58 protein-coding genes and 1 riboswitch (2 of these 59 only partly in view) are annotated in these 55492 nt (G+C 70.4%); of the genes, 27 read left to right on the top strand and 31 right to left on the bottom strand.

All coding sequences use genetic code 11. From position 1 onward, the window contains the following. The 3 genes in view from ACQPXB_RS47960 to ACQPXB_RS47950 are tightly spaced (at most 59 nt apart) and all read left to right on the top strand, a layout consistent with a single transcriptional unit that may run on beyond the window. Positions 1-956 carry the 3' portion of an MFS transporter gene (locus ACQPXB_RS47960; RefSeq protein ID WP_432848708.1) on the top strand. Its footprint begins 244 nt before the window's first position, so 956 of the gene's 1200 nt are visible here — the last part of the coding sequence; the start codon falls outside the window, past its left edge; the stop codon is at positions 954-956. Further along, positions 953-2449, top strand: coding sequence for an aldehyde dehydrogenase family protein (locus ACQPXB_RS47955; RefSeq protein WP_432848706.1), 1497 nt, complete (start codon positions 953-955; stop codon positions 2447-2449). Before ACQPXB_RS47960 ends, ACQPXB_RS47955 begins: the two co-directional genes overlap by 4 nt. A gap of 59 nt (positions 2450-2508) precedes the next feature. Further along, positions 2509-3672, top strand: a complete 1164-nt coding sequence (locus ACQPXB_RS47950) for an alpha-hydroxy-acid oxidizing protein (RefSeq protein WP_432848705.1) — start codon at positions 2509-2511, stop codon at positions 3670-3672. Positions 3673-4326: 654 nt separating this feature from the next. Here the strand turns inward: ACQPXB_RS47950 and ACQPXB_RS47945 are convergent. Beyond that, on the bottom strand, positions 4327-5913 hold the full coding sequence (locus ACQPXB_RS47945; protein WP_432848703.1) for a GMC family oxidoreductase: 1587 nt from the start codon (positions 5911-5913) through the stop codon (positions 4327-4329). 218 nt (positions 5914-6131) lie between these two features. On the opposite strand from ACQPXB_RS47945, the gene purS reads away from it, so the two are divergent. Then, positions 6132-6371 carry a phosphoribosylformylglycinamidine synthase subunit PurS gene (gene purS, locus ACQPXB_RS47940; RefSeq protein WP_204092648.1) on the top strand — a complete coding sequence of 80 codons (240 nt, stop codon included), beginning with the start codon at positions 6132-6134 and terminating at the stop codon, positions 6369-6371. Further along, complete coding sequence (gene purQ, locus ACQPXB_RS47935) at positions 6368-7045, top strand: phosphoribosylformylglycinamidine synthase subunit PurQ (RefSeq protein WP_386944336.1); 678 nt, start codon at positions 6368-6370, stop codon at positions 7043-7045. Before purS ends, purQ begins: the two co-directional genes overlap by 4 nt. Before the next feature lie 10 nt (positions 7046-7055). Here the strand turns inward: purQ and ACQPXB_RS47930 are convergent, their stop codons facing one another. Together ACQPXB_RS47930 and ACQPXB_RS47925 are read right to left on the bottom strand one after the other, a co-directional pair. After that, complete coding sequence (locus tag ACQPXB_RS47930; RefSeq protein ID WP_432848701.1) at positions 7056-8237, bottom strand: TIGR02452 family protein; 1182 nt, start codon at positions 8235-8237, stop codon at positions 7056-7058. 306 nt (positions 8238-8543) lie between these two features. After that, complete coding sequence (locus ACQPXB_RS47925) at positions 8544-9149, bottom strand: TetR/AcrR family transcriptional regulator (protein ID WP_366580440.1); 606 nt, start codon at positions 9147-9149, stop codon at positions 8544-8546. An 83-nt stretch (positions 9150-9232) separates the two neighbouring features. Here ACQPXB_RS47925 and ACQPXB_RS47920 point away from each other — a divergent pair, with 83 nt between their 5' ends. Continuing rightward, on the top strand, positions 9233-10528 hold the full coding sequence (locus ACQPXB_RS47920) for a serine hydrolase domain-containing protein (RefSeq protein WP_432848699.1): 1296 nt from the start codon (positions 9233-9235) through the stop codon (positions 10526-10528). Positions 10529-10538: 10 nt separating this feature from the next. Here ACQPXB_RS47920 and ACQPXB_RS47915 read toward each other — a convergent pair whose 3' ends face one another. Both ACQPXB_RS47915 and ACQPXB_RS47910 read right to left on the bottom strand, forming a co-directional pair. Then, positions 10539-12278, bottom strand: coding sequence for an ABC transporter ATP-binding protein (locus ACQPXB_RS47915; protein ID WP_432848697.1), 1740 nt, complete (start codon positions 12276-12278; stop codon positions 10539-10541). Then, the gene (locus ACQPXB_RS47910; protein WP_432848695.1) at positions 12275-13903 is read right to left on the bottom strand and encodes an ABC transporter ATP-binding protein; all 1629 of its coding nucleotides are present in this window, start codon (positions 13901-13903) and stop codon (positions 12275-12277) included. Before ACQPXB_RS47910 ends, ACQPXB_RS47915 begins: the two co-directional genes overlap by 4 nt. A 108-nt stretch (positions 13904-14011) precedes the next feature. Here ACQPXB_RS47910 and purL point away from each other — a divergent pair, with 108 nt between their 5' ends. Further along, on the top strand, positions 14012-16318 hold the full coding sequence (gene purL, locus ACQPXB_RS47905) for a phosphoribosylformylglycinamidine synthase subunit PurL (protein WP_386944346.1): 2307 nt from the start codon (positions 14012-14014) through the stop codon (positions 16316-16318). 111 nt (positions 16319-16429) lie between these two features. Beyond that, the gene (locus ACQPXB_RS47900; protein ID WP_432848692.1) at positions 16430-17002 is read left to right on the top strand and encodes a TetR/AcrR family transcriptional regulator; all 573 of its coding nucleotides are present in this window, start codon (positions 16430-16432) and stop codon (positions 17000-17002) included. Here the strand turns inward: ACQPXB_RS47900 and ACQPXB_RS47895 are convergent. The 5 genes from ACQPXB_RS47895 to ACQPXB_RS47875 form a co-directional block, all read right to left on the bottom strand. Then, a complete protein-coding gene (locus ACQPXB_RS47895) occupies positions 16983-18056 on the bottom strand; it encodes a pentapeptide repeat-containing protein (protein ID WP_386944350.1) in 1074 nt (357 codons plus the stop codon). The genes ACQPXB_RS47900 and ACQPXB_RS47895 overlap by 20 nt on opposite strands. A 3-nt stretch (positions 18057-18059) precedes the next feature. Continuing rightward, positions 18060-18935: a hypothetical protein gene (locus tag ACQPXB_RS47890; RefSeq protein WP_366580453.1), complete on the bottom strand. Its 876-nt coding sequence runs from the start codon at positions 18933-18935 to the stop codon at positions 18060-18062. Between the two features lie 195 nt (positions 18936-19130). Then, positions 19131-20027 (bottom strand): lysozyme, encoded by an 897-nt coding sequence (locus ACQPXB_RS47885; protein WP_432848690.1) that lies wholly within the window; start codon positions 20025-20027, stop codon positions 19131-19133. A gap of 172 nt (positions 20028-20199) precedes the next feature. Next, on the bottom strand, positions 20200-21015 hold the full coding sequence (locus tag ACQPXB_RS47880; RefSeq protein WP_366580456.1) for a lysozyme: 816 nt from the start codon (positions 21013-21015) through the stop codon (positions 20200-20202). Positions 21016-21227: 212 nt separating this feature from the next. Beyond that, entirely contained in the window at positions 21228-21905 is a 678-nt protein-coding gene (locus ACQPXB_RS47875; RefSeq protein WP_364065009.1) for a type VII secretion system-associated protein, read from the bottom strand. A 58-nt stretch (positions 21906-21963) separates the two neighbouring features. On the opposite strand from ACQPXB_RS47875, the gene ACQPXB_RS47870 reads away from it, so the two are divergent. The 7 genes from ACQPXB_RS47870 to arfB all read left to right on the top strand — a co-directional run bounded on the left by ACQPXB_RS47870 (position 21964) and on the right by arfB (position 28263). Next, positions 21964-22344, top strand: coding sequence for a sterol carrier family protein (locus tag ACQPXB_RS47870; RefSeq protein WP_366580458.1), 381 nt, complete (start codon positions 21964-21966; stop codon positions 22342-22344). Between the two features lie 186 nt (positions 22345-22530). Then, complete coding sequence (locus ACQPXB_RS47865) at positions 22531-23409, top strand: helix-turn-helix domain-containing protein (protein WP_326567041.1); 879 nt, start codon at positions 22531-22533, stop codon at positions 23407-23409. 944 nt (positions 23410-24353) lie between these two features. Beyond that, a complete protein-coding gene (locus ACQPXB_RS47860) occupies positions 24354-24593 on the top strand; it encodes a DUF397 domain-containing protein (protein ID WP_220245081.1) in 240 nt (79 codons plus the stop codon). After that, on the top strand, positions 24580-24951 hold the full coding sequence (locus ACQPXB_RS47855) for a hypothetical protein (RefSeq protein WP_366580462.1): 372 nt from the start codon (positions 24580-24582) through the stop codon (positions 24949-24951). Before ACQPXB_RS47860 ends, ACQPXB_RS47855 begins: the two co-directional genes overlap by 14 nt. 215 nt (positions 24952-25166) lie before the next feature. Continuing rightward, positions 25167-26693, top strand: a complete 1527-nt coding sequence (gene purF / locus ACQPXB_RS47850; RefSeq protein WP_366580463.1) for an amidophosphoribosyltransferase — start codon at positions 25167-25169, stop codon at positions 26691-26693. Positions 26694-26723: 30 nt separating this feature from the next. After that, positions 26724-27794 (top strand): phosphoribosylformylglycinamidine cyclo-ligase, encoded by a 1071-nt coding sequence (gene purM, locus ACQPXB_RS47845; protein ID WP_366580464.1) that lies wholly within the window; start codon positions 26724-26726, stop codon positions 27792-27794. Positions 27795-27834: 40 nt separating this feature from the next. Next, a complete protein-coding gene (arfB, locus tag ACQPXB_RS47840; RefSeq protein WP_366580561.1) occupies positions 27835-28263 on the top strand; it encodes an alternative ribosome rescue aminoacyl-tRNA hydrolase ArfB in 429 nt (142 codons plus the stop codon). On the opposite strand, the gene ACQPXB_RS47835 is transcribed toward arfB, so the two are convergent. The 3 genes from ACQPXB_RS47835 to ACQPXB_RS47825 form a co-directional block, all read right to left on the bottom strand. Beyond that, on the bottom strand, positions 28260-29003 hold the full coding sequence (locus ACQPXB_RS47835) for a GNAT family N-acetyltransferase (RefSeq protein ID WP_432848685.1): 744 nt from the start codon (positions 29001-29003) through the stop codon (positions 28260-28262). The two genes, arfB and ACQPXB_RS47835, sit on opposite strands and share 4 nt — an antisense overlap. A 206-nt stretch (positions 29004-29209) precedes the next feature. Beyond that, positions 29210-29869: a VanZ family protein gene (locus ACQPXB_RS47830; RefSeq protein ID WP_432848683.1), complete on the bottom strand. Its 660-nt coding sequence runs from the start codon at positions 29867-29869 to the stop codon at positions 29210-29212. Between the two features lie 258 nt (positions 29870-30127). After that, the gene (locus ACQPXB_RS47825; protein WP_366580469.1) at positions 30128-31024 is read right to left on the bottom strand and encodes a Gfo/Idh/MocA family protein; all 897 of its coding nucleotides are present in this window, start codon (positions 31022-31024) and stop codon (positions 30128-30130) included. Between the two features lie 43 nt (positions 31025-31067). Then, positions 31068-31202, top strand: a riboswitch (cobalamin riboswitch). A 14-nt stretch (positions 31203-31216) separates the two neighbouring features. Between ACQPXB_RS47825 and ACQPXB_RS47820 the strand changes: the two genes are divergently transcribed. Genes ACQPXB_RS47820 through ACQPXB_RS47805 form a run of 4 tightly spaced genes read left to right on the top strand, consistent with a single transcriptional unit; the run spans position 31217 to position 35304 of the window. Then, positions 31217-31864, top strand: a complete 648-nt coding sequence (locus ACQPXB_RS47820; protein WP_432848681.1) for a hypothetical protein — start codon at positions 31217-31219, stop codon at positions 31862-31864. Beyond that, complete coding sequence (locus tag ACQPXB_RS47815) at positions 31854-32930, top strand: CbiQ family ECF transporter T component (RefSeq protein ID WP_432857149.1); 1077 nt, start codon at positions 31854-31856, stop codon at positions 32928-32930. Before ACQPXB_RS47820 ends, ACQPXB_RS47815 begins: the two co-directional genes overlap by 11 nt. Next, on the top strand, positions 32927-34525 hold the full coding sequence (locus tag ACQPXB_RS47810) for an ABC transporter ATP-binding protein (protein ID WP_432848680.1): 1599 nt from the start codon (positions 32927-32929) through the stop codon (positions 34523-34525). Before ACQPXB_RS47815 ends, ACQPXB_RS47810 begins: the two co-directional genes overlap by 4 nt. Beyond that, the gene (locus ACQPXB_RS47805; protein ID WP_432848678.1) at positions 34522-35304 is read left to right on the top strand and encodes an ECF transporter S component; all 783 of its coding nucleotides are present in this window, start codon (positions 34522-34524) and stop codon (positions 35302-35304) included. Before ACQPXB_RS47810 ends, ACQPXB_RS47805 begins: the two co-directional genes overlap by 4 nt. A 288-nt stretch (positions 35305-35592) precedes the next feature. Here ACQPXB_RS47805 and ACQPXB_RS47800 read toward each other — a convergent pair whose 3' ends face one another. Continuing rightward, on the bottom strand, positions 35593-36447 hold the full coding sequence (locus tag ACQPXB_RS47800; protein ID WP_366580477.1) for a 3-hydroxybutyryl-CoA dehydrogenase: 855 nt from the start codon (positions 36445-36447) through the stop codon (positions 35593-35595). 103 nt (positions 36448-36550) lie between these two features. Then, positions 36551-36739 (bottom strand): DUF3073 domain-containing protein, encoded by a 189-nt coding sequence (locus tag ACQPXB_RS47795; RefSeq protein WP_360597910.1) that lies wholly within the window; start codon positions 36737-36739, stop codon positions 36551-36553. 207 nt (positions 36740-36946) lie between these two features. On the opposite strand from ACQPXB_RS47795, the gene ACQPXB_RS47790 reads away from it, so the two are divergent. Beyond that, positions 36947-37843 carry a hypothetical protein gene (locus ACQPXB_RS47790; RefSeq protein WP_386944371.1) on the top strand — a complete coding sequence of 299 codons (897 nt, stop codon included), beginning with the start codon at positions 36947-36949 and terminating at the stop codon, positions 37841-37843. Here the strand turns inward: ACQPXB_RS47790 and ACQPXB_RS47785 are convergent. From ACQPXB_RS47785 to ACQPXB_RS47775, 3 genes are read right to left on the bottom strand one after another with little or no spacing between them, the layout of a single operon-like run. Continuing rightward, complete coding sequence (locus ACQPXB_RS47785; protein ID WP_432848676.1) at positions 37824-38762, bottom strand: asparaginase; 939 nt, start codon at positions 38760-38762, stop codon at positions 37824-37826. The two genes, ACQPXB_RS47790 and ACQPXB_RS47785, sit on opposite strands and share 20 nt — an antisense overlap. Continuing rightward, positions 38759-39325, bottom strand: a complete 567-nt coding sequence (locus ACQPXB_RS47780) for an RsiG family protein (protein WP_432848674.1) — start codon at positions 39323-39325, stop codon at positions 38759-38761. Before ACQPXB_RS47780 ends, ACQPXB_RS47785 begins: the two co-directional genes overlap by 4 nt. A gap of 49 nt (positions 39326-39374) precedes the next feature. Further along, entirely contained in the window at positions 39375-40541 is a 1167-nt protein-coding gene (locus ACQPXB_RS47775; protein WP_432848672.1) for a YgfZ/GcvT domain-containing protein, read from the bottom strand. Between the two features lie 31 nt (positions 40542-40572). Here ACQPXB_RS47775 and ACQPXB_RS47770 point away from each other — a divergent pair, with 31 nt between their 5' ends. Beyond that, positions 40573-41418: an aminodeoxychorismate lyase gene (locus tag ACQPXB_RS47770; RefSeq protein ID WP_366580487.1), complete on the top strand. Its 846-nt coding sequence runs from the start codon at positions 40573-40575 to the stop codon at positions 41416-41418. Here the strand turns inward: ACQPXB_RS47770 and ACQPXB_RS47765 are convergent. From ACQPXB_RS47765 to ACQPXB_RS47720, 10 genes are all read right to left on the bottom strand, one after another. Continuing rightward, positions 41400-41843 (bottom strand): hypothetical protein, encoded by a 444-nt coding sequence (locus tag ACQPXB_RS47765; protein ID WP_366580565.1) that lies wholly within the window; start codon positions 41841-41843, stop codon positions 41400-41402. The genes ACQPXB_RS47770 and ACQPXB_RS47765 overlap by 19 nt on opposite strands. A gap of 242 nt (positions 41844-42085) precedes the next feature. Further along, positions 42086-42934, bottom strand: a complete 849-nt coding sequence (locus ACQPXB_RS47760) for a biotin-dependent carboxyltransferase family protein (RefSeq protein WP_432848670.1) — start codon at positions 42932-42934, stop codon at positions 42086-42088. Next, on the bottom strand, positions 42934-43542 hold the full coding sequence (pxpB, locus tag ACQPXB_RS47755; RefSeq protein ID WP_432848668.1) for a 5-oxoprolinase subunit PxpB: 609 nt from the start codon (positions 43540-43542) through the stop codon (positions 42934-42936). Before pxpB ends, ACQPXB_RS47760 begins: the two co-directional genes overlap by 1 nt. A 124-nt stretch (positions 43543-43666) precedes the next feature. Next, entirely contained in the window at positions 43667-44281 is a 615-nt protein-coding gene (locus ACQPXB_RS47750; protein WP_366580492.1) for an FABP family protein, read from the bottom strand. Positions 44282-44567: 286 nt separating this feature from the next. Next, positions 44568-44876, bottom strand: a complete 309-nt coding sequence (locus ACQPXB_RS47745; protein ID WP_386944383.1) for a DUF1416 domain-containing protein — start codon at positions 44874-44876, stop codon at positions 44568-44570. Further along, entirely contained in the window at positions 44877-45713 is an 837-nt protein-coding gene (locus ACQPXB_RS47740; RefSeq protein WP_366580496.1) for a sulfurtransferase, read from the bottom strand. It abuts the gene before it with no gap. A gap of 34 nt (positions 45714-45747) precedes the next feature. Next, the gene (locus ACQPXB_RS47735; protein WP_360597889.1) at positions 45748-46179 is read right to left on the bottom strand and encodes a DUF4395 domain-containing protein; all 432 of its coding nucleotides are present in this window, start codon (positions 46177-46179) and stop codon (positions 45748-45750) included. A gap of 81 nt (positions 46180-46260) precedes the next feature. Continuing rightward, positions 46261-46359 carry a putative leader peptide gene (locus tag ACQPXB_RS47730; protein WP_366580498.1) on the bottom strand — a complete coding sequence of 33 codons (99 nt, stop codon included), beginning with the start codon at positions 46357-46359 and terminating at the stop codon, positions 46261-46263. Positions 46360-46451: 92 nt separating this feature from the next. Beyond that, positions 46452-46898 (bottom strand): TlpA family protein disulfide reductase, encoded by a 447-nt coding sequence (locus tag ACQPXB_RS47725; protein WP_366580500.1) that lies wholly within the window; start codon positions 46896-46898, stop codon positions 46452-46454. A 7-nt stretch (positions 46899-46905) separates the two neighbouring features. Next, on the bottom strand, positions 46906-47805 hold the full coding sequence (locus ACQPXB_RS47720; protein ID WP_386944386.1) for an LmeA family phospholipid-binding protein: 900 nt from the start codon (positions 47803-47805) through the stop codon (positions 46906-46908). 178 nt (positions 47806-47983) lie between these two features. Here ACQPXB_RS47720 and ACQPXB_RS47715 point away from each other — a divergent pair, with 178 nt between their 5' ends. The 6 genes from ACQPXB_RS47715 (at position 47984) to pstB (ending at position 53866) form a co-directional block, all read left to right on the top strand. After that, positions 47984-48721, top strand: coding sequence for a winged helix-turn-helix transcriptional regulator (locus ACQPXB_RS47715; RefSeq protein WP_366580503.1), 738 nt, complete (start codon positions 47984-47986; stop codon positions 48719-48721). Between the two features lie 63 nt (positions 48722-48784). After that, positions 48785-49699, top strand: a complete 915-nt coding sequence (mshD, locus tag ACQPXB_RS47710) for a mycothiol synthase (protein ID WP_432848665.1) — start codon at positions 48785-48787, stop codon at positions 49697-49699. A 223-nt stretch (positions 49700-49922) separates the two neighbouring features. Next, positions 49923-51053, top strand: coding sequence for a phosphate ABC transporter substrate-binding protein PstS (pstS, locus tag ACQPXB_RS47705; protein ID WP_432848664.1), 1131 nt, complete (start codon positions 49923-49925; stop codon positions 51051-51053). A gap of 195 nt (positions 51054-51248) precedes the next feature. After that, positions 51249-52169 carry a phosphate ABC transporter permease subunit PstC gene (gene pstC / locus ACQPXB_RS47700; protein WP_432848663.1) on the top strand — a complete coding sequence of 307 codons (921 nt, stop codon included), beginning with the start codon at positions 51249-51251 and terminating at the stop codon, positions 52167-52169. A gap of 2 nt (positions 52170-52171) precedes the next feature. After that, on the top strand, positions 52172-53086 hold the full coding sequence (gene pstA / locus ACQPXB_RS47695) for a phosphate ABC transporter permease PstA (protein ID WP_432848661.1): 915 nt from the start codon (positions 52172-52174) through the stop codon (positions 53084-53086). A 3-nt stretch (positions 53087-53089) separates the two neighbouring features. Then, on the top strand, positions 53090-53866 hold the full coding sequence (pstB, locus tag ACQPXB_RS47690) for a phosphate ABC transporter ATP-binding protein PstB (protein WP_364051854.1): 777 nt from the start codon (positions 53090-53092) through the stop codon (positions 53864-53866). 72 nt (positions 53867-53938) lie between these two features. On the opposite strand, the gene ACQPXB_RS47685 is transcribed toward pstB, so the two are convergent. The 3 genes from ACQPXB_RS47685 to ACQPXB_RS47675 all read right to left on the bottom strand — a co-directional run. Further along, positions 53939-54196: a hypothetical protein gene (locus ACQPXB_RS47685; RefSeq protein WP_386944396.1), complete on the bottom strand. Its 258-nt coding sequence runs from the start codon at positions 54194-54196 to the stop codon at positions 53939-53941. A 131-nt stretch (positions 54197-54327) separates the two neighbouring features. Then, complete coding sequence (gene phoU / locus ACQPXB_RS47680) at positions 54328-54999, bottom strand: phosphate signaling complex protein PhoU (RefSeq protein WP_366580510.1); 672 nt, start codon at positions 54997-54999, stop codon at positions 54328-54330. Between the two features lie 83 nt (positions 55000-55082). Then, on the bottom strand, positions 55083-55492 hold the 3' portion of the coding sequence (locus tag ACQPXB_RS47675; RefSeq protein WP_432848658.1) for an LCP family protein. The gene runs 1213 nt beyond the window's last position; only the last 410 of its 1623 coding nucleotides appear in the window; its start codon lies off the right edge, out of view; its stop codon occupies positions 55083-55085.

Genomic DNA, 55492 nt, shown 5'->3' with positions numbered 1-55492 from the left:
GGCTGGCCGCGCTGGCGCTCGCGGCACAGGCCGGAACCAGCGAAGCAACGCTGATCGCACTCGTTGTCATCCCCGGACTGGCAGGGGGCGGGGTCGCGGGTGGGTTCAGGGCGTTGCTGGCAGCGATCGTCGACGAACGCCAGCTGACCAGGGCCGTCGCCGTCGACGCGATGATTCTCGACGGCGTGCTGGTCGCCGGACCACTGCTCGTGGCTGGGGCGAGCGTGACCGGTCCCTTCGTGCCGTTGTTCGCGATGGCCGTCGCAGCGGCCGCCGCCGCGAGTCTGGTGCCGAAGCGCGTCACCAAGCCAAGGACCACAAAACGAACCAAAGTCCCCCTCAAAGCCTGCCTGCCCTGGCTCGGGTGTCAGTTCGCCGTCGGACTGTTGCTGTCGACGATCGAAGTCGCGCCACTTCCCCTGGTCGAGCGGCTCGGCGCACCCGCCGCAGCCGCGCCGGGGGTCGTCGCCCTGCTGTGTGGCGCGAGCATCGCCGGCGGCGCGATCTACGCGTGGCGCGGCCGCGACCTGGGGCCGAGGCTGTTCCTCGCCGGCTTCGTGGTCGGCGGCACGCTCGTCGCGGCCAGCCTCGGCTGGGCGGGCCTCGTCGCCGGAGTCGTGCTCATCGGCGGCGCGACCGGACCGCTCGTGACGATCGCTTCCGTCAACATGCAGCGCGTGCTGCCGGAGAGCCGCAGGTCGGAAGGGTTCTCGGTGTCGTTCACGGTGCAGTCGTGCGGGTTCGGGCTCGGGTCGCTGGCCGTGGGGGTGCTGCCGCTGTGGCTGGCGCCGCTGCTGGGCGTCACGGCGGCGCTCTCGATCGGGTGGTTCGGACGACCCTTTCCCCAGGCCGCCCGCCGATGCGATGCTGACGGGAGCGTCGGGCGACTATTGGCACTGCGTCAGCAACCTCGTAGCCTGGACCACAACGCCGAAGAGCAGGGGAGACGCCGATGACCGCCGTCCAGCCGAAGCCGACCTCGGTCGGTGAGACCTTCGATTCGCTCAGCCCGGCGACCGACGAGGTCGTGGGCACGTACCCGGTGCACACCGCGGAAGACGTGCGCGCGGCCGTCGAGCGGGCGCGCGTGGCGGCGGAGTGGTGGGAGGGGCTGGGCTTCGCGGGGCGCGCCGACCGGCTGCGGCAGTGGAAGGGCGTGATCACGCGCCGCCTGCCGCAGCTGTGCCAGGTGGTGCGCGACGAGACGGGCAAGCCGATCGCCGACGCACAGCTCGAGTCCGTGCTCGCCATCGAGCACATCGCGTGGGCTGCGAAGCACGCGCGCAAGTACCTCGGCCGGCAGCGTCGGAGCGCCGGCCTGCTCATGTCGAACCAAGCGGCGACGGTGGAGTACCGGCCGCTCGGCGTCGTCGGCGTGATCGGCCCGTGGAACTACCCCGTGTACACGCCGCTCGGCTCGGTCACCTACGCGCTGGCCGCCGGCAACGCCGTGGTCTTCAAGCCCAGCGAGTACACGCCGGGCGTCGGCAAGTGGCTGGTCGACGCGTTCAACGAGGTCGTGCCGGAGCAGCCCGTGCTGCAGCTGATCACCGGCTTCGGCGAGACCGGCGGCGCGCTCGTGACGTCGGGTGTGGACAAGATCGCGTTCACCGGCTCCACGGCCACCGGCAAGAAGATCATGGCCGCGGCGGCCAACACGCTCACCCCGGTCGTGATCGAGGCCGGTGGGAAGGACCCCGTGCTCGTGGACGCCGACGCCAACCTCGACGCCGCCGCCGACGCCACCGTCTGGGGCGCTTTCTCCAACTCCGGCCAGACCTGCATCGGCGTCGAGCGGGTGTACGTCCACGAGCGCGTGCACGACGAGTTCGTCGCCAAGGTTGTGGAAAAGTCGCAGAACGTGCGCGCCGGCTCCGACGAGGACGCCCAGTACGGCCCCGTCACCATGCCCTCGCAGTTGGCCGTGATCCGCCGCCACATCGCCGACGCCCTCGAGCGCGGCGGCCGCGCGGTGCTCGGGGGTGTGGACAGCGTCGGCGATCGTTATGCCCAACCCACCATTCTCGTCGACGTGCCGGAAGACTCCGAAGCCGTGCGCGAGGAGACGTTCGGCCCGACGGTCACCATCGCCAAGGTCCGCGACATGGACGAGGCTGTGGACAAAGCCAACGCCACCACCTACGGCCTCGGCTCCACGGTGTTCTCCAAGTCCCGCGGCGTCGAGCTCGCCGCGCGGCTGCGTACGGGCATGACCTCGATCAACGCGCCCCTTTCGTTCGCCGGCATCGCGTCGCTGCCCTTCGGCGGCGTCGGCGACTCGGGCTTCGGCCGCATCCACGGGCCCGAGGGGCTGCGCGAGTTCGCCCGGACCAAGGCCGTCGCGCGGCAGCGCTTCACCGCGCCGATCACCCTGACTTCCTTCAGCCGCAAGGAATCCACCGACGCGCTGGTCGCCAAGCTCATCACGGTCATGCACGGCAAGCGCTAGGGTCTGGACCGCACCCCGAACGCCGGGGTGCGGTCCTCCCGAGCCCAGAAAGAGCCCGCATGACGCGTTACGGCGATTTCCAGAACGAGATCTACTTCGCCGGGCTCACCGGCCGCGTCCCGACCATGCCGATGGTCTACGCCGACCTCGAAGCCCGTGCCGCGCAGGCACTTCCCCCGTCAGTGCTGTCCTATGTGGCCGGTGGCGCCGGCGACGAGGCGACCCAGCGCGGCAACGCCGACGCGTTCGCGCGCTGGGGCTTGATGCCGCGGATGTTCGTCGGGGCCAAGGACCGCGACCTGTCGGTGGATCTGTTCGGGCTGAAGCTGGCGTCGCCGCTGTTCATGGCGCCGGTGGGCGTCGTCGGCATCTGCACGCAGGACGGCCACGGCGACCTCGCCACCGCCCGGGCCGCCGCGCGCACGGGCGTGCCGATGGTCGCGTCGACGCTCTCGGCCGACCCGTTGGACCAGGTCGCAGGCGAGTTCGGGGAGACGCCGGGGTTCTTCCAGCTCTACACGCCGACCGACCGCGAGCTGGCCGCGTCGTTGGTGCAGCGCGCGGAGGCGGCGGGGTTCAAGGGGATCGTGGTCACGCTCGACACGTGGGTCACCGGGTGGCGGCCGCGCGACCTGAGCACGTCGAACTTCCCACAGCTGCGCGGCCATTGCCTCGCCAACTACTTCACGGACCCCGTCTTCCGGCGGCTGCTCGGCAGGTCGCCCGAAGAGGATCCGATGGCGGCCGTCGGCCTGTGGGCCCAGCTCTTCGGCAACCCGCTGACCTGGGACGACCTGCCATGGCTGCGCTCGCTCACGTCGCTGCCCCTGATCGTGAAGGGCATCCAGCACCCGGACGACGCGCGCCGCGCCATCGACGGCGGCGTCGACGGCATCTACTGCTCCAACCACGGCGGCCGCCAGGCCAACGGCGGACTCCCGGCCCTCGACTGCCTCGCCGACGTGGTCGACGCCTCCGGCGACACCCCGGTGCTGTTCGACTCGGGCGTCCGCTCGGGCGCCGACATCGTCAAGGCCCTGGCATTGGGCGCACGGGCGGTGGGCGTCGGCCGGCCCTACGTCTGGGGCCTCGCCCTCGGCGGCGTGGACGGCGCCGTCCACGTCCTCCGCAGCCTCCTCGCCGAAGCCGACCTGATCATGGCGGTGGACGGCTACCCAACCCTGGCGGACCTCACGCGCGACAGCCTGAGGAAGGTTGGTTAGGCCGGACCTAAGTCGGGTCCGACCTGGCTGTGGACAACTGGCTGGGTCCGACCTAAGTGTGGACAACTGCTTGGGCCGGACCCAGCTAGGACAGCCGCTTGGTCCGAGCACGCTGGGACAAGCACCTGGGTCGAACCCAACGATCGGCGAATGGCAGCTGTGGACAGCCCGTTAGGACCGACCCAGCTGTGGATAGCTGCCTGGGTCTAATCCAGCTGGTCGGGGCACGGTTGGGTCGGGCCTATCTGCGGGCAACTGACGAGGTTCGACCCAACTGGGGGTCGACCGCCCCGGCCGGACCTGACTGGGGACACTTGTCTGGGGCCGACCCAATTGCGCGCAGCGGGGACGCCTGCCAAGGTCCGGCTCGGTTGGGACAACGTCCTGGGCCCGGTCTGGCTTGGGGCAAGCGCGTAGGTCGGTCTCGGCTGCGCGCAACGAGGCACCTGGCTAGGTTCGACCCCGCCGGGGACGACTGACTGGCCCGGACCCGGCTGGGGATAACTGCCTGGGTCCACCCAACTCCACGTATCTGGGGACGCCTTCCAAGGCCGGGCTCGGGTTGGGGCAACCGGCTGGGCCGGACCTGGTTGGGGACAACTCCCTAGGTCCGACCCAACTCCGCGCAACTGTGGACAACCCCCTGGGCCCGACCTAAACCGACCGGCCCCGGATCAAATCCGCCGCCTTTTCCGCCACCATGATCGTCGGGGCGTTCGTGTTGCCGCGCGGGACCACCGGCATGACCGAGGCGTCGACGACGCGCAGGCCCTCCACCCCGCGCACCTTCAGCGAAGGATCGACCACCGCGCGCTCGTCCGAGCCCATCGCACACGTGCCCACCGGGTGGTACAGCGTCTGGGTGTTCTCGCGGATGTGGTCGGTGAGGGCGTCGTCCGAGAGGTCGTGAGTCGTGGGCAGGAACGGCCTGTCCAGGAACCGCGCGAGCGGCCCCGACTTGCCGATGTCGATCAGCGACCGCAGGGCCGACTTCATGGTGTCCAGGTCGATCGGCTCCGTGTAGTACGCCGGGTCGATTTCCGGCTTCCACAAGGGATTCGCCGACTTCAGCCGCAGCCGGCCGCGGCTGGCGACGTCCACCAACGTCGCCGCCGAGGTGAAGCCGGGGACGGTAGGCTCGCGGAGACCGTTGTCGTAGAACAACGTCGGCGCGACGTGGATCTGCATGTCCGGAGCGGCGAGCCCATCACGCGTCGGGAAGAACGCGCCCGCCTCGCCGATGTTCGACGCCAGCGGCCCGCGCCGCGTCAGCTGCCAGCGGACGAGGCCGGCCGGGGTGGCCGCGTCGACGAGGTCGGTGGTGCCCTTGGTCGACCAGATGATCCCGGCCGCCGGGTGATCGTGCAGGTTCTCGCCGACGCCCGCCAGCCCGGCGACGACGTCGATGCCCAGCTCACGCAGGTGCTCCGCCGGCCCGACGCCGGACAGCATCAGCAGCTGCGGCGAGTTCACCGCGCCCCCCGAAAGCAGCACCTCGGCCGAAGCGCGCGCCGTGACCTCGACGCCCCTGTGCAGATAGGTCACGCCCACCGCGCGCGTGCCCTCGAACACCACGCGCGTGGCCTGCGCGTGGGTGTGGACAGTCAGGTTCGGCCGCGTCAACGCCGGCCGCAGGTACGCGTCGGCTGTGGACCAGCGCCGCCCGCGTTTGCAGGTGACCTGGTAGACGCCGGCGCCTTCCTGGGTCTCGCCGTTGAAGTCGTCGGTGCGCTTCAAACCCCAGGCCACGGCGCTGTCGACCCACGCGCTGGACAGCTCGTGGGTGAAGCGGCGGTCTTCGACGTGCAGCGGGCCGTCGGTGCCGTGCAGCGGTCCGCCGAGGCGCTGGTTGCTTTCGGCGCGCTTGAAGTACGGCAGCACGTCGTCCCAGCCCCAGCCGGTGGCGCCGTGGGAATCGCGCCAGCCGTCGTAGTCGGCGCGGTTGCCGCGGATGTAGATCATCGCGTTGATCGACGAACAGCCGCCGAGCATCTTGCCGCGCGGCCAGTAGGCGGACTTGCCGGTGTGTTTCTGCTCGACGGTCTCGTAGTTCCAGTCCCACCGCGTCTTGAACAGCGACGCGAACGCGGCCGGGATGTGGATCTCGTCGGCGGTGTCCTCGCCGCCGGCCTCGAGCAGCAGCACCTGAACGGCCGGGTCCTCGCTCAGCCGGGCTGCCAGCACGCAGCCCGCGCTGCCCGCGCCGACGATGACGTAGTCGAACGAGTCCTGACCGGCCACGATGCCTCCAGCTGCTCATGTTGGCGTGCTGTCAACGACTCATCATGGCCCAGCACGCGGGCCGGGGAAAGGCCCCGCGAGCAGCATCCTCTCCCCGCGTGGCGCGGGCCAGTTGTGACCTGCGCTTCTGTGCGCGGCACCGGACGGGCGCCGGGCGCCGCGGGTCAAGTACGCTCGCCTCGTACCCCACGACCTGCGTGAATAAGGAGCAGCCTGCCGTGGCCCGAGTCGTCGTCGACGTCATGCCGAAACCCGAGATCCTCGACCCGCAGGGCCAGGCGGTGGCCCGTGCGCTGCCGCGGCTGGGGTTCACCGGCGTCACGGAAGTGCGCCAGGGCAAGCACTTCGAGCTCGAGGTCGACGACACCGTCGACGACGAGACGCTCGCCAAGATCGCCGAGGGCTTCCTCGCGAACCCCGTGATCGAGCAGTGGACCATCCGCCGGGTGGACGCGTGAGCGCGCGCATCGGTGTCATCACCTTCCCCGGCACGCTCGACGACGGCGACGCCGCCCGCGCGGTCCGCTACGCCGACGCCGAGGCCGTGCCCCTGTGGCACGCCGACGCCGACCTGCGCGGCGTCGACGGCGTGGTCGTCCCCGGCGGCTTCTCGTACGGCGACTACCTGCGCGCCGGCGTGATCGCCCGCTTCGCGCCGGTGATGGACTCGGTCATCGACGCCGCCCGCAAGGGCATGCCGGTCCTCGGCATCTGCAACGGCTTCCAGATCCTCTGCGAAGCCGGCCTGCTGCCCGGCGCGATGATCCGCAACGTCGGCCTGCACTTCGTGTGCCGCGACCAGTGGCTGCGCGTCGAGAACAACGACACGGCCTGGACCAGCCGCTACGACAAGGGCGCGGAAATCCTCATCCCGGTCAAGAACAACGACGGCTGCTACATGGCCGACCAGTCCACTTTGGACATGCTGGAGGCCGAGGGCCGCGTCGCGTTCCGCTACGTGGACGGCAACCCCAACGGCTCCCGCAACGACATCGCCGGCGTCCGCAGCGAAAACGGCCGCATCGTCGGCCTCATGCCCCACCCGGAACACGCGATCGACGCGCTGACCGGTCCGTCCGACGACGGCCTCGGCATTTTCCTGAGCGCGGTCGACGCGTTCGCGAAGGCCTGATCCACCGGATTCACCGGCCGAACGTGCGGGCGAACGCGGCATAGACCGGTTCGCCCGCACGCCGGTCCAGCACGGCGAACGTGACGTGCTCGAAGTGCGGCCGGGCGTCGTCGAGGGCCTTCCGGAACGCGGCGGCCACCACGGCCGGATCGTTCTCGAACACCCCGCACCCCCACGCCCCCAGCACGAGCCTCCGGTGCCCGCGACTCGCGGCGATCTCCACGCGCTCGGCCCGCCGCTCCAACACGGCCGGCACGGAGGCCTCGTGCTCCGGCTGGTTGCGCTTGATCGCGCCCAGATTCGGTGCGGCCGCGGTCAGGAACGACACGAACGTCGCCTCGGGCAACAGGGCCCCGTGGTCGTCGCGGAACACCGGCACCCCCGGCGAGTGGATGACGCGGTCGCTGTAGCGGAGGTCGGTGTTCGCGCGGTGGTACTCGTAGAATTCCCGCGCTTCCAGCAGGCACGCGTACAACGCCGAGCTGCGGGCGATCGCCTCTTCCTGCGCCTGGGCCCCGTTGAGGAAACCGCCGCCGGGATTGCGCGCGGACGCGAACACGAGGCACGCGACATCCCCACCGAGCCGCCTTGCCGCGGCGATGCTCGATTCGTTGGTGACCTCGATGCTCGGCATCACCCGGCTCTCAGGGACGGAGACCTCGTCGGTCGGCAGGTACAGCCTCGTTCCCTTGCGGGCGAGCGCCACCTGATCGCGAATTACGACGTCGCCGTATTCACCACGCTCGACGATCCCGACCGTCTCGGTGGCGATGTTCCTCAATCTGCTACTCACACCGGCAATGGTGTCGCGCACGGGCGTTGGCGCACAACGGAAATAGCGGCCCGGGGTGTGGACAGCTCTGCAGGCTCCGGCTTCAGTGGAGTTCTTTTCGGCGCTGGTAAGTGGGATGGGCTGGGACGCTCCTAGGAGGGGCCCATCGAGAACCAATTCGACCGGATCTGCGACATAGCCACCCTGCCGCTGTGCCGTGGCGACGCTGGATTCATTGGTCGGCTCGATCTGCTTGACTGAGGCGATTTCCTCTGTGTCCCAACGCCCGCGCAGGACTCGCGCGCGTGTGTTCAGGCAGTTATCTCCACAGTTGTCCACAACTTGGCCGCGTTGTGGACAAGTCTGTGGTTGGAAGCCTCGACGGCGTTTTTCGTCGGTGCTGGTCGATAGAATGGACATGGGCACGCCCCCCAGGGAGGGCGGGGGCACCCTGCTGGTGTTCTCGTCGCCGCCAGTTCAGGCGGCCTGCGTGGTTGCCTTGGCCTCGACTCGCCGGCGTTTCGCCGTCCGATGGTTGGAATCCGACCCGCCGCGTCGTTTCCCGCGTCCAGCGGCGCACACGGCAGGCAGTGCGCTGGGCGACAAGACGCATGCCGCGACGAAACGACGCTCGATCCCGAGCCCCGAAATCCATCAACAATCCCGAACCAACCCAGGATCGGCAACAACCCCCGGAAACCACCGGAAGAGAGCCATTGCAGCCGGTCAGCTTGGCTGCGTGGCTGGGAGGTTGACCAATGCCGCCGTCGAGAAGTCGGCTGCGAGGCGGGCGGCGGAGGTCAGGTCGAGGTTGTGGTCGATGGCGTGGCGGGCGGAGGTGGTGGCGACGCCTACGAGGATGTTGGCGAGCTGGCGTTCGTCGGTGCGTGGGGGGAGGTCGCGGGCGGCGCGGTAGGCGCGGATGCGGCGGGTGACCTGTTCGTCGATGTCGGCGAGGAGGTGTTCGCGCACCGCGATGGTGTCGCTGGTGATGTCGACGCCGAAGAGGAGGCGGAAGCCGTCGGGGTCGGTGGCGGCGTAGGCGAACAAGGCCTGCGTGTCGGCGGCGACCTGGGTGCGGAGGCTGAGGCCGTCGTTGCGTTCGTACTCGGCGAACAGGCGCGCGCGGCAGGTGGCCGCCTCGCGGTCGAGCAGGCGGCGGTAGAGGGAGTCCTTGTCGCCGAAGTGGGCGTACAGCGTGGGTTTCGTCGAACCGCTGCGGTCGGCGATCGCGTTCATGGTGGTGGCGCGGAAGCCGCACTCGACGAAGACCGTCCTGGCGGCATCGAGCAGCTCGTCGTCGGTGGGGCGGGCGCGAGTGGAGCGGTTCATCCGGCGAGCATATCCGCTCGACTTTACCCGGCGGTAAAGCTGCGCTAGCTTTACCGCCAGGTCAAGCACGAAGGAGCGCCGGTATGCGTCGACGCCTGGTCACGTCAATCACCGCGGCACTGCTGCTGGCGGCGGCTCTGGTCGCCCCTGGCGCGGCGACCGCCGCGGCGCGCAAGGGCTGCGCGCTCCCCGCTGCGGGCACCGCGTTCGCGACGGCCTCGCCCGCCGAGGAGGCGATGGACCCGGCCGCCGTCGACGCCGCGGTCGCCTACGCGCAGACCCACCTGCGCGCGTCCGTCCAGATCTTCCGCGACGACTGCCGGATCGGCCGTGGCCTGCTCGACCCGGTCACCGACCAGGTGCCGATGGAGATCTTCAGCGCCACGAAGTCGGTCGTCTCGATCCTCACCGGCATCGCCTACGACCAGCACCGGATCGGGCTCGACGACCCGATCGGCAAGTACCTGCCCGCGGGCATGGGCGACGCCGCCCACCGCGCCATCACGATCCGCAACCTGCTCACCCAGACCTCCGGGCTGGACGAGTCGATCCTGGCCGAGCTGGCGTCCGTCGGCCTCGACCCCGACGTCGCCCAGGAAGCAATGGCCCAGCCGCTCACCCACGAGCCCGGCACGCACTTCGAGTACAGCCAGCGCACGCCCGACCTGCTCTCCGCGGTGCTGCAGCGCGCCGTCGGCGAGGACCTGCAGACCTTTGCGCAGCGGGAACTGTTCGACCCGCTCGGCATTCCGCGGGGCAGCTACCTCTGGTTGCGCGACCACGCCGGAAACAGCTACGGCTACGCCAGCCTGTTCATCCCGCCGGCGCAGTTCGCGAAGCTCGGGCTGCTGATGCAGCACGACGGCAGCTGGCGCGGGCAGCGCATCCTCTCCAGCGACTACATCACCCAGGCCAGGGCGAACACCCCCACCAACCCGTGTTACGGATTCCTGTTCTGGCACAACGGCGGCAGCTCCTGCACCTCAGCCAACTTCCCCCACGCGCAGACGGTCGCGGGCCCAATGGTCGGCAGCGCGCCCGACGACATGTTCGCCATGGTCGGCGCGTTGCAGCAGAACAACTTCATGATCCCGAGCCTCGGCATCACGGTCACCTGGACCGGCGTGCTCGGCGACACGGCACCGAACCTCGCCGGCCTGCTCAGTTCGTCGCCGTCCGGCTCGGACCTGTACTACAACTTCTTCCGCATCCTGCTGCGCGGCGTTCAGGACACGCCCGTGCCCGACCCCGGGCCGTTCCGCACGCCGCCGCTGGACCTCGACGTGAACCCGGTCAACTACCTGGACCCGGCTGTGCTGCTGCGTGACCTGGCGCCCAACGCCCACTGCAACCTGCTGATCTGCCGGCAGCCGAGCTGATCAGCCCACGCTACGTCGCCGCGGCCACCAGCCGCGCGTACGGGCCGTCGGCCGCCAGCAGTTCCGAGTGCGAGCCCAGCTCCGTGATCCGGCCGCCCTCGACCACGGCGACGCGGTCGGCCGCGGCGGCCGTGTGGAGGCGGTGGGCGATGGCGATCACCGTGCGGCCTTCCAGCACGGCGTTCAGCGAACGCTCCAGCTCCCGCGCGGAACCCGTGTCCAGCAACGAAGTCGCCTCGTCCAGCACCAGCGTGTGCGGATCCGCCAACACGACCCGCGCCAACGCCAGCTGCTGGGCCAACGCCGCCGGAACCGCGTACGCACCGGAGCCCAGCCGCGTGTCCAAACCCTCCGGCAGGGAGGCGAACCACTCCGCCGCACCCGCCGACGTCAAGGCGGCCAGCAGCTCGGCGTCCGTCCAGTCCCCGCCACCACGGCGAGCCGGCAGCGAGAGGTTTTCCCGCAGCGACCCCGAGAACGTGTGGTGTTCCTGCGTCAGCAGCAGCACCTCACCGCGCAGCAGATCCTCCGCCAGCGACGAAACCTCCGTGCCACCCACGCGAATCGAGCCCGACGTCGGCGCCGAGATGCCCGCGAGCAACCGGCCCAGCGTCGACTTGCCGGCCCCCGACGGCCCGACGATCGCCAAGCGCTCGCCCCGCGGCACCGACAGGTCGATCCCGTGCAGCACCTCGCGATCGGCCGTGTAGCCGAAGCGGACGTCGCGCACCTCGATGTCGCGCCCGGCCGGCACGGTGGTCACCTCGGACCGCGGCGGAGCCGGCTGCACACCCAGGATCCGGCGCGCGGCGGCCAGCGCCACCTGCAGGTCCTCCATCCAGAACAGCGCCTCGTTCAACGGCGCCGTCATGGCCTGCGCGTAGGCCAGCATCGTGGTGATCGTGCCGAGTTGCGCCCAGCCCTGCGAGTACGCGAAGAACCCGAGGCCCAGCAACGCGGCGATCGGCAGCACGTAGCTGATCTCCAGCGACGGCAGCCACCGCAGCTGCAGCGCACGCATGCGGCGTTCGCCGAGCACGGCTTCGTCCAGGGCGTCCCGGCCCAACCGGATGCGGCGGTTGGTGAGGCTCAGGGCCTCCGTGGTCCGCGCGCCCTCCACGGTCTCGTGCGTGGCCGACTGCAGGTCGCCCCAGCGGTCGAGCATCCAGGCCATCAGCTTGGGGATCCGGCGCTGGTACCAGATGTTCACGGGCACCAGCAGCGGCAGCGCCACGAGCAGCGCCAGCGCCAGCAGGGGCGACGTGACGATCATCGCCACGGTCGTCAGTAGCACCGTCACCACGGCGATCAGGATCTCCGGCGCCGCGAAACGCACGGCGTGGTCGAGGCGGCTGATGTCGCTCGTCGCGCGGCTGAGCAGGTCGCCGGTGCCGGCGGCCTCGACCGTGCCGAGCGGCAGGCTCAGCGAGTTGGCCACGAACCGCTCGCGCGTCTGCGCCAGCACGCGCTCGCCGAACATGCGGCCACGCAGGCGCGCGGTCTTCTTCGCCCAGGCCTGCAGCACCAGCGCCACCACGAAACCCACTGCCAGCAGGTCGACGCGCACCGTGCTGCCGCCGTCGACGACGCCCTGCACGAGCAGGCCGAGCAGCTGCGGCCCGGCCAGCCCGATCAGCGTCGCCAGGCAGAACAGCCCGAGCATCACCGAAAACTCACGCCGGTGCTCGGCGGCCGTGCGCGCCGCCCAGCGCCGCACGTCGCGACCCGACGCGAGGGGGAGCCGTTTCACACCGTCACCGCTTTCCCGCTCACGACCTCGTCCGCCACATGGGTCCACAGTGGACTCTGGCTGAACACCACGGTCGTCTTCCCGCGCCGCAGGTCCGCGACGCGCTGGGTGATCCTGGCCTCCGTGTGCGCGTCGACGGCCGAGGTCGGCTCGTCGAGCAGCAGCACGTCGGCGTCCGTCGCGAGCGCCCGCGCCAGGCTCAGCCGCTGCCGCTGGCCGCCCGACACCTCGCGCCCGCGTTCGCCGATCAGCTCGGCGACACCGCGGGGCAGCGCCTCGATGATGTCGTCGGCGTCGGCCGCGTACAGGGCCGCGTCCACGCTCACGTCACTCGGCAGCGCAGACGTCAGCTGCTCGCGCAGCACCCCCGAGAACCACAGGTCCTGGTTGTGCGCGTACACGATCCGAGAACGCAGCTCCGCCAGCGCGACCTGGTCCACGGGCACACCGCCGGCCAGCACGGGCTCGGTGGCGTCCGTGAACCGCGCCAGCCGGTCGGCCAGCGCCTCCGCGTCGGCCCCGAGGTCGACAACGGTGAGCTTGCCCGCCGCCAGGCGGATGCCGGTCTCGGTGTCCACCAGGTCCAGCGGCCCGGCGGGCAGCGGCACCGGTGCCGCCGGCTCGGTCAGCCGGGGCCGCAGCGACAGCAGGGCGCAGATTTTGCGTGCCGACACGAGCCCGGAGCTGACCGCGCTCACGGCCTCGGTCGCCGTGTCCACCGGCACCACGAGGAACGCCGAGACCCCGTAGAACGCCACCAGCTCGCCCACGCCGATCGTGCCGTCCAGCGCGAGCCGCGCGCCCAGCCACGTGATCGCCACGGTGACCAGGCCGGGCAACACGATCGCCGCCGCGGCCAGCCACGCCTCCGCGCGCCCGACCTCGACACCCGAGCGGCGCACCAGCTGGCTCGCGTCGTGGAACCGCTTCAGGAACCGCCGCTCGCCCCCGACCCCGCGCAGGATCCGCAGGCCGGACACGATGTCGGCGCCCAGCGCGTTCACGTCGCTGAGGTTCTCGCGCTGCACCGCCTTGCGCTTCTGCAACGGCTTCAGCAACGGCCCGATCCCGAGCACCGCCAGCGGCACCCCGACCAGCGCGACCACACCCAGCAGCGGCGACGAGCCCAACATCGCGATACCGATCACGACGAACGCGATGATCGAACCCACGGTCCGGCCGATCACCTCGTAGGTGTTGCCGATCCAGTTGATGTCCGACGACGTCACCGCCACGACGTTGCCGGTCGTCGTCGCTTCGCGCAGGGTCGCGCCCAGGCGCGTGGTGTGCGTGGTGACCAGGCGCTGTGTGGTGCCCGCGCCGTGGAGCCACATGCCGTACGACGTGAAGTGCAGCCACGTGCCGAACCCCGCCTGGAACACGCCCAGCCCGGCCGCCACCAGCGCCCAGCGCCAGATCGCGCCGGTGTCGCCCGCCGCGATCGCGTCGATGCCGCGGCCGATCACCAGCGGCAGCAGCGCGCTGGGCAGCGACCAGCAGGCGCCCGTGAACGCGGCCGTCACCACCAGCCACGGGCGCGAACGCAGCACCGCGAGCAGGTAGCGGCCGGCCGTCGGCCGGGCGGGCAGCCGAGGCGAGGCGAAGGGATATGTGGCGGAGAGCACGATTGTCGACGGTAAGCCGGTTCACAGCGTTGGCGCGACTGATTTATCCCGCAGCGAACGTGCTGGCCACCTGAGGGTGTGACCTGCCCGACACGTAGTCTTAAGGGTGTGGCGAACCCTGACACGGACACCGTGACCAGCACCGTTGACACCACCGCGCGGGCCGCGGAGACCCCCGAGACCAAGCAGCCCTACGTCGAACTCGGTCTCGCCGAGGACGAGTACGCCCGGATCCGCGAGATTCTCGGCCGCCGGCCCACCGACGCCGAGCTCGCGATGTACTCCGTCATGTGGAGCGAGCACTGCTCGTACAAGTCCTCGAAGAAGCACCTGCGCTACTTCGGCGAGACGGCCACCGACGAGATGAAGGCCAAGATGCTCGCCGGCATCGGCGAGAACGCCGGCGTGGTCGACATCGGCGACGGCTGGGCGGTCACCTTCAAGGTCGAAAGCCACAACCACCCGTCCTATGTGGAGCCTTACCAGGGCGCGGCGACGGGCGTCGGCGGCATCGTCCGCGACATCATGGCCATGGGCGCGCGTCCGCTCGCGGTGGCCGACGCGCTGCGCTTCGGCCCGGCCGACGCCCCTGACACCAAGCGCGTGCTGCCCGGTGTGGTCGCCGGCGTCGGCGGCTACGGCAACTGCCTCGGCCTGCCGAACATCGGCGGCGAGCTGGTGTTCGACCCGTCCTACAGCGGCAACCCGCTGGTCAACGCGCTGTGCGTCGGCGCCATGCGCGTCGAGGATCTGCACCTCGCGTTCGCCTCGGGCACCGGCAACAAGATCATCCTGTTCGGTGCGCGCACCGGCCTCGACGGCATCGGCGGCGTGTCTGTGCTGGCGAGCGACACGTTCTCCGGCGACGAGACCGCGGCCGGTCGCCGCAAGCTGCCGAGCGTGCAGGTCGGCGACCCGTTCACCGAGAAGGTGCTCATCGAGTGCTGCCTCGACCTGTTCAAGGAGAAGCTCGTCGTCGGTATCCAGGACCTCGGCGGCGCCGGGCTGTCCTGCGCGACGTCGGAGCTCGCGGCCGCGGGCGACGGCGGCATGCACGTCTACCTCGACCGCGTCCCTCTGCGGGCCACCGGCATGACGCCGGCCGAGGTGCTCTCGAGCGAGTCGCAGGAGCGCATGTGCGCGGTCGTGGCGCCCGAGAACGTCGAAGCGTTCATGGCCGTGTGCGCCAAGTGGGACGTGATCGCCACTGACATCGGCGAGGTCACCGACGGCGACAACCTCGTGATCACGTGGAATGACGAGGTCGTGGTCGACGTCCCGGCCCACACCGTCGCGCACCAGGGCCCGGTCTACGACCGCCCGATCCAGCGCCCGGCGAGCCAGGACACGCTGATCGCCGACACCTCGGCGAACCTCAAGCGCCCGTCGACGCCGGAAGAACTGCGGGCCGACCTGCTCAAGCTCATCTCGTCGCCCAACCAGGCGTCGAAGGAATGGGTCACGGCGCAGTACGACCGCTACGTCCGCGGCAACTCCGTGCTCGCCCAGCCGTCGGACTCCGGCATGATCCGGATCGACGAAAAGAGCGGCCGCGGCGTGTCGGTCTCCACCGACTGCAACGCGAAGTTCGTCTACCTCGACCCGTACCGCGGCGCGCAGCTCGCGCTGGCCGAGGCGTACCGCAACGTGGCCACGGGCGGCGCGACGCCGGTCGCGGTGTCCGACTGCCTGAACTTCGGCGCCCCGACCGACCCGGCCGTGATGTGGCAGTTCGAGCAGGCCGTGCACGGGCTGGCCGACGCGTGCGTCGAGCTGGGCATCCCGGTGACCGGCGGCAACGTGAGCTTCTTCAACCAGACCGGCGACACGGCGATCCTGCCGACGCCCGTGATCGCCGTGCTCGGCGTGATCGACGACGTCACCCGCCGCATCCCCACGGGCATCGGCGCGGAGGCCGGTGAGACGCTGCTGCTGCTCGGCGACACCCACGACGAGCTCGACGGCTCCGCCTGGGCCCGCGAGCTCCACGGCCACCTCGGCGGCGTGCCCCCGCGCGTCGACCTGGCTCGCGAGAAGCTCCTGGGCGAGGTCCTCGTCGCCGGCTCGCGCGACGGCATGATCTCCGCCGCCCACGACCTCGCCGACGGTGGTCTGGCGCAGGCCCTCGTCGAGACTGTCCTTATCGGACAGTGCGGCGCGCGGGTGTTCCTCGACCGCGACCAGGACCCGTTCGTGCAGCTGTTCTCCGAGTCCTCGGGCCGCGTACTCGTGGCGGTGCCGCGCACGGAGGAGCTGCGGTTCACGGAGATGTGCACCGCGCGCGGGCTGCCGTGGCGCAAGACCGGTGTCGTCGACCCGGACTCGGGCACGCTCGAGCTGCAGGGCATCACGGAGTTCTCGCTCGACGAGCTGCGCGAGACCTGGGAGAAGACGCTGCCGGCGTTGTTCGACTGACGTTCTCCATCGCAGAGGGCCGCTTCCCGGACACCGGGGAGCGGCTCTTTTGCGCTAGCCGCGTCCCGCGTGTCAGTGACTGACAGATGTGTCTCGACTAGACTCGGGCGCATGGTCGGCGAAGGGTTGCGCGAGGTCACGCGCAGGGCGGTCACCGCGGAGATCGCCGCGAAGGCGATGGACCTGTTCACCGAGCAGGGCTTCGAGGGCACGACCGTCGACCAGATCGCGGCCGCCGTGGGGGTGTCGACGCGCACCGTGTTCCGGTACTTCGCCGGTAAGGAGGACATGGTCGTCGGCAACCTGATGGAGCTCGGGCACGAGCTGGCCGCGGCTCTCGAAGCCCGGCCCGCCGACGAGGCGCCGTGGGCGGCGTTGCGCGCGGCGCTGCAGGTGTGCGTGGAGTCGCTGGAAGCCGTGGGGCTGCCTCGCGCGACGATGCTGGCCGAGACGCCCGCGTTGCGCACGGCGTTGCTGCGCAAGCACTTGCAGTGGCAGGAGGTGCTGGTGCCGGTGCTCGCCAAGCGGCTGGGGGGCGACGAGTTCACCGCGCACGCGCTGAGCTCGGCTGCACTGTCCTGTTTGGACGTCGCGGGCTACGAGTGGACGCGCGTGGCGGGCAAGAAGCCGTTGGGGGATCTGCTGGACGCGGCGATCGCGGCCGTCAGGCCGCCGGCACGGTGACCCGCGCGACTCCGTCGTCGAGTGGTTCGAGCAGCCAGCCGTCGGGGATCTGGTTGTCCTTTGTGGACGTCACCTTCGTGTTGTAGAGCGACAGGTGCTCGGGCACGCGCGCGAAGCGCAGGTCGGCGTGGCCGCCGAAGGACGCGCGGCGCAGGTCGAGTGAGTCGTCGAACGCTGCGTCGGTGAAGAGCGCGTCCTTGGCGAACACGGCGTCCTTGAACGCGGTGCGCCCGGCGAACGTCGTCTCCGTGAAGTCGGCGTTCTCGGCGAACACCGTGCCGCTGAACCACGCGTAGTCGAGGAACTTCGCGCCGCGGCAGCGGAAGTTGCCGATCAGCCGGCCGTTCCCCGTGCCGGCGGCGGTGAAGTACGCGCGGTCCGTGATCAGGCAGCCGCTGAGGTTCGTGCTGCTGTGCAACGACGCGTAGCGCAGCAGCAGGCGGCCGATCTTGCGGCGGGACAGGTCGAGGTACTCCAGCACCGCGCCGGTGAGGTCGAGGTCGTAGCTCGGCGCGTCCACATCGGACGCCCATGGCAGCAGTTCGGCGACGAGCCGCTGCGCGGTCAGGCGGACCTGCAGCTCCCGCTCGGCGTCGGGGTCGTCCGTGCGCTCGGAGGTGCCGTACCGCGCGTGCTCGAACGGCCGCCGCAGATAAGCGCACAGGACGTCGAGCACGGTCTGCGTGTAGGTCGGCCGGCTGCGGGCCAAACCCGCCAACGCGTGCAGCGCACCGACGCGGACCTGGTCGGCCTCGTGCCCGAGCAGCTCCACCGACTTGGCGAAGCGCTCGTCCGACACGCGCTCACGGTCCTGTTCGGCCCGGCGCATCTCCAGGTCGTGGCGCTGCCGCTCGATCTCCTGGCGCGCCTCCTCGACGCGGCGGCGCCGGTCGTTGAGCCACAGCGCGTAGAGCGCGACGACCGCGCCGCCGGCCAGACCGCCGGTCTTCAGGGCATCGCTGCGGCTGGTGGCGGGGTCGGCGAGCAGCCAGCCCCCGACCCCGCACAGCAGCAGCACGGACGCGACGAACGTCCAGAGCAGTGGGGACCGCACCGATCAGAAGGCGATGACGAAGAAGAACCCGATGCACCAGTTGCCGCCGACGCTGGTGGCGATCACCGAGCCGTTGGCGTCCTTTCCGGACAGGTCGCCGTCGAGGGTGGCCGTGATGGTCGCGGTGCCGTCGTAACCCTCGACCTTGAGCGCCGGGGTCCCGGCGGTGGCTTCGTCGATGCTGTCCTTGGAGAAGGCCTCGCTGCCCTGGCACGTCATCGCGGTGGCGCCGGCGCCGTCCTTGGCGTTGATCTTCGCCATGAACGCGTCGATGGCCTGCTTGCCCTCGACGGGCGAGCTGCCGCCACCGCCGGTGCCCGGGATGTCGGTCTCGTCGGTGGGCAGACCCGGCTCCGACGGTTCGCCGGTGGGCAGCTGCGGCCGCGACGACTGCGCGGGCGGCGGCACGGGGTTCTGCGTTTGCGCCGTGGACCCCGAGTCCTTGCTCAGGAAGAAGCCGGGCGCGACGAAGCCGGTGATGCCCAGCGCCACCACGACCACCACGGCCACGGCGATGCCGATCCACAGCCCGGTCTTGTTGTTCTTCGGCGGCTGGGGGCCACCGCCGTACCCGCCGCCGTAGGGCTGGTTCGGGTCCCAGCCCTGCTGCGGGTACTGCTGGGTTCCGGGGTATTGCTGCTGGTAGGGCTGGCCGTACGGCTGCTGCCCGGGATACTGCTGCTGCGTGTTCGGGTCCCAGCCCTGCTGCTGGCCGCCCTGCTGCGCGTTGGGGTCCCACCCGGGCTGCTGGCCCGGCTGCTGCTGCGCGTTCGGATCCCACCCCGGCTGCTGGGGAACCCCGCCCGTGCCGGGCTGCTGCCAGCCCTGGCCGTAGGGGTCCGGCTGGCCGCCCTGCCCTGGCTGCGGTGGGTAGGTCATCTCCGGTTCCGCCCTTCCTGGTGCACCGTTTCGCGCCGTGGTCTGACGACCGGCGAGCGCCGGCGGTTCCTCCCCACGTGAGGTGCATTCTGCAAGGTCGGGAGCGACTGCACAAAAGACGTGACGAGAACGAAGCTCCCGGCCGCCCCCACAGGTCGGGGTGGCCGGGAGCCTCAGTTGTCGGTCACACGGGGATCAGCCGTTGGCCAGCGCCTGGACCCGGTCGAAGGCACCGTTGAAGGTGTCCTGGTCGAGCGGGCTCGAGGTGTACTGCCAAACGGTGTAGTAGCCCCAGCCGCTCGGCAGAGCGCCGGCCGACGACGCGTACCGCGCGACCCAGAGCGGCACCGTGGACGAGAAGTTCTGCGACGTGCCCACGCACTGGTTCCACCAGCTCGCCGAGGTGTAGATGACGGGCCAGCGGCCGGTCTTGGCGTGGTAGGTGTCGTGGAAGTCGCGGATCCACGCGCCCATCGCGGCCTGGCTCAGGCCGTAACAGGTGGCGCCGTAGGGGTTGTACTCCATGTCGAGCGCACCCGGCAGGGTCTTGCCGTCCTTGGACCACCCGCCGCCGTGGGCGACGAAGTAGTTCGCCTGCGCCGCGCCGCTCGAGGTGTTCGGGGTGGCGAAGTGGTACGCACCACGGATGAAGCCCTGGTTGTACGAACCGTTGTACTGCTGGGCGAAATAGGGGTTGGTGTAGCTCGTGCTTTCCGTCGCCTTGGTCCAGACGAACCGCTTGCCCTGGTTCCACCAGCTCGCCCAGTCGACGTTGCCCTGGTAGCTGGCGACGTCCATGCCCGGCACGGTCGCCAGGACCTGGTTCGGGATGGCGGCCGCGGGCTGCGGCTCCTGGGCGGCGGTCTTCGACGCCGGCGTGGAGGAGTCACCCTCCACACGGCGAATCTGCGACCCCAGTTCGTGGTTGTGCTTCTGGATGTCGTCGTTGATCGCGTTGATCGCGCTCGCCGACTGGTCCGGGTTGTACGGAGCTGCCATCGCCGGAACCGCGGAGCCGAGCAGGAGCGCCACGGTGGGGATGGCCAGGACGGAAAGCAGGGTTGCTCGCCGTCCTCTTCGGGAAGTGGACATCGTTGAATCCCTTCACAGATACCCTCGCTGAGGGCGGCTATTGCAGGTAGCCGCCCGGGTGAGATTCTTGATGACGCTCTGCGGTTTGTCATCAAGTTCCGTGAATTCAGAGGGTCACGTGGGTGATTTTCATCGGGTCATGAGCATCAATTCGTGAGGTCGTAACGAATGTTCACCCGATTGCCAGATTGCGGAGGGTTGCGAGGGGACCGTTGAGCCAGTTCTGGTCTCCCGGCAGTGAACCCTTGTCCGCGAACTGCCAGATCGCCTGGCTGTGCCAGCCGGCCGGCAGCTCCCCGATCTGTGTGTTGTAGCGCGCGAGCCACAGTGGATTCGCGCCGAGCGCCGCGCTGTTGCCGGTGCAGCGTTTCCACCAGCTCGTGGACGTGTAGATCGTGGGCAGACGCCCGGTTCGTGCGCGGTAGGTGTCCGAGAAGGACTTGATCCACGCGACCATGCCGGCGGGGTCCTTGCCGTAACAGGTCTCGCCGTAGGGGTTGTACTCCGCGTCGAGCGCGCCCGGCAGCGTTTTGCCGTCCGCGGACCAGCCGCCGCCGTGGGCGAGGAAGTAATTGGCCTGCGTCGCGCCGTCGGACACGTCGGGACGTGCGAAGTGGTACGAACCACGGATGATCCCGGCTTGGTACGAACCGTTGTACTGCTGGGCGAACTGCGGGTTGACGAACCCCGTGCCCTCGGTGGCCTTCACGTAGACGAACTTCGCGCCGGTCTTCGCGGCGGCGGTCCAGTCCACCGCGCCCTGGTGCCCGCTCACGTCGTGACCGAGCACCTGGTCGCTCGCGGTGTACTGGACGTTCGGCGCGCCGGCGACGCCCTCGTACTTCTCGATCTGCGAGCCGGCGTAGTGGTCGTCGGCGCCTTCGTAACTCGGTGCGGCCGTGGCCGGGGTGCACAGCGCGAGCCCGGAAACGACCGCGGCGCCCCAAACGATGGCGCTCCAGCGCAGCAGCGGATTACGACGCTTCACCCTGGACCCCCCACCGGACGCCTGTAGTCCTTCGAGCGCACACGATGCCCGCAAGCCGCCGTTCCGGCGAATCGGTGATCACCTGATGGAGTGAGTGCGGCAGGTCGGGGTGGGGTTGGATCCGTGCGGGCGGCGGGTCGCCGGTACGAAAAGGCCCGCTGTCCGGAGTGGACAGCGGGCCTTTTCGAAAAGCCGTCAGTTGAAAAAGAAGGTCAGCGCCGTTCTTCGGCGAGCGCCTTCAGCAGGTGCTCGGCCGGCACGACGGCGGTGATCACGTCGTGCGGGTTGATGGCCACGGGGTGCCCGGCGAGCAGGCCGACGATGTCGCGTCCCAGCACGGCGCGCGCGTGCGGCCACTCGCGCGGCACGAGCGACTTGGCGGTGTAGGCGGGGACCATGACGCGGCCGTCGGTGTTGTGGAAGCCGATGACCGTGCGCTGCACGGGGGACATGGCGTAGACGAACAGCGTCGAGTCGAGGATGACCTTCGGCAGGTCCTCGGCCGGGCGGTGCTCGGTGCGCACGAGCTGCAGCAGCCGCTCGAGCTCCGTGCCGGGCTCGGGGTAGCCGAGCGCCTTCGGCGAGGGCCGGTAGCGGTCGTTGGGGTGGAAGTCCTCGACGACGTCGCCCGAGGCGTTCACCGGGTACGCGCCCACGACGGCCCACGACGGCACCGGGCCGCCCGGGTCGAAGGCCTCGTCGATGACGTAGAGCCAGCTGTTGGGGTTGGCGCGCGCGTTGGCCCGCATCTCGGGGGTGATCTCGGGTTTGCCCTGCGGTCCGCGCCGGCCGTGCCGCCCGGCGGTGGCGGGCTTGCCCGCCGGTTTGCCGCGGCGCCCCGCGGGGGTGGTCGGGGAAACCATCCGATCTGCCTCGTCCCGCTGCGCCATCGCCGTCCCTCGGTGCCGGGTGCTGAATGTTCGTCCGACGTCACTCTACTGTTGGGCCATGGCCTCTTCGCGTTCGGTCGATCCCGCTGAGTTACGGGCGGCGGTGCTGGCCGTTTCGAGCTGGTTGCGAGGTGACGGGCCGGAACCGGCGCGGCCCGAGCTGGCCGCCGCGGTGCGGCTGAGCCTCAAGGCGCTCGCCGCCGACGCGCCCGGGCGCAGCGTTGAAGTGCGCGTGCCGCCGTTCGCCGCCGTGCAGTGCGTCGAGGGTCCCCGCCACACCCGGGGTACGCCACCGAACGTGATCGAAACCGACCCCCGCACGTGGCTCGAACTGGCGACGGGGCTTCTCGATTGGTCCAGTGCCCTCGACGCCGCGCGCGTGACGGCGTCGGGCTCGCGGGCCGACCTTTCACACTGGCTGCCCGTGGTCCGGCTATGACCGCCTGGGGTCTTGACCGGTGAATACTCACCTGACTGTGTCGTTCGGTGCCGACTCTCCGTAGAATCGGGATGACAAACCCGACGCGTGCCGAGCCGTGCTATACGGGTTGGCTCTGTACGTGTACTTTGGGTAGTCGGACTGGAATCCCCCAGGTAAACGAGCGGCGTACGGAAGGTCCCGGTCATGAACGCGGTGAACGCGTCCGGTGGCGAGCAGAGTCTCGGCCCGACTGCGCGCCGGATGATCCTCGGCTCGCAGCTGCGCAAGCTGCGTGAGGAAGCCGGGATCACGCGTCAGCAAGCGGGCTACAACATCCGCGGTTCCGAGTCCAAGATCTCCCGCCTCGAGCTCGGCCGCGTCGGCTTCAAGGAACGCGACGTCGCCGACCTGCTCACCATGTACGGCGTCGCCGACGACGAAGAGCGCCGCGCCTTCCTCGACATGGTCAAGCAGTCGAACGAAGCCGGCTGGTGGCGCAAGTTCGGCGACACCGTGCCCGGCTGGTTCACCGACCTCGTCGGCCTGGAAGAAGCCGCGTCGCGCATCCAGATCTGGGAACCGCTGTTCGTCTCCGGCCTGCTGCAGATCGAGCCCTACGCCCGCGCGATCTTCAGCCACGGCCGCCCCGAGATGGCCGACGAGAAGGTCGACCAGCTCGTGGCCCTGCGCATGCGCCGCCAGAAGATGCTGGCCCGCCCCGACGCGCCCCGCATCTGGGCGGTGCTCGACGAGTCGGTGCTGTACCGGCCGATCGGCGGGCCGAAGGTGTTCAAGCAGCAGCTGGAGTACCTGCTCGAGGTGACCACGCTGCCCCACGTGTCGGTGCAGATCCTGCCGTACTGCCGCAGCGGCCTGTCGGCCGAGCACGGCTTCGCGCTCCTGCGCTTCGCCGAATCGGAACTGCCGAACATCGCCTACGTCGAATACCTCACGGGCGCCCACTACCTCGACAAGCGCGACGAGATCGAAAAGTACGGCCGCGCCCTCGACCTGCTGGCCGTCGACGCCGAGACCCCGGAACGCAGCCGCGCCCGCCTGGCGAAGCGGCGTGCGGAGATCTGAGTCGCGCTGAGTTCGTGGCCGGTCTGAGCTGCTGAGGGGTGCTTGGCCGGCCGTCAGTCGCGTTGGCGTCGTGCCCGAGCGCTCGGTTGTGGCTGCCATGGTCGGCTCTGGCAAGTCCTGCTGCCTCGCGCGCTGACCTTTAGCTTCTCGCGCGCGAACCCTCACTGCTCGCGCGCGAGAGTTCGAGCAGCACCAAGCCGAGGAGCACCAAGCCGAGGAGCGCCAAGCAGAGGAGCGCCGCCCGCCCGTGCGGCGGGTGAGCGAGCCGCCTCAGCGCGGTTGGCCAGCCCAGTCCAGCTGCCCGCGCCCGCGCCAGCGCCAAGAGACCGTGGGCTCCCGCGCGTCCGACCAAAGCCATGCCCGGCGGCGAGAGCCGACGACCTCCGCGAGCCGCTCCGGTGTGGTTGGCTTCCCCAGCCCAGCCCAGCCCAGCCCAGCCCAGCCCAGCCCAGCCCAGCCCAGCCCAGCCCAGCCCAGCCCAGCCCAGCCGTGGCGAGTCCGACCGAAGGTCTGCCCGTGCGGCGAGCGCTGACTGCTATCTCCGCGAGCCGTCGAAGCGCCTCGCCGCGTTGCGTGCATTCCGGCAGCGTGTCACCCTGCGGGGCATCGAGGCGCCCCCACGCCACGCGCCACCGTTCACCGAAACCCCGGCGCTCACACCCCGTCGCGGCTGTTCACCCGCTGAGAGCGGCGGTTTGTCGGGTTTTCGCGGAGCGCGACTTTCCCCGCGTCAACAGCGACGCAGCGTGACTTTTCACCCCTTCGAGTGGCGGTGTAATGGCCCGACCGGGACTTTCTACTGAAGTCTGTCGTCACGCAGTGAGAAAATTGCAAAAACTTCTGCACGTGCATTTACCGCTGCATGAGCGCGTGCTAGCGTCCCAGTCACAGGTAGATGCACGTGCAGATTCCTGAGCTTTTCACCGTCCCGGAAGGTGGGGATCATGGCTGAGCGGTTCGAGAACGGCATTCCGGCCGACCGTCTGACCGGCGCCCAGTGGCGCAAGGCGAGCTACAGCGGCGCTGTGGGCAACTGTGTGGAGGTCGCTCCGCTGGCTTCCGGCGAGATCGCGATGCGCAACTCCCGCTTCCCGACCGGCCCGGCGCTCGTGTACACCCGCGCGGAGATGGCCGCGTTCCTCGCCGGCGCGAAGGACGGCGAATTCGACGATGTCCTCGGCTGACGCGCTGGAGACCGTCGAGATCGGTCTCCAGGAGCTCATCGGCCGCGGCTACCAGTTCGTGCACCAGACGGACGCGAACGGCGAGTTCGAAGCCGTCGTCGGCGTCCGGGTGCACGACAACGTGGTGGACGTCGTCCGGCTCAACGCCGAGGACGACGCGATCGCCACGCGCGTGCCGGGCACGGAGGACAACGTCTTCGAGCCCGAGAGGTGGCTGTGGCGCCGCCGCGGTGAGGTGGCCGAGGTGCTGACCGAGGTCCTCGCGCTCCCCGACGAGGAAACCAAGGCGCTCGCCCCCGCCAAGGGGTGCTGGGTGCCCGGGCGCGGCGGCACTTCGAAGTGGCTCGCGGCCCGCTGAAAAACCCTTGATCTTCAGGCCCCGTGCGAGGTGGACAGCCACGTCGTGCGGGGCCTGGTTCATGCTCAGGGCCGAGAACCAAGATCCACAACGCGAGCACCGCTCTCTCAAACGCCGTGGTGAAGTGGGGAGAACCACGTCGCGCACGGCGTGACCCGCCTTAACACCCCTTACACTTGGACTTGGCCCGCCCACGTCTTCCTGGGAGCACCTCGGTGGTTTCCGACCCCTCCGCCAGTCCTGACCAGCCCGACCCGGAACCCCGCGAGGAGTGTGGCGTCTTCGGCGTCTGGGCTCCCGGGGAAGAGGTCGCGAAGCTGACCTACTACGGCCTGTACGCGCTGCAGCACCGCGGGCAGGAGGCGGCCGGCATCTCGGTCTCCGACGGCTCGCAGATCGTGGTCTTCAAGGACCTCGGCCTGGTCAGCCAGGTGTTCGACGAGCAGGTGCTGCAGTCGCTGCAGGGCCACATCGCCGTCGGGCACTGCCGCTACTCCACGACCGGCGCCACGATCTGGGAGAACGCGCAGCCGATCTTCCGCACCACCGCCACCGGCAGTGGCCTGTCGTTCGCGCATAACGGCAACCTCGTCAACACCGCCGAGCTGCGCGACCGCACGAAGGCCGCCGGTCTCAAGCCGCACGCGGGCCTCACCGGCTCGTCCAGCGATTCCGACCTCGTCTGCGGCCTGCTCGCCGCCAACGCGGCCGACAAGGGCATCGAGGCCGCGGCCATGGAGCTGCTGCCGACGCTCAAGGGCGCGTTCTGCCTGGTCTTCGCCGACGAGAACACCCTCTACGCCGCCCGCGACCCCCACGGCGTGCACCCGCTGGTGCTCGGCCGCCTGGAGCGCGGCTGGGTCGTGGCGAGCGAGACGGCCGCGCTGGACATCTGCGGCGCGTCGTTCGTGCGCGAGGTCGAGCCGGGTGAGCTCATCGCCATCGACGCCGAAGGCCTGCGCTCGTCGCGCTTCGCGAACCCGGAGCCCAAGGGCTGCGTGTTCGAGTACGTCTACCTCGCCCGCCCCGACACCACGATCGCCGGCCGCAGCGTGCACGCCACGCGTGTGGAGATCGGCCGACGGCTCGCCGGCGAGCATCCGGCCGACGCCGACCTGGTCATGCCCGTACCGGAGTCCGGCACGCCGGCCGCGATCGGCTACGCGCAGGGCTCGGGCATCCCCTACGGCACCGGCCTGGTGAAAAACGCCTACGTCGGGCGCACGTTCATCCAGCCGTCGCAGACGATCCGCCAGCTGGGTATCCGGCTGAAGCTCAACCCGCTGCGCGACGTGATCCGCGGCAAGCGCCTGGTCGTGGTCGACGACTCGATCGTGCGCGGCAACACCCAGCGCGCGCTCGTGCGCATGCTGCGCGAGGCCGGCGCGCTCGAGGTCCACGTGCGGATCGCCTCGCCGCCCGTGCGCTGGCCGTGCTTCTACGGCATCGACTTCGCCTCGCGCGCCGAGCTCGTGGCCAACGGTGTCGACCTCGACGGCATCCGCCGCTCGATCGGAGCCGACTCGCTGGGCTACATCTCGCTCGACGGCCTGGTCGCCGCCTCGGAGCAGCCGAAGTCGCGCCTGTGCACCGCGTGCTTCTCCGGCGAATACCCCATCGACCTGCCGGACGACGCGTTGATCGGCAAGCACCTGCTGGAAAGCATGGATTCGGTCAATGGCAAAGCGACTCCGGTCAGCCCGGCCGGGTACGGTGCCGAAGACGCCGTCCGGCGTCCCTAGTCCGAATTGTCCAGTAGGGAGTCCGCTTCCGTGAGCGAGTCCACGAGCGCCACGTACGCAGCCGCCGGCGTCAGCATCGAAGCCGGTGACCAGGCCGTCGAGCTGCTCAAGCCCCACGCCGAGCGCGCCACCCGCCCGGAGGTGCGCGGCGGGGTCGGCGGGTTCGCGGGGCTGTTCTCGCTCAAGCTCGACAAGTGGAAAGAGCCGGTGCTCGCGTCGTCCACCGACGGCGTGGGCACCAAGATCGCGGTCGCGCAGGCGCTCGACAAGCACGACACCGTGGGCATCGACCTGGTGGCCATGGTCGTCGACGACCTGGTCGTGACCGGCGCCGAGCCGCTGTTCCTGCAGGACTACATCGCGGTCGGCAAGGTCGTCCCGGAGAAGATCGCGGCCCTCGTCGGCGGCATCGCCGAGGGCTGCGTGCAGGCCGGCTGCGCCCTGCTCGGCGGCGAGACGGCCGAGCACCCGGGCCTGATGGGCGAGCACGACTACGACATCTCGGCCACGGGCGTCGGCGTGGTCGAGGCGTCCGCGCTGCTCACGCCCGAGAAGGTGCGCCCGGGCGACGTCGTGCTGGCCATGGGCTCCTCCGGTCTGCACTCCAACGGCTACTCGCTGGCCCGCCACGTGCTGCTCGACATCGCGCGCATGCCGCTCGACGGCCACGTCGAGGAGTTCGGCCGCACGCTCGGCGAGGAGCTGCTGGAGCCGACGAAGATCTACGCCAAGGACTGCCTGGCGCTGGCCGCCGAGACCGAGGTGCGCACCTTCGCGCACATCACCGGCGGCGGCCTCGAGGCGAACCTCGCGCGCGTGATGCCGCGCGGGCTCGTCGCGCGGCTCGAGCGGGGCACGTGGACGCCGGCGTCGGTGTTCGCGCTGATCGGGCAGCGCGGCAAGGTCGAGCGCGCCGAGCTGGAGAAGACGTTCAACATGGGCATCGGCATGGTCGCGATCGTGTCGGCCGAGGACGTCGACCGGGCGCTGGCCGTGCTGACCGCGCGCCACGTGCCGGCGTGGATCCTCGGCGACGTGCAGCCGGCCGACGACCCCGACGGCCCGCGCGCCGTGCTCTCGGGCGACCACCCGCGGTTCTAGAAACGCGGTTGTCGCGGCTGGGAGACTGGACAGCGTGGCAGTGGCAGAGGACGTGGTGGTCGGCTCCCGGTTCGTGATCCCGGCGGCCGAGTTGAGCGAGCGCTTCTCCCGGTCGTCCGGACCGGGTGGGCAGGGCGTGAACACCACCGACTCGCGCGTGGAGCTTTCGTTCGACGTCGCGCGGTCGGCGGCGATCCCGGAGCCGTTGCGCGAGCGGATCGTGGCGCGGCTGGCGGGTCGCCTTGTCGACGGCGTGCTCACCATCGCGGCCAGCGAGCAGCGTTCACAGCTGCAGAACCGCGACGCCGCGCGTGAACGCCTCGCCGACCTGCTGCTCAAGGCCTCCGCGCCGCCGCCGGCCAAGCGGCGTCCCACCAAACCCTCCCGGGGTTCGAAGGAACGCCGCCTGGCCGCGAAGAAACGCCGCAGCGACGTGAAACGCGGCCGCGGCGGCCGGTTCGACGACTAGCTCACCGAGAGGTGCACGCACTCGCCGGCCGGCTCGTAGCCGACGCGGCGGTACACCGTGGCGATGCCAAGGTCGCCGGGGGTGAGAAATGCCGTGGGGCCACCTCGCTCGTGGACCAGGCGGGTCAGGTACGCCGTGATCGCCGACGCGATGCCGCGGCCGCGGTAGGCCTCGGCGACGGCGATGCCGGCGATCTCGGCCGCACCGTCCACGATGTCCAGCGCGAACCCGCCGCCGATCACCGCACCGGTCGCGGTGTCCTCGGCGCGCACGGCGCGGTCGCCGAACGAGCGGGTGCTCGCCAGCTCCGCGTCCGACACCTCCGGCGACGCGCCGAAGGCGACGTTCTGCGCCGAACGCAGGCTGCGCACGTCGGCGTCGGTCTCCGGAACGCGGAGCAGGATCCCGGCGGGTGCCGGGCGGTCCACGAAGCCGGCCGGGGTGCAGGTCATGAGCGGCACGCGCCGCTCGAGCGAATACCCCTGCGCGACGAGGAGTTCCTCCAGGCCGGGCGCGGCTTCGGTGAAGAACTCCAGCCGGGGCTGCCGGCCGCGGCGCGCGTACGCCTCGGTCAGCGCGGTGATCTCCTCGGGTGACGGCGCGGCGCCGTCGTCGGGGATCGCGTAGTTGAGCATCGGGTTGTCGCCGGTGCGGGAAAAGGTCGCGAGGAACGGGCCGATCCGTTCGACGTCACGGCCTCGGGGTGCGGTGGCACGGACATACGCCTGAAGGGCGGACATGCTGGGTGAACCCTTTCGGGGTCGAAGGAGACCCACGCGCGCTGCCGAAGCGGGCAGGGCATGGGAAGGACGGCTGACGGGCTCGCGTCAGGCCTGACCTCGGCCGTCGCGAGCAGCGGCGGCAAACATAGGCGTTCCTTCGTCCGAAGATCCGAGAGCTTTCAGTGTCCCAGCGGGCGCAAGCGATTTAGCGCGGTTCGGCCGGCTCAGCGCCGTTCCGGATGCCCGATCCCGGCGTAGCGCGTGTCCCACACCGACCGCGGCACGCGCAGGCGGACGGGCGCGTTGCAGACGGTCCGCCGCACCTGCTGCGGGATCGCGACCACGGGCACCACGTCGAAGTAGCGCCAGCCGCGGCGGGTCAGGGCGGCGCCCAGCATGGCGCCGATGGTGTTGAGCAGCACGTCGTCGGTCGAGGTCACGCGGCCGCTCTGGATGAGGAACTGCGTGGCCTCCACCAGCACGGACGCGCTCAGGGCGGTGAGCGCGATCCGGCTGAGCGACCGCAGCCGGCGCAGGCGCAGCGGCACGAGCGCGCCCAGCGGGCTCAGGAGGAGCAGATTGCCGACGACCTGCCAGAGCGATCCGTCGTCGGACAGCGCGGCGGTGAGGTCGGCGCCGGGCACCAGGTCGAGGGTGCTCCCCGAAGCGGTGCCGACGGGCATGATGACCAGGCAGAGCACGAGCGCGCCGAGCGTCACCGCCGTCACGTCGACTGCCGCGGTCGCCGACGCGTGGCCGAGGCTGATGTCGCTGCTTCTTCGCCGCCTCCGCGCGGCGAGCAAGGGCCAGCAAAGCAGCGCGTATGGCAACGCGATGGCCGTGATCGGGATGATCCCCCAGAAAGCGCGCAGCAAGGCACCCATGCGCTTCCCTTCTCGAACCCCTCTGAACTGCTTCTTCCCGCCCTCCCAAGATCAACCTTCGCATTGCCGGTTCGAGTCGGCATGCTCAGCGGGCCGCACTATTCGGTGATCTTTCCGGTGGCGCGAAACGGCTTCCCGTGGTTCGGTCGAGGCGCGGACCGTCCATAGTGGATGCTGTGGACAACCCTGTGGAAGGATTGCGCCGACTTGGCGGAAAGCCTTGGTTCACAACGGAAACCAAGGGTTTGAGCCTGTGTACTACCCGGCGAGCTCGCGCGCCTTCTCGATGAGCGCGGACAGGTGCAGGCCACGGTGGACGTCGCACGGGTGCGTGGTCGTGCCACTCGCGACCATGGCCGCGAAGTCGTCCAGCAGAGCCGTGTAGGCCTCCCCGGCGGTGCCTGGTTTGCGGCCGAGTGTCCGGTAGCCGTGCTCGCCGTAGACCGCGACCTCGACCACGGTCGGCTGAACCGGGAGCCGCAGCGACAGCGTCGCGGTGCTCGTCGCGCCGCCCTCGTGGGCGAACATCAGCTGCCACAGGTCGTCGGGACCGCGGTGGGCCGCGAGCACGTCGGTGATGCGGCCGAGGGCGGCGTCGAGCAGGTCGAACGCGTGCGGGCCGATGTCGGCGAGCGCGCCGCCGGACGCGTCGAGCCGCCACGCCGACGTCGAGTACTGCCCGCCGAGCAACGCGCCCGAAAGCCAGCGTGCGCCGCCGCCGCGCCAGCCGCCCGAGGCGGCGAGGCCGTCGAGCCATTCGCGCGTCTGCTGGGAGAACCGCAGCGTGAGCATCACGAGCGACGCGACGCCGGCCTTGTCCACGGCGTCGGCCAGCCGCTGCGCGCTCGCCAGGTCGGCGGCGATGGGCTTCTCGAGGATCAGGTGCTTGCCGGCCTCGGCCGCGCGCGTCGCGATCTCCGCCTGCACGGCGGGCGGCACGGCGAAGGCTAGGGCGTCGACCAGGGAGAACAACTCGTCGAGGTCGTCGGTGCCGACCGCGTCGTGGGCCTCGGCCAGCGGGCGGGCGCTGGTGACGCGGCGCGCCCACACGGCGGTGAGCTCGGTGCCGGGGTGTTCGGCCAGTCCCGGCGCGTGCACCGTGGTCGCCCAGGGACCGGTTCCGACGAGGCCGATGCGCAGCTGTCCGACGTCCACGCCCGGAAGTGTAGGTGTGTCCGGCGCCGCTTCCGGCGGGTACCTCCGGTGGGTTAACGTCGGTCAGCTGTACACCACGATCGGGGGAAGCCGGTGGGAATCCGGCGCTGACCCGCAACCGTGAGCGGCCGCCCGCGCGGCCGTGAGCCGGATCGCCCGCCGTGGTCCGACTCGATGCGAGGTTCATCAACGATGCGGTTGTTCCCTGCAGTCCGGCTCCTGGCCGTGGCCGCGCTCCTGGTCACCGCCGGCCTGTCCGGCGCGAGTCCCGCCACCGCGACCGTGCCCGGGAAGGGCACCGCGGGCTACTGTCCCGACGCCACCGGCGTGACGGTGGTGGTCGACTTCCAGGACCTCGGTGGCGACACCCTGATCCGCTGCACGCCCGGGCCGCAGGCCGACGGGGTGGCGGCCATGCAGAACGCGGGCCTCGACATCGCGGGCGTCGGCAAGTACGGCCTGGCGCTGATCTGCAAGATCGAGGGCAAACCGGTCGACCAGTCGTGCTCGGGGATGCCGCCGGAGAGCGCGTCGTGGAGCTTCTGGACGGCGACCGACGGCGGCAAGTGGGCTTCGAGCCAGGTCGGGGTGCAGGGCTGGAAGCCGCCGGCGGGGAGCTTCGAGGGCTGGTCGTTCGCGCACAACAAGTCCTTCCAGGACTACCCGCCGCCGCGGGTGGCGCCGGTGCGGAAGGCCAACGCGGCGGTGCCCGCGGCCGCGTCGACGGAATCCGGCGGCAGCGGCTTCCCGTGGAGCCTGGTGATCGGGCTCGTCGTGATCGTGGTGCTGGTCGTCGCCGGAGTGGTCGTCGGGCTGCGGCGCAGGCGTGCTGCCCGGTAACGCGCGGGCTCTGCACCCGGGTGCGTGGTGGGTGTGGGCGCTCGCGCTCGCCGTCGCCGCGAGCCGCACCACCAACCCGTTGCTGCTCGCGCTGGTGATCGCCGTGGCCGGGTTCGTGGTGGTGAACCGCCGGGGCGACGCGCCGTGGGCGCTGGCTTTTCGCGTGTACGCGCTGGTCGCGGCCGTGATCGTGGTGTCGCGCGTGCTGTTCCGCATCCTCATCGGCGGCGAGGACGGCGGCCACGTGCTGTTCACGCTGCCGACGATCCCATTGCCCGCCGCGGCCGCCGGGATCGAGCTGCTGGGGCCCACTTCGGCCGAGGAGCTGCTCGGCGGCTTCTACGACGGCCTGCGGCTGGCCACGATCGTGCTCTGCGTGGGCGCCGCCAACGCGCTGGCCAACCCGAAACGCCTGCTCAAGGCCGTGCCCGGTGCGTTGGCCGAGGTGAGCACGGCGGTCACGGTGGCGCTTTCGGTGGCCCCGCAGCTGGTGGAGAGCGTGCAGCGGGTGCGGCGCGCGCGCCGGCTGCGCGCGGCGCGTGGACGGGGGCTGAGGTTCGTGAAGGGGGTTTTCGTGCCGGTGCTGGCGGACGCGCTGGACCGCTCGCTCCTGCTCGCGGCGGCCATGGACTCGCGCGGCTACGGCCGGCGCGGGTACCTCGCACCGCGCGTGCGGGTGCTGATCGCCGCTTGCGTGCTCGCCGGACTGGTCGGGGTCGCCGTCGGGGTGTACGGGGTGCTGGACGGGTCGTCGAGCTGGCTCGGCGTGCCGATGCTGGTGGCGGGGCTGGCCGTGGCGTCCGCCGGGTTCGTGCTGGGCGGGCGGCGCATCCAGCGGACGACGTACCGGCCCGATCCGTGGCGGCTGCCGGAGACGTTGGTGGTGCTGTGCGGCGTCGCGTCGGCGGGGCTGCTGCTGGCTGCTTCGCCGGCTTCGTTGGCCACGTCGGTCAGCCCGCCGGCTTGGCCCACCTTGCCGTTGGTGCCGACGTTGGCCGTGCTGATCGGGGTGCTGCCGGCGTGGCTCGCGCCGCGGCCGCAGTCCGTTGTGGAGGTGACGCGGTGATCGAGTTCTCGCAGGTCACGGTCACTTACGACGGCGCTTCCGCGCCCGTGCTGCACGGCGTCGACCTCGTGGTGGAGGAAGGCGAACTGTGCCTGGTGGCCGGGCGAACCGGGGTCGGCAAGTCGACTTTTCTCGGTGCCATCAACGGGCTCGTGCCCCACTTCACCGTCGGCACGTTGGCCGGGCGGGTGCTCGTCGCCGGTCTGGACACCGCGACGCACCCACCGCGTGAGCTGGCGTCCGTCGTCGGCGTCGTGGGGCAGGACCCGCTCGCGGGGTTCGTCACGGACACTGTGGAGGAAGAGCTCGCGTACGCGATGGAGCAGCTGGCCGTGGCGCCCGACGTGATGCGCAAGCGCGTGGAGGAGACGCTCGACCTGCTGGGCATCGCCGAGCTGCGCGACCGTCCACTTCGGACGCTTTCCGGCGGGCAGCAGCAGCGCGTGGCGATCGGGTCGGTGCTCACCGCGCACCCGGGCGTGCTCGTGCTGGACGAACCGACGTCGGCGCTCGACCCGACCGCCGCCGAGGAGGTGCTGGCCGCGATCACGCGGCTGGTGCATGACCTCGGCACCACGGTCGTCGTCGCGGAGCACCGGATGGAGCGTGTGGCGCAGTACGCCGACCGGCTGCTCTACCTCCCGGGCGACGGTTCCGTGCGGTCCGGACCACCGGCGGAGGTGTTCGCGGACGCCGACGTCGCGCCGCCGATCGTGGAGCTCGGCCGGTTCGCGGGCTGGTCGCCGCTGCCGCTCTCGGTGCGGGACGCGCGTCGGCGGGCGGGACCGTTGCGGGAACGGCTCTCGACAGCGACCCGCCCCGCCGCGGCCGGCGTGCCTACGGAGGCCGTGCTCGCCGCGCGGGGGGTGCAGGTGCGCTACGGAGGCGTAGTGGCCGTGCGCGGGGTGGACCTGCGGCTGGGTCGGGGTGAGGTCGTCGCGTTGATGGGGCGCAACGGGTCCGGCAAGTCTTCGCTGCTCTGGGCGCTGCAGGGCAGCGGGCCGCGCTCGGGCGGGACCGTCGACGTGCTGGGTGTGGACCCGGCTGCGGCGCGGCCCCGGGCGGCCCGGTCGCGTGTCGGCTTGGTGCCGCAGACCCCGTCCGACCTGCTGTACCTCGACTCCGTGGCCGCAGAGTGCCGGCAGGCGGACACCGAGTCGGGCGCCGCCGTGGGCACGGCCCGGGCGTTGCTGGACCGGCTGGTTCCGGGCGTCTCGCCGGAGGCGAACCCCCGTGACCTGTCCGAAGGCCAGCGGCTCGCGCTCGTGCTGGCCGTGCAGCTGGCCGCCGCGCCGCCGGTTGTCCTGCTCGACGAGCCGACCCGCGGCCTGGACTACCCGGCGAAGCGTCACTTCGCGGCCGTGCTGGCTTCGCTGGCTTCTTCGGGCGTCGCGGTGCTGCTGGCCACGCACGACGTCGAGTTCGTCGCCGTGGCCGCCCACCGCGTGGTGGTCCTGGCCGACGGCGAGGTGGTGGCCGACGGCCCGACGGCCGACGTCGTGGTGTCGTCGCCGGCCTTCGCGCCGCAGGTGGCGAAGGTCCTGGCGCCGCAGGAGTGGCTGACGGTCGCCGAGGTCGAGCAGGCGCTGCGGTGACGGACTTCCTCGGCCCGGCCGTCCGGATCCGGGTGCGAACCGTTTTCGTGCTCGCGGTAGCCGTGGTGCTTGGCCTGGCGATGTTCTGCTGGCCGCTCTTCGTGTCGACGCCACCATCGGGTCACACGGCCGACGCGCCGTTCGTCTTCATGGCGACGCTGCCGGTGCTGATCCTGATCGTGCTCGCCGAACTGTCCAGCGGCGGCCTCGACGCGAAGGCCCTGGCCCTGCTCGGCGTCCTGTCCGCCGTCGACGCCGCGCTGCGCCCCCTCGGCGCCGGCACGGGCGGCATCGAGCTGGTGTTCTTCCTGCTGGTGCTCGCCGGCCGCGTCTTCGGCCCCGGCTTCGGCTTCGTGCTCGGCGCGACCTCGCTCTTCGCGTCCGCCCTGCTCACGGGCGGCGTCGGGCCGTGGCTGCCCTTCCAGATGCTCGCGTCTTCCCTGGTCGGCCTGGGTGCGGGCCTGCTGCCGCGCGCCGTGCGCGGCCGCTGGGAGATCGCGCTGCTCGCCGCGTACGGCGTGGTGGCCGCGTACTTCTACGGGCTCGCGATGAGCATGTTCACCTGGCCGTTCCTCGCGGGCGCCTCATCCCTGGACTTCGTCCCGGGCGCACCCTTGGGCGCCAACCTGCACCGCTTCCTGGTCTTCACGGTCCTCACGTCCACCCTCGGCTGGGACACGGGCCGGGCACTCACGAACCTGGTCGCGATCCTGGTCCTGGGGCCGGCCATCCTGACCCTCCTCCGCCGCGCGGCTCGGAGGGCTTCGTTCAGGCCTTGATCGGGCCGAAGGTCACGACGGCGTCGCAAATGGACGACTCGCTCCACGCCCGTGCGACCGGCGGGACCGTTCGCGGCGCACTGGCCGATCGACGGGACCGCTCGCGACGAACTCGTGGCCGAGGGGACCGCTCACGTGGTGCGTTGCGGTCCGAACGGTCCACTCGCGCCTGCGCGCGGGGTGAAACGAGACCGCTCGCCGGCCCGCCCGACGGACCGCTCGCACTGCCGTGCAGCGGCCTAGCGGCGCGGTGAACCTGCCGGCAAACAGGCGATCGGCGACCAGCGATCAGTACGTGTAAAAGCCCCGCCCGGACTTCTTCCCCATCAGCCCCGCGTCGACCATGCGCAGGAGGAGCGGAGGGGCCGCGTAGAGGGGTTCCTTGAACTCGTCGTACATCGAGTCCGCGATGGCCTTCACGGTGTCGAGGCCGATGAGGTCCGAGAGGCGCAGCGGGCCCATCGGGTGGGCCGTCCCGAGTTCCATGCCGCGGTCGATGTCTTCGGCGGTGGCGAAGCCGGATTCGACCATGCGGATCGCGGAGAGCAGGTAGGGCACCAGCAGCGAGTTGACGATGAAGCCGGCGCGGTCCTGGGCGCGGATCACCGTCTTGCCCAGGGCTCCGGCGTGTTCCTCGGCGCGGCGGGCGGTGTCGTCGGCGGTGAGCAGCGACGGGACCAGCTCGACGAGCGGCAGCACGGGCACCGGGTTGAAGAAGTGGATGCCCACGACCTGCTGCGGGCGGCTCGTGGCCATGGCGATCTTGACGATCGGGATGGACGACGTGTTGGACGCGAAGATCGCGTCGGGGCGGGAGACGAGCTTGTCGAGCTGGGCGAAGACGTCGGTCTTGGCCTGTTCCTGCTCCAGGATGGCCTCGATGACCAGGTCGCGGTCGGCGAGGTCGGCCAGGTCCGTCGTGAAGCGAAGGCGCCCCAACGCCGCGGCGGCGTCGTCAGCCGAGAGCTTGCCGTTCTTCACGCCGCGCTGCAGCGACTTCTCGATGCGCGCCTTGCCGGCGTCGAGGGCAGCCTGGCTGACCTCGGTGATCACCACGTCGAAACCCGACTTGGCGTGCACCTCGGCGATGCCCGAGCCCATCTGCCCGGCACCCACCACGCCGACTCGCTGAATGTCTGTCACCGGCTAGCTCCTTAGTCACGCAGGCACAGAAAATGGGCAGCACGCGACGCGCGAGGGTGGTGCCGGGCAGTGCCCGGACTCCACCCTCGCGTATCGCGTCTGCTCAACGCCGGTATTCGTCGTACCCGTCGTCGTACGGGTCCTCGTACCGGTTGTCGTCCTCGTGCCCGTTGTTGGCCGAGGAATCACTCGACAGCTCGCGCTGCAAAGCATCGAAATCGGTGTCGTGGGAGCTGTACTTGAGCTCGCGCGCCACCTTCGTCTGCTTGGCCTTAGCCCGGCCGCGCCCCATGGCTCGACCCCCTCGCACAGGGGCGGGGCGGCCGGGGGAATCGGCGGCCCCGCATCGTCTCGACAGTTCTTTCCTGGTCACACCGTACCGTGTCCCGGGGGTTCGATGCGACGTGGCACGGTGTGCCGGTGGCGACAGTGTCCGCCGGACGCCGGTTACCGGCCTGTCGGTGGGGATCGGCGCAGGTGGGCGTGCCACGATGCTCAGGTGCTCCGTCCCTTCGTGGCGTATCTGAGGGTGTACGAACCCCTGCTCGCGCTCGGCGACCCGCCCGACGACCGGCTGCGTGAAGCCGTCGCCGCGGCGAAGCTGCGCCGGGCCGCGATCGGCGAACGCGAGCAGTCCGTGTGGCTCAAGTCACAGGCTGCCGCGCCCGCCCGGTTGCTGCCCGCGGAGCTCGCCGACGGGCGGCCCGCGCCGAGCCTGCTCACCGACGTCCTCGTGCTCGACCCGGCGGAGGTGCCGGCCGGTCACCCCGGCGAAGGCCCGTTTGTGTGCCCGCTCGAACTGCGCGCCCGCGCGGCCGCCGCGCTGGTGACCTTCCTCGGCGACGCGACCCCGGCGTTGAAGAACGCCGTGCTCGACGCCGGCGGCGTCTCGGCCGACCGCGCCCGCTCGCGCACCAAGGCGGCGATGGCCGACCTGACCACGGCCGCCGCCCACACCCTCACCACCACCTGGACCGTGCCGCTGCCGTGGTTCGTCCTCGTCGACCCCGACGAGCGCAAGCTCGTTCTCGGCTCCGGCCAGGACGATCCGGCGCGCGAGCTCTCCTGGCGCACGTCGATGTCCGACGCGCTGACCCGCGCTGCTGAGGCGGGCGAGCTGATCGAGGCCGCGTTCGGCGACTCCGGTCCGGGCCGCGTCCTGTCGCAGACGCAACAGTGGCTGGAGAGCTTCGACCCCGACTCCGTGGTGGAGCTGGACTACGGCGGCCTCGTGCAGCTGTTCGCCGACGCGATCCTCGAGTCCGACACCACGGCCGAGGAGGTCCACGACATCCTCGAAGCCCTGCGCACCGGCAATGTCGAGGAGCTGGCTGAGCTGTTCTCCGAGCTGCGCGAGTTCTGGGGCGACCTCGCGGCTAGGGAGCGCTCCAACTGACCCGCAGCCGGCCCACGGGCCGGCCACCACCGAGCACCGGCGGGTTCGCGAGGACTTCGAGGTCGGAGACGTCCACGCCCAGGTGCGCGAGCACCGCCACGGCCAGCGGCCCGCAGCCGCGCTTCGCGCCGTCGGACATCTTCAGCGCCACCGCCGTGCCGTCGGCCAGCGCGAAGGCCAGCACGCCCTCGGCGCCGATCTTCGACAGCAGCCCCGGCACCCCGCCCATCAGCGCGGTGTCCTCCCGGTCCGTGCCGGCGACCAGCCACGGGTGCGCGCGCATGGCGTCGGCCACGCGCAGCTCGTCCGAACCGGAAGGCGCCTGCACCAACCGGCCGAACGCACGGGCCAGGCCCGTGAGCGAGTAGGCGAACAGCGGCGCGCCGCAGCCGTCGACGCCGGTCGTGGCGATCGGTTCCCCGGTCAGCTCCACCACGGTGTCGGCCAGGGCCTTCTGCAACGGGTGACCGGGCTGCTCGTAACCGTCGGTCGGCCAGCCCGCGGCGACGCACGTGGCGAGCATCCCGGCGTGCTTGCCGGAGCAGTTCATCGTGACGCGCAACGGCTCGGTCGCCGCGTGCATCGTCGGCTCGTGCAGCGGGTACGCGGGCGGGCAGGCCAGCGCCGACTCGTCGAGACCGGCCGCCGCGAGCATCGCCGCGACGCGCTCGACGTGGCCGGGTTCGCCGGAGTGGGAGCCGCAGGCCAGCGCGAGGTCGGCGCTGTCGTAGTCCAGGCCGGAGCGCAGCATGCCGACGCCCTGCAGGGGTTTGGTCGACGACCGCGGGAAGACGGGGCCGGTCACGTCGCCTACGGAGTGGATCACGCTGCCGTCCGGCGCCGTGATCACCAGCGAACCGCGGTGCACACTTTCCACGAGGCCGGACCGCTCGACCTCGACGAGAACCGGTTCCGTCACTCTTCGGTGCGTCCCAGCTCGGAGTCGAGCAGCTCGTCGACGGTCGCGGAGCCGCGCTGGTAGCGGGCGGCGATCTCGGCGTTGAGCGTGTCCATCACGCCCTGCACCTGGCGCCGGAACGTGGACACCGAAGACTCCTCGGTGGCGTACGTGTCGAGCGCGGCAGCGAGTTTGTCGTCGGACAGCGTGCCGACGTCGGTGAGGTCCGTGTCGCCGATCAGCGCCTCGGCGTGGCGGCGGTGCTCGCCGGCGCGCGAGGGTTCGAGCTGCTGGTGGCGCCCGGAACCGGTGGCGGGGCCGAGCGCGTTGTCGGCGAGGATCGTGGCGAGCTGGTCGACGATGCTGTTGACGCCACCGGACGACCGGCGCTGCTGTTCCGCGCGCACGATGTCGATCCGCGCGTGCAGCAGCCGGCGCAGGTACGAGAGGTCGGTCTCCTCCTGCGCGGCCTCGTCACGGCGTTCGCGCAGCACCGGCAGCGGCAGGTCGCCGAGTCCGGTGAGGTATCCCGGGGCGAGGACGCGGTCGATCCGCCGTCGCCCACCGGGACGCACTTCGATCACGGGCACATCCTGCTCTAGATTCCCCGACAATGCTACCGCCGGGTTCAGTTCAGCGCCGCAACCGTTGCGCGGCCTCCCGACCAGGTGCGGCGTGCTCGCCCGGCACGGAGTCGGGGTCCACGATGGCCTGAACGGTGCGGTCAGTGGGGTTTTCAGAGTCGTCCTGTTTGTCGTCTTTCCCCAGGCCGGCGAGCAGTTCCGCGCCCGCCGGCACGGAGCGTTTGACCAAGGCCAGCGCGATCGGGCCGAGCTCGTGGTGCTGCACGACGGTGCCCACGCGGCCCACCACACGTTCGCCGAGGCGCACCGGGTCACCCGTTTCGGGCGTGATCTCGGGTGAACCGTCGAGGTGCAGCAGCGCCAGGTAGCGCGGCGGGCGCCCGACGTTGTGCACCTTCGCGACGGTTTCCTGGCCGCGGTAGCAGCCCTTCGCCACGTGGGCGGCGCTGCCGATCCAGCCGACCTCGTGCGGAATGGTGCGGTCGTCGGTGTCCACGGCGACGCGCGGGTGCCGCGACTCCACGCGCAGCGCGTCGAACGTCCAGCTGCCGGCCGGGCGCGCACCCGCGTCGGTGAGGCGCTGCCACCACGTCGCGAGCTCTTCGCGCGGCACCAGAAGGTCCACACTGGACCGAGACGGCCACGGCATGCGGCGGGCGAAACCACCGCCGGGCAACGCCGACACGGCATACGGCTCGGCGCCGACCTCCACCCCCACGGCCGTGAGCACGCGTTCGGCCTCCGGCCCGAGCACGGTGAGGACGGCGAGTTCCGTTGTGGCGTCGCGGATCTCGACCTTCGACCAGAACTTCATCGCCTCGAGGTATTCACGCAACGTCTGCTTGCCGCCCTTGGGCAGCGCGCTCGTGGCGACGGGGTCCGGGTCGCTGTCGAGCCAGACGGTGCCGTCGAGGTGCGCCAGCACGAAGTGCGTGTCGATGTGGCCCTGACTGTCGAGCACGAGGGCTTCGGTGCCTGATCCCTCGGGTAGCTCCGTCACGTGCTGGGAGATCACGAGGTGCAGCCAGCTCAAGCGTTCTTCGCCTGAAACAGCCAGGACTTCGCGGTGCGAGCGGTCGATCACGACCACACCGCGCGCGGCGGTGCGCTGCTCGGCGAACGGATCGCCCCAGTGCCACGGAACTCCCGCCTCGGGGTGTCCGTCGGGCGCGGCGATCGCGCGGGGGGCTTCGAGCAACGGCGAGCGGTAGGCCATAACCACAAGACTATGTGAGTACGGTGAGGGAATGCGCGTCCTCGCCTTCCTCGACGGAAACCTGGCCGACCCCGACGCCGCCCACCTTCGCGTGGACGACCTCGGTTTGCTGCGCGGAGACGGGGTGTTCGAGACCATCCTCGTGGCTGATAAAAAACCGCGAGAAATGCGTCCGCACCTCGACCGGCTCGCCCGTTCCGCGGCGATGCTGGAGCTGCCGGCGCCCGACCTCGCCGCGTTCGAGACGGCCGCCCGCGCCGTGATCGACAACTGGGCCGGTGGCCGGGAAATCGCGTTGAAACTCGTGTACACGCGGGGTGTCGACGGGGATCCGGCCGGCACGCCGACCGCGTTCGCGATCGGCATGGAGATCGACGAGAAGGTGCGCCGCGCCCGCGCCGAGGGCGTCGCCGCGGTGACGCTGGAGCGCGGCTTCGGACCCGACGTCGCCGAGCGCGCGCCGTGGCTGTTGCTGGGCGCGAAGACTGTCTCGTACGCCGTGAACATGGCCGCCCTGCGCGAGGCCGGGCGTCGTGGTGCGCAGGATGTGATCTTCACCGCTGCCGACGGTTCCGTGCTGGAAGGCCCCACGTCCACGGTCGTGCTGGCGCGCGAACGCACGCTCTACACGCCGCCGTCCACCGTCGGGATCCTGCCGGGCACCACGCAGGCGGCCCTGTTCCGCGGTGCGGAGAAGGCCGGCTGGACGGTGAAGGTGGAGCCGTTCTCGGCCGCCGACCTGGCGACGGCCGACGGGGTGTTCCTCGCGTCGTCGGTCCGGCTCGTCACCCGCGTCCACACGCTGGACGGCAATGCGCTGCCCGACTCGGCGGAGCTGCACCGCGAACTGGTGGCGGCCTACGAAGGCGAGTACTGAGCCGGCGCCGCACTGATCACCACGGCGGACGCGCGTACGCCTTCGGCCTCGTAGGCGGCGATCTTGTGGTGCCCGTCCAGGATCAACGGCCGGGCGCCGGACAGCACGACGGCCACGGGACGGTGGCCGGTCCGGATCGCCGTGCGGTAGTAGGCGACGCGCGCCTCGTCGTCGGGCGGCCAGGTCGCGGTGGGCACGAGCGGCTCGTCGGACTCGAGGCGGGCGGGGCCGTCGACCTGGTAACAGCCGTCGACGAGCAGGGCCAGCAGGTCACGCAGGGTCTCGGCCAGCGGACGCCGCAGCTGGCCCGTGGCCAGCGCGATGCGCAACGACTGCGGCAGCTCCACCCGAGCGCCACCGCTCGGTTCCAGGACCCTGTTCAGTTCCAGGACACCTGTCCCACCCGTGACCGTTACCCGTTCCACGCCCATCAAGACGAGCGGAACCGCACGGAGGTTCCAGGGCGTGCCCGGGCGAGTGCGCCGAGTGACCCGCGTCTCACCGCGGGGCCACGACGGGCGATCGGGCCCGATCGCGACCCCTGCATCCAGTTCCACGATCGGGCACGGGTCATGGGCTGGCTCGGTGAGTTCGTCGCCGACGTGGCAGCCCGCCGAGGCGGCGGCGTCCCGCTGCTCCTCACGGTGAGCCGCTCGGCCTGACCGGGTCAAGACGAGCGGAATCGCACGGAGGTTCCCGGGCGTGCCTGCGCGAGTGCGCCGAGGGAACCGCGTCTCACGACGGCGGCCACCGGGTAGCCGCCGGTCGTGGGGTGGTCCGCGAGGAAGACGACGGGCCGGCCGCTCGGCGGGACCTGGATCGCGCCGGTCAGGAGGCCTTCGCTGGGCAGCTCGGCGGTGTTCGCGCGGTGCAGCGGCGGGCCGTCGAGGCGCAGGCCGACACGGTTGGACTCGGGCGTCACGGTCCACCAGGCGCCGAGGCCTTCGGCGAGGTCGGTGAACCAGTCGTCGCGTGGGCCGAGGACCACGGGCACCACGAGCCGTTCGGGTGTCGCGGGGGCGACCACGACGTCGGCTCCCGCCGGCACTCCGGTGACCGGGCCGAGCGGCAGCGAGACGCCGTCTTCCAGCGGTTCCGGCCCGATGCCCGAGAGGACGTCGCGCGAACGGCTGCCCAGTATCGGCTCGACGGCGATCCCGCCCGAAACCGCCAGGTAGCTGCGCAAACCGGCCGTCGGGCGGCCGAGCGCAAGCGTTTGCCCCTCCCGTAGCGAGACGGCCGAGTGGGAACCGACGGGCCGGTCGTCCACCTGAACCGGCACGAGGGGTCCCGTCACGGCGACGGTGCACGGCGCCGTCGCCCGCACGGTCAGTCCACCCAGCAACGCCTCGATCCCGGCGGCGTCCTCGGGGTTGCCGACCAGGCGGTTGCCCAGGCGCAGGGCGTCGGCGTCGAGCGCGCCGGACGGCGGCACGCCGAGGTGCGCGTAACCGGGCCGGCCGAGGTCCTGCACCAGCGCGAGCGGTCCCGTGTGGACGATCTCCAGCGCGCGCATCACACGCTCCGGAAGCGCACGCGGTCGCCGGGCGCGAACAGCGCGGGCCGCGCGGCGGTGGGGTCGAACAGAGTCGCGTCGGTGTGCCCGAGCAGCCGCCAGCCGCCGGGGGACTCGCGCGGGTAGACGCCGGTGAACTCCCCGCCGATGCCCACGGACCCGGCGGGGACCTTCGTGCGCGGGGACTCGAGCCGGGGCTGCTGCAACGCGTCCGGCAGTCCGGTCAGGTAGCCGAACCCGGGCGCGAAGCCGGTGAACGCCACGGTGTACTCGGCTTCGGTGTGCAGCTTGACGACGTCGCCCTCCGACACCCCGGCCTCGCGCGCCACGAGTGCCAGGTCTTCGCCGTCGTAGTGAACATCCAGCGTGACCTCGCGCGGCGACCCAGCGGGAGCGTGCGTGAGGTCGGCGGCGTCGAGCAGGTCCCGCACTGCCTTGAGGACGGACGACCCGGGCTCGGCCACCACGAGCAGGCTGCGCGCCCCGGGCACGAGCTCCGCGATCCCGTCGATCCCGGCGGCCTCGACCGTGGCGCGGGCGGCCGTCATCTGGGCGAGCGAGTCGCAGTCGAGCAGGGCGGCGTGCTCGCCGCAGGGCCGCCAGAGCATGGACAGAGCCTACTGTCCCGATCGTTGCCAATCCGGCCACAGACACGGCCGAATGGCTTCGTAGCAACGGTTACGTGCCGCGTGGGCGTCGGCCTGCTGTTGGCCGGATTGGTAAGGGCCCTGCTCAGCCGACGACGCGGTGCAGCAGCGCCGACGCGTGCGGCTGCATCTCCTGGCCCATCATGGCGCGCTCCTCGACGTAGCCGAGGCTGCCTTCGATGAGTCCGTAGAGCCGCTGCGCCGCGGTGACGTCCTTGGCCGTGGCCGTGCGGATCACCGCGTCGGTGCCGAGCTCCCACGACGTCTGGTTGCGCGGCTTGCCGTAGTAGAGCTCCACGATGCCGGAGCTGTGCGTGAGCAGCAGCTCGATCGTGTCGTCCTCCTGCGGCCGCCAGAACCCGCTCTCGCGGGCGGCGGGGCGGATGACGTTGCCCTCGTCGTCGAGCAGCCACGCGCGCGCCTCGTGCGTGAGGAACGGGCGGCCGTCGTGCGCGATGGTGAGCTGCTGCGCGAACTTGACCGGGCCGTCGATGGTCGGGTAGTCGACCTCGCCCTCACCGCGCCAGACACCGACCATCGGCAGCAGCGCGAGGCACGCGTCGTTCAGGTTCGGGCCCTCGCGCAGGTTGGCCGTGTCGTTGGGGATCGGCAGGTCGTCCCACAACGGCAGGTTGCGCGTGCGCGTGCTCGCCGCACGCTCCTCCGCGGCCGCGATGGCTTCGTCGCCACTGGCGGTCATGGCGCTCAGCGCTGGTCGGCGTACAGCCGGTAGACGACGTAACAGGCGAACCACACGACGGCGACTGCCGCCAGGGCCAGCAGGATCGTAAACAGGGTCTCCACAGCGAGGAGAATAGTCGGCCCGGCGCCTTCAGTCTCCGTGCAGGGTCGTCGCGGTGAGCACAGTCACGAAGAGCGGCAGGTTGACGAAGAAAATCACCGGCCGGCCGAACCCGGCGCGTCCTGACTGAAGACATGCGAAAGGCCCCCGGGGCAAACCCCAGGGGCCCTTCACAAAGCGCGCGTCAGCCGACCGAGATCGCCAGCTGGTGCAGGCCCGGGCCTTCCGCGGTGACGGAGGCCTCGCCGTTGCCCGTGCGGTGCAGGGCGCGCACCGTCCACGAGCCCGGGGCCGCGTAGAAGCGGAAGTCGCCCTCCGGGGAGGCGACCACCTCACCGGTGAAGTCGCCGCCGCCGTCGAGGAGGCGGACGAAGGCGCCACCCAGGGGTCCGTCGGCACCGATCACCTTGCCGGCCAGGACGACCTGGCCATTGGTGTCGAAGTCAGCGGGCGTGGCCACCTGGACCGGGGCGCCGCAACCGTCGTCAGCCATTCACTTCGCTCCCAACTCGACGGGCACGCCGACCAGCGAGCCGTATTCCGTCCACGAACCGTCGTAGTTCTTCACGTCCGAGTAGCCGAGCAGCTCGTGCAGCGCGAACCACGCGATGGACGAACGCTCACCGATGCGGCAGTACGCGATGGTCGCCTTGGACTCGTCGATGCCGGCCTCGGAGTAGAGGTCCTTGATCTCGTCCTCGGTCTTGAAGGTGCCGTCCTCGTTGGCGACCTTGGCCCACGGCACGTTCAGCGCGCCCGGGATGTGGCCCGGCACCTGCGACTGCTCCTGCGGCAGGTGCGCCGGGGCGAGCAGCTTGCCGGAGAACTCGTCCGGCGACCGCACGTCGACGAAGTTCTTCTCGCCGATGGCCTGCACGACCTCGTCGCGGAACGCGCGCAGCGACAGGTCCTGCTCCTTGGCCTTGTACGTGGTCGGCTCGCGCTTCACGTCGTCGGCGTTGAGCTCACGGCCGTCGAGCTCCCACTTCTTGCGGCCGCCGTCGAGCAGCTGCAGGTTCTCGTGGCCGTAGAGCTTGAAGTACCAGTACGCGTAGGCGGCGAACCAGTTGTTGTTGCCGCCGTAGAGGACCACGCGGTCGTCGTTCGAGATGCCCTTCTCCGACAGCAGCTTCTCGAAATCGGCCTTGTTCACGAAGTCACGGCGCACGCCGTCCTGCAGGTCGTTGCGCCAGTCGAGCTTCACCGCACCGCGGATGTGCCCGGCGTCGTAGGCGGTCGTGTCCTCGTCGACCTCGACGAACACCACACCGGGCGTGTCCAGGTTGTCCTCGGCCCACTGGGTGGTGACCAGGGCGTCTTCACGGCTCATGGAAGCGAACATCTCCTTCTGGGGTTTGGCAGTGCTAGGAAGCCCGCGCGGGGCTGAAGCGCTTGAGCAGCAGGTACATCTCGCAGCCGAGGCAGAAGTTGAACGCGCCGTTGAGGAACGCGGCGAACAGCGCGAACGCCGTCGCGACGATGCCGAGCGGGGTCACGCCGGCGACGAAGCCGATCGTGCCCACGAGCGCGAACACGAAGCCCACGGCCTGCGCGAACCGCAGCGGCGCCGCGTCCTCGCGCTCGGTCGGCGGGCCGAGCCGCGGCGCGACGAGCGCGCGGTAGAGCACCGAGTACGGCGCCGGCTTCAGACCGATGAACGCGCCGATCGCGAACACCACGGTCTGCAGGGCCAGCAGCGGCCACCACTGCGTCACGAGCACCACAGCGAGCACGATCGTGGTGATGATCGCGGCGAACCGCGGGCCACGCGGGTCGACAGCCGGTCCGGCGGGCATGGATCCTCCTGCTGAGGGCGAGGCGAGGGGCGTGCGAAAGGCACACGGCGACGGGTGGAGCGAACCGGCGCGAGACGTCGTTCAGCGTCGGCGCGAGGCGCGCGGACACAAGCTGCTGCGCACGCGGCACAGGTCCACCGCGCGGCGCTGCGTCAGGAGGGTGATGGGCAGCTCGTCCACGCCGCCGAGGGTACCCAGTGCTCCAACACACTGGGAACCGCGTTCATACCTTGGGACGAGTCCCGGAGTCTGGGAAACAGCCGGTGACGGCTTCAGCTGACGTCCGCTTCGGCCAGGTGCGGACGCAGGGCTTCCAGCAGCTCCGGGCCCTTCGGCACGCCGCCCACGCGCAGCAGCTCGCGGCCGTCGGCCGTCAGGGCGAGCGTGGTGGGGGTGCGCAGCACGGACAGGGCGTGGGCGACCTCGGGCTGCTCGGTCACGTCGAGGTCGACGTGGTGCAGCCCCTCGGTCTTGTCGGCCAGCGACGACAGGATGGCGCGCGTGTGCCGGCACGGCGCGCAGAACGTCGTCGAGATCTGCACGAGCGTGACGGCCGCGGCCGGGTCGAGCGCTTCGGCGACCGGAGCGGGCAGCTGGGCGAGGTCGCGGGCCGCGGCGGCCGGTTTGGCCGCGCGCACCCGGCCGTTGCGCGCCTTGAGCAGCACGCCGGCCACGACCGCGACCACCAGCGTGGCCAGCAGGACCCAGACTCCGGTCACCGGGCACTCACCCCTTCGACGTCGACAGATCCGAGAAGTTCACGTTGGTCGCCTCGCCCTTGATCGTCACGGAACCGCTGTCCACGCGCACCGCGGTCGGGGTGACCGAAAGCGGCAGCGTGCTCGTGTCGATCGTGGCGCGGAAGTTCGGCAGGAGAGCCTTCTGCACTGAGTCGGGAACGACGGTGGTCTCGTGGTCATTCCCGAACTGCAGCCGGTGGGGGGTGATCGTGATCGTCTTGCCCTTGAGCTCGATCAGCGCGAAGCAGAAGATCTCCACCTTCTGACCGGCCACCTGCACGTCGCCCGACAGGCGTATGCCGGCGGTGTTGCCGTCCTGCGGCTCGCCCGCCGCGTTGGTGGGCGTCGGGTCCGGCTCCTGGCCCTGGTCCGTGTCGCCGTACTTGACGTAGGCCTCGGTGCTCTGGTCGATGCGCAGGTTCTGGATCTTGTCCAGCGGCGAGATGCGCGCGATGTCCGAAGCCTTGATCGTCACGGCGCCGGTGAGCTTGCCGATCTTCACGTTCTTCGTGTTGCCCGCGGTGAGGTCGGACAACGGCGCTGTTACGTCTTCGAGTTCCGCGCTCACGCCCAGATCACGGAGTTCACCGCCGACGGGCACGCCGTCGGCCGACACGGTGATGTGACTGTAGTCACCCGAGAGCGCCTGCGTGAGGAACGGGAAACCGTGGATGTCGACCGACGGGTCGTCGGTCAGGCCGAGCTGGTCGCGGGCCTTCTGGGAGATCGTGTGCTCGGCGAACGCGGCGGCCCCGAAATCGGCTCCGACCAGCAGGATCACGATGACCCCGAGCACGATCACCCAGCGGCGGACGCGCCGTCCGCGACGCCGGTTGTCCGGCCGAGGAGCCGGTCGGTCGTCCCGCGTCACGGGCCTGCTCACCATCGCTTCGGTTCTCCTGTTCGTCGGGGGCCGGGGCGTCTTCCGGGGTCGCGCCGGGTGTGATCGATCCAGCACGAGCTAGGTGACGTGTTGTTCACCCGGTATTCTCACTCAGCACCGACCAAGGCCCACGTTCGAGGCCGTGCGCCAGGCCCTGACTTTGTGAAGGCGGTGTGGCTCCATGAGCCTGGACCTTCTGGTACTTACCGCGGAAGCCGACCCCACCTCTGTGCTTCCCGCGCTCGATCTGCTGCCCCACACCGTACGCGTCCGCGAGCCCGAGGTGACGGCCCTGCTCGACGCCGGGCACCGCGACGTCATCCTGCTCGACGCGCGCAGCGACCTCGCCTCGGCGAAGAGCCTGTGCCGCCTGCTCAAGGGCGCCGGCGACGACGAGGCGAGCACGCCCGTGATCGCCGTGGTCGGCGAGGGCGGCCTGGTCGCCGTGAGCTCCGAGTGGCGCACCGACGACATCCTGCTGCCGACTGCCGGCCCGGCCGAGGTCGACGCGCGCCTGCGGCTCGTGACGACCCGCGACGGCGTCTCCGGCCAGGTCGAGGCCGAACTGCGCGTGGGCGACCTCGTGATCGACGAGGCCACCTACACCGCGCGCCTGCGCAAGCGCACGCTCGAGCTCACGTACAAGGAGTTCGAGCTCCTGAAGTACCTCGCGCAGCACGCCGGGCGCGTCTTCACCCGCGCGCAGCTGCTGCAGGAGGTCTGGGGCTACGACTTCTTCGGCGGCACGCGCACGGTCGACGTCCACGTGCGGCGCCTGCGCGCCAAGCTGGGCCCGGAGCACGAGCAGATGATCGGCACGGTCCGCAACGTCGGCTACAAGTTCGAGCGCCCGGCGAAGTCCGGTGCCAAGCAGTCGGCGCCGGCCATCGAGTCCGCGCCCGAGTACACCAGCCACTGACGCGGGTCCGATTCCCCCAACGAGCCCCTTCACGCGACGCCGCGCGTGGGTAATGTCGGCTTCGTGGCGGAAACAGAGCTGACGGGCTGGACGGCCGAACTCGAGGCGGGCGCGGCGGAAGCCGTGCGTGAGGTGCTGCTCGCGGCGAAGGCCGCCGACGGGCGGCCCGAGGTCGACGCGACCGGTCCGTTGCCGCGGGAGTTCGGGGGCGGGCTGCACCTGCTCGCGCGCCTAGACGGCAAGCCCGCCGGCTACGCGCACCTCGACACCGAGGGCGACTCGTACGGCCGCCAAGTTGCGGAGGTCGTGGTGCATCCCGACTACCGCCGCCGCGGTGTCGGCACCGCGCTGGCCCGCGAGCTCGACGCGAAGGCGGCCGAGGGCGCCCGCGTCTGGGCCCACGGGGACAGCGCCGCGGCCGCCGCTCTGGCGAAGGACTTCGGCCTGGGCCGGCAGCGCGAGCTGCTGATCCTGCACGTCGAGGTCGAAGGCGCCGATTGGCCGGAACCTGTGCTGCGCGAAGGACTGCGGCTGCGCACCTTCGTGCCGGGGCAGGACGAGGAGGCCATGATCGCCGTCAACGCGCGCGCGTTCGACTGGCACCCGGAGCAGGGCGCGTTCAGCGTCGACGAGCTGCGCGCCGAGGAACGGCAGTCGTGGTTCGACCCGGCCGGCTTCTTCCTGGCGGAGAACGAGAAGGGGGAAGTCGTCGGCTTCCACTGGACCAAGGTGCACGAGCCCGTGCCCGGCCGGTTCGGCGGTGAGCCGGTCGGGGAGGTCTACGTCGTGGGTGTCGATCCGGGCACGCAGGGTGGCGGCCTCGGCAAGGCATTGACGCTCGCGGGCCTTAGGTACTTGCGCGAGAAGGGACTACGGCAAGTAATCCTTTACGTGGAAGGCGACAACGCACCGGCACTGGCGGTCTATTCGAAACTGGGGTTCACGCGTTTCGAAACCGACGTCCAGTACGGTCGGTAGTCACCATCGACCGCGTGCGCGGCCCGTGTCACTTTCTGCGTACATGCAGGTCACGGCAGGGACACGACACCCTTTCGGCGTAGTCACCCTGCTCACATACGGTGCCTTGTTCACTTTGCGTTCATGTGAGCAAGGGGGACCGTCCACCGGGGCTGCCTAATGTCCGGATCGGCGCGCTGAGATGCGTGCCGATCCGGCGAAGTCTCCGAGTGGAGGAAATGCAGTGAAGATCATGCGGCCCCTTGGTGCCGTGGGCATCGTGGCGAGCGCCGCCCTGGTGCTCGCCGCCTGTGGTAGCGACCCTGCGGCGAGCAACAGCAGCAACTCCAGCTCGGCCGCCGCCCCCGCCGCCACCGGCACCGCGCAGGTCGACTGCGGTGGCAAGAGCCCGCTGTCCGGTGAGGGCTCGACGGCGCAGAACAACGCCATCGACGTCTTCAAGCTCGCCTACGGCAAGCAGTGCAGTGGCCAGCAGGTCAACTACACCGCCAGCGGTTCGGGCGCGGGTGTCAAGCAGTTCAACGGCAACCAGGTCGACTTCGGCGGCACGGACTCCCCGGCCACCAAGACCGATCTCGACGCCGCCAACAAGCGCTGCGGTGCCCCGGCGTGGAACATCCCGCTGGTCGTCGGCCCGGTGGCCGTCGGTTACCACCTGCAGGGCGTCGACAAGCTGACCCTCACGCCGTCCGTGATCGCGAAGATCTTCACCGGCGCGATCAAGAACTGGAACGACCCGGCCATCAAGGCCGTCAAGGGCAACGAGAGCGTCACGTTCCCGGACAAGGCGATCCAGGTCGTCTCCCGCTCGGACGAGTCGGGCACCACCGACAACTTCCAGAAGTACCTCGGTGCCGCGGCCCCGGCCGACTGGACCAAGGGCGCGGGCAAGAAGTTCGTCGGCGGCGTCGGCAACGGTGCCTCCGGCTCGAACGGCGTCGCCACCACGGTCAAGGGTGCCGACGGCTCGATCACGTACGTGGAGGGCGCGTTCGCCAAGGACGGCGTCACCCCGGCCCTGATCGACAGCGGCTCCGGCGGCGTCGAGCTGTCCGCCCAGAACGTCGCGAAGTCGCTCGACGCCGCGACCTTCCTGACCCCGGGCTCCAACGACCTCGCGCTCGACCTGAACAAGATCTACGCGAGCAACACCCCGGGTGCCTACCCGCTGCTGCTCACGACCTACGAGCTCGTGTGCTCGAAGTACTCGAACCCGGACGTCTCGAAGGCCCTCAAGGCGTTCCTGACCGTTTCGGCCACGACCGGCCAGCAGCAGCTGTCGGCCAAGGGCTACGTGCCGATCCCGCAGAGCCTGCAGGACAAGGTCCTGACGGCCATCAAGGCGATTTCCTGACCTATCCTCGACAGGTCTGAGTTAGAAAACGCAGGACAGAACCAGTCGATGAGCGAGTCATCCTCGACGCGAACGCCCACCGGCACCCCCGGTGGGCGTTCGTCGTCCGCCCGAGCGTTCCCGGAGGATCCGATTTCGGACACAACATCCGCGCCGGCGCCCGAAAGGCCACCCGCGCAGGAGAAGCCGAAGAAGGTGCGGGCCGGTGACCGCATCTTCCAGAACCTGACCACCGGGGCCGGCATCTTCATCGTCGCGCTGATCGGCCTGATCGGGATCTTCCTGATCATCCAGGCCATCCCGGCGCTGAAGGTCGACAAGGTCAACTTCCTGTTCAACCACGGGTGGGCGACCAACGACCCGACGAACATGGCGTTCGGCATCGCCGACCTCGCCGAGGTCACCGTGGCGACCTCGCTGGTGGCCCTGATCATCGCCATGCCGGTTTCGCTCGGCATCGCCCTGTTCCTCACGCAGTACGCGCCGAAGCGGCTCGCGCGCGGGTTCGCCTACGTCATCGACCTGCTGGCCGCCGTGCCGTCGATCATCTTCGGCCTCTGGGGCATCATCGTGTTCGCCCCGGCGATCGAGCCGTTCTCGCTGTGGGTGAACTCCACGTTCTCGTGGTTCCCGCTCTTCGCGCCGGGCAACGTGCAGCCGAACGTGCGCGGCACGATTTTCACGGCCGGCATCGTGCTGGCGGTGATGATCCTGCCGATCATCACGTCGCTCTCGCGCGAGGTCTTCGAGCGCACGCCGACCCCGCACATCGAAGGCGCGCTGGCGCTGGGGGCCACCCGCTGGGAGGTCATCCGCACCACGGTGCTGCCGTTCGGCAAGGCCGGCTACATCGGCGCGTCCATGCTGGGCCTCGGCCGCGCGCTCGGTGAGACGATCGCGCTCGCGGTCATCCTGCTCATCCCGCAGGGCCGCAACTTCGACTGGAGCCTCTTCGACGGTGGTGCGACGTTCGCGTCGAAGATCGCCGCGAACTACAGCGAGTTCAACAACGCCACCTCCGCCGGCGCGTACATCGCGGCGGGCCTGGTGCTGTTCGTGCTGACCTTCTTGGTGAACTTCGCCGCCCGGTCCATCATCAGCAAGAAGGGGGACTGAGCATGTCCACGACGCTCGAACGTCCCGCGACGACCCCCGCGTTCCAGCAGGTCAGCCTGGCCCGCAAGGCCAAGAACGGCTTCGCCACCGTGCTCGTGTGGCTGGCGTTCCTGATCGCCGTGGTGCCGCTGGTGTGGGTGCTCTACACCGTGATCGTCAACGGCATCAAGCGGATCCCGTTCTCGAACTGGTGGACCGAGGACTTCGGCTCCGTGCTCAGCGACGAGGTCGGCGGTGGTGTCCTGCACGCCATCATCGGCACGTTGGAGCAGGGCCTGATCTGCGCGATCATCGCGGTGCCGATCGGCCTGCTGGTCTCGATCTACCTGGTGGAGTACGGCCGCGGCAAGCTCGCGAAGGCCACCACGTTCATGGTCGACATCCTCTCCGGTGTCCCGTCGATCGTGGCCGCACTGTTCATCTACGCGCTGTGGATCACCACGCTCGGCCTGCCGCGCAGTGGTTTTGCCGTGTCGCTGGCGCTGGTGCTGCTCATGATCCCGGTGGTCGTCCGCTCGTCGGAGGAGATGCTGCGGATCGTGCCGGACGACCTGCGCGAGGCGTCCTACGCGCTGGGCGTGCCGAAGTGGAAGACGATCATGAAGATCGTGCTGCCGACGGCGCTGTCCGGCATCATCGGCGGCATCATGATGGCGCTCGCCCGCGTGATGGGCGAGACAGCGCCGCTGCTGGTCCTCGTGGGCTACTCGGCCTACGTGAACTGGAACCCCTTCGACGGCGAGCAGGCCGCACTGCCGCTGGTGATGAACAACGAGCGCGTGACGAACTCGCTCGACCCCGGGAGCGTCGGCTTCGACCGCATCTGGGGCGCGGCGTTGACGCTGGTCATCATCATCGCGATCCTGAACTTGCTCGCCACCCTGCTCTCCCGGCTCCTCGCCCCGAAGAAGAAGTGAGTCATGGCCAAGCGAATCGACGTCAAGGACGTAGACATCTACTACGGCAAGTTCCACGCCGTGGACAGCGTCACGCTGAACGTGCCGCCGCGCAACGTCACCGCGTTCATCGGGCCGTCGGGCTGCGGTAAGTCGACCGTGCTGCGCACGCTCAACCGGATGCACGAGGTGATCCCGGGTGCGCGGGTCGAGGGTGAGGTGCTGCTCGACGGCGAGGACATCTACGCCTCCGCCGTGGACCCGGTGCAGGTGCGCCGCACGATCGGCATGGTGTTCCAGCGTCCCAACCCGTTCCCCACGATGTCCATCAAGGACAACGTGGTGGCCGGGCTTCGCCTGGGCGGCACCAAGAACCGCAAGCAGCTCGACGAGATCGCCGAGCGCGCGCTGCGGGGTGCCAACCTGTGGAACGAGGTCAAGGACCGGCTCAACAAGCCGGGTGGTGGCCTCTCCGGTGGTCAGCAGCAGCGGCTCTGCATCGCGCGGGCCATCGCGGTGCAGCCGGACGTGCTCCTGATGGACGAGCCGTGCTCCGCGCTCGACCCGATCTCGACCCTCGCCATCGAGGACCTGATCGGTGAGCTCAAGAAGGAGTACACGATCGTCATCGTCACGCACAACATGCAGCAGGCGGCGCGGGTTTCCGACCAGACGGCGTTCTTCAACCTCGCCGGCGTCGGCCAGCCCGGCCGGCTGATCGAGCTGAACGACACGGAGAAGATCTTCTCCAACCCGGACGAGAAGGCGACCGAGGACTACATCTCGGGCCGGTTCGGCTGATCGTTCTCTTTGGTCCGCGGTAAAACCGGCCCCTCCGTCCGATGTGGACGGAGGGGCCGGTTCGTTGTTCGCTCAGCAGTCGCGCGAGACGGCTTGCCGGGCCGCGGTGACGGCGGCGTTGTCGGCGGCGATGACCGCCGCGTTGGCACCGACGGCCTTGGCCGCGTCGAGTGCCTTCTGCGCGTTGACGAGCCGCGCCTTGTCCAGTGCGCACGTCGAGCTCGCCGAGGCGGGGGCCGGCAGAGCGGCTGCCGCCTCGGCGGCCGGGACGGCGAAGAAACCGGCCGCGACCAGTCCGAGGGTGGCCGCGACCAAACGCTTGGTGATCATTGTTCTCCTTCGCAGTTCCGCGTAACCCGCGGAATCCGGTGTCAGCGAGGAGAAACTAACGTCGGCTCAAGATCGAAGTGGACGGTCGAGCCGCGTTCTGATCGAAGAGCCTTTGTGGACTGACCGCGTGGTCAGACGTTGAGGTCCTCGTCGGAGTCGTAGCCCGGCATGCGGCCGGTGACCACGAAGATCATGCGCTTGGCAACCGAGACCGCGTGGTCGGCGTAGCGCTCGTAGAAGCGGCCGAGCAGCGTGACGTCGACGGCCGCGGCGACGCCGTAGGGCCAGTCGCGGTCCATCAGCACGGTGAACAGGTGACGGTGGATGTCGTCGACCTGGTCGTCCTCGGTCTCGAGGTCCTTGGCGGCGTTGACGTCCTTGGACTTGATGACCTGCTCGGCCTGGCGGGCGAGCTTCACCGCGGCGCGGCCCATCTCGGTGAAGTACGGCTTGACCGACTCCGGCAGCACCGCCTCGGGGTGGCGACGCCGCGCGGCCTTGGCGACGTGCAGGGCGAGGTCGCCCATGCGCTCGAGGCTCTCGGCGGCGTGGATGGCGGCGAGCACGGTGCGCAGGTCCGTGGCGACGGGCGCCTGGAGGGCGAGCAGCGCGTAGGCCTGCTCCTCGCACTCGGCGCGCGCGTCGTCGACCTTCGCGTCGTCGCTGATCACCTGCTCCGCGAGGCCCAGGTCGACCTCCAGCAGTGCCTTGGTGGCCAGCTCCATGGCTTCGGCGACCTGAGCCGACATGGCGGCCAGGTTCTCGGCGAGCTGTTCGAGTTCGACATGGTAAGCCTCACGCATGGAGACACCCTACGACGCGCGTTGTCCGAATACCGCATCGCCGGGTGAACCGCACGTGAATCCGGCCTAACGAATCCCGTGGGTCAGCCTTCGGTGCCCTTGCTGTCGATCTTGCCCGAGTTGCCCGCGTTGGCCGCGGTGGTGGTCTTTTCGCCGGGCAGCGGGGTGTTGTCGCGCAGGGCGTCGAACAGTGAGTCCGTTCTGGACTGCACGAGGACCTCGTTGCCGCGCTTGTTGGCGGTGCCGGTGGTGGGCACGGTCATGAAGTTGATCTTGGACGGGTCCACGCCGCGCATCGACTGGGCGAGCGTCATCATCTGCTGCACACCGAGGTTGTCGCCGAAGGTGGCCTTCGCGAACGCCGTGATGAAGCCGGACAGCTTGGCCGGGTCGAGGACGACGTCGGACGACATGACCTTCTTCAGCAACGCCCCGATGAACGCCTGCTGCCGCTTGATGCGGCCGTAGTCGGACGTCGGATCACCCTTCACGT

The organism is Amycolatopsis sp. CA-161197, assembly GCF_050942255.1.
GTDB lineage: Bacteria > Actinomycetota > Actinomycetes > Mycobacteriales > Pseudonocardiaceae > Amycolatopsis.
This window is presented reverse-complemented; position numbering and strand designations above follow the sequence as displayed.

Excerpts from the sequence above, each read along its gene's own strand:
- ACQPXB_RS47955 (WP_432848706.1), top strand. The coding sequence starts at position 953 with ATGACCGCCGTCCAGCCGAAGCCGACCTCGGTCGGTGAGACCTTCGAT.
- ACQPXB_RS47950 (WP_432848705.1), top strand. The coding sequence starts at position 2,509 with ATGACGCGTTACGGCGATTTCCAGAACGAGATCTACTTCGCCGGGCTC.
- ACQPXB_RS47930 (WP_432848701.1), bottom strand. The coding sequence starts at position 8,237 with ATGTCCATTCTATCGACCAGCACCGACGAAAAACGCCGTCGAGGCTTC.
- ACQPXB_RS47925 (WP_366580440.1), bottom strand. The coding sequence starts at position 9,149 with ATGAACCGCTCCACTCGCGCCCGCCCCACCGACGACGAGCTGCTCGAT.
- ACQPXB_RS47920 (WP_432848699.1), top strand. The coding sequence starts at position 9,233 with ATGCGTCGACGCCTGGTCACGTCAATCACCGCGGCACTGCTGCTGGCG.
- ACQPXB_RS47900 (WP_432848692.1), top strand. The coding sequence starts at position 16,430 with ATGGTCGGCGAAGGGTTGCGCGAGGTCACGCGCAGGGCGGTCACCGCG.
- ACQPXB_RS47890 (WP_366580453.1), bottom strand. The coding sequence starts at position 18,935 with ATGACCTACCCACCGCAGCCAGGGCAGGGCGGCCAGCCGGACCCCTAC.
- ACQPXB_RS47885 (WP_432848690.1), bottom strand. The coding sequence starts at position 20,027 with ATGTCCACTTCCCGAAGAGGACGGCGAGCAACCCTGCTTTCCGTCCTG.
- ACQPXB_RS47875 (WP_364065009.1), bottom strand. The coding sequence starts at position 21,905 with ATGGCGCAGCGGGACGAGGCAGATCGGATGGTTTCCCCGACCACCCCC.
- ACQPXB_RS47870 (WP_366580458.1), top strand. The coding sequence starts at position 21,964 with ATGGCCTCTTCGCGTTCGGTCGATCCCGCTGAGTTACGGGCGGCGGTG.
- ACQPXB_RS47865 (WP_326567041.1), top strand. The coding sequence starts at position 22,531 with ATGAACGCGGTGAACGCGTCCGGTGGCGAGCAGAGTCTCGGCCCGACT.
- ACQPXB_RS47860 (WP_220245081.1), top strand. The coding sequence starts at position 24,354 with ATGGCTGAGCGGTTCGAGAACGGCATTCCGGCCGACCGTCTGACCGGC.
- ACQPXB_RS47855 (WP_366580462.1), top strand. The coding sequence starts at position 24,580 with ATGTCCTCGGCTGACGCGCTGGAGACCGTCGAGATCGGTCTCCAGGAG.
- ACQPXB_RS47835 (WP_432848685.1), bottom strand. The coding sequence starts at position 29,003 with ATGTCCGCCCTTCAGGCGTATGTCCGTGCCACCGCACCCCGAGGCCGT.
- ACQPXB_RS47830 (WP_432848683.1), bottom strand. The coding sequence starts at position 29,869 with ATGGGTGCCTTGCTGCGCGCTTTCTGGGGGATCATCCCGATCACGGCC.
- ACQPXB_RS47820 (WP_432848681.1), top strand. The coding sequence starts at position 31,217 with ATGCGGTTGTTCCCTGCAGTCCGGCTCCTGGCCGTGGCCGCGCTCCTG.
- ACQPXB_RS47795 (WP_360597910.1), bottom strand. The coding sequence starts at position 36,739 with ATGGGGCGCGGCCGGGCTAAGGCCAAGCAGACGAAGGTGGCGCGCGAG.
- ACQPXB_RS47775 (WP_432848672.1), bottom strand. The coding sequence starts at position 40,541 with ATGGCCTACCGCTCGCCGTTGCTCGAAGCCCCCCGCGCGATCGCCGCG.
- ACQPXB_RS47770 (WP_366580487.1), top strand. The coding sequence starts at position 40,573 with ATGCGCGTCCTCGCCTTCCTCGACGGAAACCTGGCCGACCCCGACGCC.
- ACQPXB_RS47760 (WP_432848670.1), bottom strand. The coding sequence starts at position 42,934 with ATGCGCGCGCTGGAGATCGTCCACACGGGACCGCTCGCGCTGGTGCAG.
- pxpB (WP_432848668.1), bottom strand. The coding sequence starts at position 43,542 with ATGCTCTGGCGGCCCTGCGGCGAGCACGCCGCCCTGCTCGACTGCGAC.
- ACQPXB_RS47750 (WP_366580492.1), bottom strand. The coding sequence starts at position 44,281 with ATGACCGCCAGTGGCGACGAAGCCATCGCGGCCGCGGAGGAGCGTGCG.
- ACQPXB_RS47745 (WP_386944383.1), bottom strand. The coding sequence starts at position 44,876 with ATGGCTGACGACGGTTGCGGCGCCCCGGTCCAGGTGGCCACGCCCGCT.
- ACQPXB_RS47740 (WP_366580496.1), bottom strand. The coding sequence starts at position 45,713 with ATGAGCCGTGAAGACGCCCTGGTCACCACCCAGTGGGCCGAGGACAAC.
- ACQPXB_RS47735 (WP_360597889.1), bottom strand. The coding sequence starts at position 46,179 with ATGCCCGCCGGACCGGCTGTCGACCCGCGTGGCCCGCGGTTCGCCGCG.
- ACQPXB_RS47720 (WP_386944386.1), bottom strand. The coding sequence starts at position 47,805 with ATGGTGAGCAGGCCCGTGACGCGGGACGACCGACCGGCTCCTCGGCCG.
- ACQPXB_RS47715 (WP_366580503.1), top strand. The coding sequence starts at position 47,984 with ATGAGCCTGGACCTTCTGGTACTTACCGCGGAAGCCGACCCCACCTCT.
- pstA (WP_432848661.1), top strand. The coding sequence starts at position 52,172 with ATGTCCACGACGCTCGAACGTCCCGCGACGACCCCCGCGTTCCAGCAG.
- pstB (WP_364051854.1), top strand. The coding sequence starts at position 53,090 with ATGGCCAAGCGAATCGACGTCAAGGACGTAGACATCTACTACGGCAAG.
- ACQPXB_RS47685 (WP_386944396.1), bottom strand. The coding sequence starts at position 54,196 with ATGATCACCAAGCGTTTGGTCGCGGCCACCCTCGGACTGGTCGCGGCC.
- phoU (WP_366580510.1), bottom strand. The coding sequence starts at position 54,999 with ATGCGTGAGGCTTACCATGTCGAACTCGAACAGCTCGCCGAGAACCTG.